Annotated in this window: 59 protein-coding genes and 2 pseudogenes (2 of these 61 only partly in view); 22 read left to right on the top strand and 39 right to left on the bottom strand. The window is 69.0% G+C overall.

Annotation, left to right across the window (positions count from 1 at the left end; translation table 11 throughout):
• Both nrdR and AB4Z09_RS00285 read right to left on the bottom strand, forming a co-directional pair.
• Positions 1–370, bottom strand: partial view of a transcriptional regulator NrdR gene (gene nrdR / locus AB4Z09_RS00280; protein WP_114720036.1) — the 5' portion only. Its footprint begins 122 nt before the window's first position; only the first 370 of its 492 coding nucleotides appear in the window; its start codon is at positions 368–370; its stop codon lies beyond the left edge, outside the window.
• A 252-nt stretch (positions 371–622) separates the two neighbouring features.
• Positions 623–1,036, bottom strand: coding sequence for a hypothetical protein (locus tag AB4Z09_RS00285; RefSeq protein ID WP_114719871.1), 414 nt, complete (start codon positions 1,034–1,036; stop codon positions 623–625).
• A 299-nt stretch (positions 1,037–1,335) separates the two neighbouring features.
• Here AB4Z09_RS00285 and lexA point away from each other — a divergent pair, with 299 nt between their 5' ends.
• Positions 1,336–2,094, top strand: coding sequence for a transcriptional repressor LexA (gene lexA, locus AB4Z09_RS00290; protein ID WP_114719869.1), 759 nt, complete (start codon positions 1,336–1,338; stop codon positions 2,092–2,094).
• 72 nt (positions 2,095–2,166) lie between these two features.
• On the opposite strand, the gene AB4Z09_RS00295 is transcribed toward lexA, so the two are convergent.
• Positions 2,167–3,312, bottom strand: coding sequence for an acyl-CoA dehydrogenase family protein (locus tag AB4Z09_RS00295; RefSeq protein WP_174909754.1), 1,146 nt, complete (start codon positions 3,310–3,312; stop codon positions 2,167–2,169).
• A gap of 167 nt (positions 3,313–3,479) precedes the next feature.
• A complete protein-coding gene (locus tag AB4Z09_RS00300; RefSeq protein ID WP_114719865.1) occupies positions 3,480–4,736 on the bottom strand; it encodes a uracil-xanthine permease family protein in 1,257 nt (418 codons plus the stop codon).
• Between AB4Z09_RS00300 and AB4Z09_RS00305 the strand changes: the two are divergent.
• From AB4Z09_RS00305 to AB4Z09_RS00315, 3 genes and pseudogenes are all read left to right on the top strand, one after another.
• Positions 4,626–5,333: pseudogene (locus tag AB4Z09_RS00305) on the top strand (aldehyde dehydrogenase family protein); the annotation flags it as partial. The gene AB4Z09_RS00300 and the pseudogene AB4Z09_RS00305 sit on opposite strands and share 111 nt — an antisense overlap.
• Before the next feature lie 139 nt (positions 5,334–5,472).
• A pseudogene (locus tag AB4Z09_RS00310) lies at positions 5,473–6,317 on the top strand (GMC family oxidoreductase); the annotation flags it as partial.
• Positions 6,318–6,515: 198 nt separating this feature from the next.
• Complete coding sequence (locus tag AB4Z09_RS00315; RefSeq protein WP_442239018.1) at positions 6,516–7,019, top strand: GMC family oxidoreductase; 504 nt, start codon at positions 6,516–6,518, stop codon at positions 7,017–7,019.
• 12 nt (positions 7,020–7,031) lie between these two features.
• Here the strand turns inward: AB4Z09_RS00315 and AB4Z09_RS00320 are convergent, their stop codons facing one another.
• From AB4Z09_RS00320 to AB4Z09_RS00340, 5 genes are all read right to left on the bottom strand, one after another.
• Positions 7,032–8,090, bottom strand: a complete 1,059-nt coding sequence (locus AB4Z09_RS00320; protein WP_442239019.1) for a hypothetical protein — start codon at positions 8,088–8,090, stop codon at positions 7,032–7,034.
• 58 nt (positions 8,091–8,148) lie between these two features.
• The gene (hflX, locus tag AB4Z09_RS00325) at positions 8,149–9,621 is read right to left on the bottom strand and encodes a GTPase HflX (protein WP_442238973.1); all 1,473 of its coding nucleotides are present in this window, start codon (positions 9,619–9,621) and stop codon (positions 8,149–8,151) included.
• A gap of 80 nt (positions 9,622–9,701) precedes the next feature.
• Positions 9,702–10,571, bottom strand: a complete 870-nt coding sequence (dapF, locus tag AB4Z09_RS00330) for a diaminopimelate epimerase (protein WP_442238974.1) — start codon at positions 10,569–10,571, stop codon at positions 9,702–9,704.
• A gap of 5 nt (positions 10,572–10,576) precedes the next feature.
• Positions 10,577–11,509, bottom strand: a complete 933-nt coding sequence (gene miaA, locus AB4Z09_RS00335; protein WP_442238975.1) for a tRNA (adenosine(37)-N6)-dimethylallyltransferase MiaA — start codon at positions 11,507–11,509, stop codon at positions 10,577–10,579.
• Positions 11,497–12,237 carry a hypothetical protein gene (locus AB4Z09_RS00340; RefSeq protein ID WP_174909746.1) on the bottom strand — a complete coding sequence of 247 codons (741 nt, stop codon included), beginning with the start codon at positions 12,235–12,237 and terminating at the stop codon, positions 11,497–11,499. Before AB4Z09_RS00340 ends, miaA begins: the two co-directional genes overlap by 13 nt.
• 168 nt (positions 12,238–12,405) lie before the next feature.
• Between AB4Z09_RS00340 and AB4Z09_RS00345 the strand changes: the two genes are divergently transcribed.
• Positions 12,406–13,761 (top strand): DUF349 domain-containing protein, encoded by a 1,356-nt coding sequence (locus AB4Z09_RS00345; RefSeq protein ID WP_114719849.1) that lies wholly within the window; start codon positions 12,406–12,408, stop codon positions 13,759–13,761.
• On the opposite strand, the gene AB4Z09_RS00350 is transcribed toward AB4Z09_RS00345, so the two are convergent.
• Together AB4Z09_RS00350 and miaB are read right to left on the bottom strand one after the other, a co-directional pair.
• Positions 13,748–14,371, bottom strand: coding sequence for an Rv2732c family membrane protein (locus AB4Z09_RS00350; RefSeq protein ID WP_442238976.1), 624 nt, complete (start codon positions 14,369–14,371; stop codon positions 13,748–13,750). The genes AB4Z09_RS00345 and AB4Z09_RS00350 overlap by 14 nt on opposite strands.
• Positions 14,359–15,876 carry a tRNA (N6-isopentenyl adenosine(37)-C2)-methylthiotransferase MiaB gene (gene miaB / locus AB4Z09_RS00355; RefSeq protein WP_114719845.1) on the bottom strand — a complete coding sequence of 506 codons (1,518 nt, stop codon included), beginning with the start codon at positions 15,874–15,876 and terminating at the stop codon, positions 14,359–14,361. The genes AB4Z09_RS00350 and miaB overlap by 13 nt, the downstream gene beginning before the upstream one ends.
• 186 nt (positions 15,877–16,062) lie before the next feature.
• On the opposite strand from miaB, the gene AB4Z09_RS00360 reads away from it, so the two are divergent.
• Genes AB4Z09_RS00360 through AB4Z09_RS00375 form a run of 4 tightly spaced genes read left to right on the top strand, consistent with a single transcriptional unit; the run spans position 16,063 to position 19,272 of the window.
• On the top strand, positions 16,063–16,791 hold the full coding sequence (locus tag AB4Z09_RS00360) for an amino acid ABC transporter ATP-binding protein (RefSeq protein WP_174909744.1): 729 nt from the start codon (positions 16,063–16,065) through the stop codon (positions 16,789–16,791).
• A 22-nt stretch (positions 16,792–16,813) separates the two neighbouring features.
• A complete protein-coding gene (locus AB4Z09_RS00365) occupies positions 16,814–17,653 on the top strand; it encodes a glutamate ABC transporter substrate-binding protein (protein WP_114719841.1) in 840 nt (279 codons plus the stop codon).
• Between the two features lie 15 nt (positions 17,654–17,668).
• Positions 17,669–18,352, top strand: a complete 684-nt coding sequence (locus AB4Z09_RS00370; protein WP_114719839.1) for an amino acid ABC transporter permease — start codon at positions 17,669–17,671, stop codon at positions 18,350–18,352.
• Positions 18,349–19,272 (top strand): amino acid ABC transporter permease, encoded by a 924-nt coding sequence (locus AB4Z09_RS00375; protein WP_174909742.1) that lies wholly within the window; start codon positions 18,349–18,351, stop codon positions 19,270–19,272. The genes AB4Z09_RS00370 and AB4Z09_RS00375 overlap by 4 nt, the downstream gene beginning before the upstream one ends.
• 52 nt (positions 19,273–19,324) lie before the next feature.
• Here AB4Z09_RS00375 and recX read toward each other — a convergent pair whose 3' ends face one another.
• The 7 genes from recX to AB4Z09_RS00410 form a co-directional block, all read right to left on the bottom strand.
• Entirely contained in the window at positions 19,325–19,939 is a 615-nt protein-coding gene (recX, locus tag AB4Z09_RS00380) for a recombination regulator RecX (RefSeq protein ID WP_174909740.1), read from the bottom strand.
• 64 nt (positions 19,940–20,003) lie between these two features.
• Positions 20,004–21,041 (bottom strand): recombinase RecA, encoded by a 1,038-nt coding sequence (gene recA / locus AB4Z09_RS00385; protein ID WP_114719833.1) that lies wholly within the window; start codon positions 21,039–21,041, stop codon positions 20,004–20,006.
• Positions 21,042–21,235: 194 nt separating this feature from the next.
• Positions 21,236–21,430, bottom strand: a complete 195-nt coding sequence (locus tag AB4Z09_RS00390) for a DUF3046 domain-containing protein (RefSeq protein WP_114719831.1) — start codon at positions 21,428–21,430, stop codon at positions 21,236–21,238.
• Positions 21,431–21,470: 40 nt separating this feature from the next.
• Positions 21,471–22,616 carry a glycosyltransferase gene (locus AB4Z09_RS00395; RefSeq protein ID WP_174909738.1) on the bottom strand — a complete coding sequence of 382 codons (1,146 nt, stop codon included), beginning with the start codon at positions 22,614–22,616 and terminating at the stop codon, positions 21,471–21,473.
• Between the two features lie 82 nt (positions 22,617–22,698).
• On the bottom strand, positions 22,699–23,682 hold the full coding sequence (locus tag AB4Z09_RS00400; RefSeq protein WP_114719827.1) for an LLM class F420-dependent oxidoreductase: 984 nt from the start codon (positions 23,680–23,682) through the stop codon (positions 22,699–22,701).
• 104 nt (positions 23,683–23,786) lie between these two features.
• Positions 23,787–25,298, bottom strand: a complete 1,512-nt coding sequence (locus AB4Z09_RS00405) for a glycerol-3-phosphate dehydrogenase/oxidase (protein ID WP_429519038.1) — start codon at positions 25,296–25,298, stop codon at positions 23,787–23,789.
• A 36-nt stretch (positions 25,299–25,334) separates the two neighbouring features.
• On the bottom strand, positions 25,335–25,943 hold the full coding sequence (locus AB4Z09_RS00410; protein ID WP_114719824.1) for a TetR/AcrR family transcriptional regulator: 609 nt from the start codon (positions 25,941–25,943) through the stop codon (positions 25,335–25,337).
• Between the two features lie 20 nt (positions 25,944–25,963).
• Here AB4Z09_RS00410 and AB4Z09_RS00415 point away from each other — a divergent pair, with 20 nt between their 5' ends.
• Entirely contained in the window at positions 25,964–27,592 is a 1,629-nt protein-coding gene (locus AB4Z09_RS00415) for an FAD-binding oxidoreductase (RefSeq protein WP_442238977.1), read from the top strand.
• Entirely contained in the window at positions 27,589–28,479 is an 891-nt protein-coding gene (locus AB4Z09_RS00420; RefSeq protein WP_114719820.1) for a diacylglycerol kinase, read from the top strand. The genes AB4Z09_RS00415 and AB4Z09_RS00420 overlap by 4 nt, the downstream gene beginning before the upstream one ends.
• A gap of 4 nt (positions 28,480–28,483) precedes the next feature.
• Here AB4Z09_RS00420 and AB4Z09_RS00425 read toward each other — a convergent pair whose 3' ends face one another.
• The gene (locus AB4Z09_RS00425; protein ID WP_442238978.1) at positions 28,484–29,197 is read right to left on the bottom strand and encodes a PIG-L deacetylase family protein; all 714 of its coding nucleotides are present in this window, start codon (positions 29,195–29,197) and stop codon (positions 28,484–28,486) included.
• Between the two features lie 4 nt (positions 29,198–29,201).
• Positions 29,202–30,422, bottom strand: a complete 1,221-nt coding sequence (locus tag AB4Z09_RS00430) for an MFS transporter (protein WP_114719816.1) — start codon at positions 30,420–30,422, stop codon at positions 29,202–29,204.
• 85 nt (positions 30,423–30,507) lie between these two features.
• Between AB4Z09_RS00430 and AB4Z09_RS00435 the strand changes: the two genes are divergently transcribed.
• Positions 30,508–31,389: a LysR family transcriptional regulator gene (locus tag AB4Z09_RS00435; protein WP_442238979.1), complete on the top strand. Its 882-nt coding sequence runs from the start codon at positions 30,508–30,510 to the stop codon at positions 31,387–31,389.
• Here the strand turns inward: AB4Z09_RS00435 and AB4Z09_RS00440 are convergent.
• A complete protein-coding gene (locus AB4Z09_RS00440; RefSeq protein ID WP_114719812.1) occupies positions 31,386–31,571 on the bottom strand; it encodes a hypothetical protein in 186 nt (61 codons plus the stop codon). The two genes, AB4Z09_RS00435 and AB4Z09_RS00440, sit on opposite strands and share 4 nt — an antisense overlap.
• Positions 31,572–31,804: 233 nt before the next feature.
• Between AB4Z09_RS00440 and AB4Z09_RS00445 the strand changes: the two genes are divergently transcribed.
• Genes AB4Z09_RS00445 through AB4Z09_RS00455 form a run of 3 tightly spaced genes read left to right on the top strand, consistent with a single transcriptional unit; the run spans position 31,805 to position 33,714 of the window.
• The gene (locus tag AB4Z09_RS00445; protein ID WP_114720030.1) at positions 31,805–32,416 is read left to right on the top strand and encodes a biotin transporter BioY; all 612 of its coding nucleotides are present in this window, start codon (positions 31,805–31,807) and stop codon (positions 32,414–32,416) included.
• Between the two features lie 15 nt (positions 32,417–32,431).
• Positions 32,432–33,112 (top strand): energy-coupling factor ABC transporter ATP-binding protein, encoded by a 681-nt coding sequence (locus AB4Z09_RS00450; RefSeq protein WP_174909723.1) that lies wholly within the window; start codon positions 32,432–32,434, stop codon positions 33,110–33,112.
• Positions 33,109–33,714, top strand: a complete 606-nt coding sequence (locus AB4Z09_RS00455) for an energy-coupling factor transporter transmembrane component T family protein (protein ID WP_114719808.1) — start codon at positions 33,109–33,111, stop codon at positions 33,712–33,714. The genes AB4Z09_RS00450 and AB4Z09_RS00455 overlap by 4 nt, the downstream gene beginning before the upstream one ends.
• 60 nt (positions 33,715–33,774) lie before the next feature.
• Here the strand turns inward: AB4Z09_RS00455 and pspM are convergent, their stop codons facing one another.
• From pspM to pgsA, 5 genes are all read right to left on the bottom strand, one after another.
• Positions 33,775–34,644 (bottom strand): phage shock envelope stress response protein PspM, encoded by an 870-nt coding sequence (pspM, locus tag AB4Z09_RS00460; RefSeq protein ID WP_441346811.1) that lies wholly within the window; start codon positions 34,642–34,644, stop codon positions 33,775–33,777.
• A gap of 31 nt (positions 34,645–34,675) precedes the next feature.
• The gene (pspA, locus tag AB4Z09_RS00465; protein ID WP_114719806.1) at positions 34,676–35,500 is read right to left on the bottom strand and encodes a phage shock protein PspA; all 825 of its coding nucleotides are present in this window, start codon (positions 35,498–35,500) and stop codon (positions 34,676–34,678) included.
• 185 nt (positions 35,501–35,685) lie between these two features.
• Positions 35,686–36,042, bottom strand: coding sequence for a helix-turn-helix domain-containing protein (locus tag AB4Z09_RS00470; RefSeq protein WP_114719804.1), 357 nt, complete (start codon positions 36,040–36,042; stop codon positions 35,686–35,688).
• A 73-nt stretch (positions 36,043–36,115) separates the two neighbouring features.
• Entirely contained in the window at positions 36,116–36,604 is a 489-nt protein-coding gene (locus AB4Z09_RS00475) for a CinA family protein (RefSeq protein WP_174909721.1), read from the bottom strand.
• Positions 36,601–37,242, bottom strand: coding sequence for a CDP-diacylglycerol--glycerol-3-phosphate 3-phosphatidyltransferase (gene pgsA / locus AB4Z09_RS00480; RefSeq protein WP_442238980.1), 642 nt, complete (start codon positions 37,240–37,242; stop codon positions 36,601–36,603). The genes AB4Z09_RS00475 and pgsA overlap by 4 nt, the downstream gene beginning before the upstream one ends.
• A gap of 168 nt (positions 37,243–37,410) precedes the next feature.
• On the opposite strand from pgsA, the gene AB4Z09_RS00485 reads away from it, so the two are divergent.
• Entirely contained in the window at positions 37,411–37,899 is a 489-nt protein-coding gene (locus AB4Z09_RS00485; protein ID WP_114719798.1) for an amino-acid N-acetyltransferase, read from the top strand.
• Between the two features lie 43 nt (positions 37,900–37,942).
• Complete coding sequence (locus AB4Z09_RS00490) at positions 37,943–38,227, top strand: YciI family protein (RefSeq protein ID WP_174909719.1); 285 nt, start codon at positions 37,943–37,945, stop codon at positions 38,225–38,227.
• A 54-nt stretch (positions 38,228–38,281) separates the two neighbouring features.
• On the opposite strand, the gene AB4Z09_RS00495 is transcribed toward AB4Z09_RS00490, so the two are convergent.
• From AB4Z09_RS00495 to AB4Z09_RS00505, 3 genes are all read right to left on the bottom strand, one after another.
• On the bottom strand, positions 38,282–39,277 hold the full coding sequence (locus tag AB4Z09_RS00495) for a TerC family protein (RefSeq protein WP_174909717.1): 996 nt from the start codon (positions 39,275–39,277) through the stop codon (positions 38,282–38,284).
• Between the two features lie 213 nt (positions 39,278–39,490).
• Entirely contained in the window at positions 39,491–42,265 is a 2,775-nt protein-coding gene (locus AB4Z09_RS00500; RefSeq protein ID WP_174909715.1) for an FtsK/SpoIIIE family DNA translocase, read from the bottom strand.
• 114 nt (positions 42,266–42,379) lie between these two features.
• Positions 42,380–43,003, bottom strand: coding sequence for a TIGR03085 family metal-binding protein (locus AB4Z09_RS00505; RefSeq protein ID WP_114719790.1), 624 nt, complete (start codon positions 43,001–43,003; stop codon positions 42,380–42,382).
• A gap of 97 nt (positions 43,004–43,100) precedes the next feature.
• Here AB4Z09_RS00505 and AB4Z09_RS00510 point away from each other — a divergent pair, with 97 nt between their 5' ends.
• Positions 43,101–43,532 (top strand): pyridoxamine 5'-phosphate oxidase family protein, encoded by a 432-nt coding sequence (locus tag AB4Z09_RS00510; RefSeq protein ID WP_114719788.1) that lies wholly within the window; start codon positions 43,101–43,103, stop codon positions 43,530–43,532.
• Between the two features lie 6 nt (positions 43,533–43,538).
• Here AB4Z09_RS00510 and AB4Z09_RS00515 read toward each other — a convergent pair whose 3' ends face one another.
• From AB4Z09_RS00515 to thyX, 4 genes are all read right to left on the bottom strand, one after another.
• Complete coding sequence (locus tag AB4Z09_RS00515; RefSeq protein ID WP_174909711.1) at positions 43,539–44,123, bottom strand: J-domain-containing protein; 585 nt, start codon at positions 44,121–44,123, stop codon at positions 43,539–43,541.
• Between the two features lie 51 nt (positions 44,124–44,174).
• Entirely contained in the window at positions 44,175–46,106 is a 1,932-nt protein-coding gene (locus AB4Z09_RS00520; protein ID WP_254622897.1) for a ribonuclease J, read from the bottom strand.
• Positions 46,103–47,011 carry a 4-hydroxy-tetrahydrodipicolinate synthase gene (gene dapA / locus AB4Z09_RS00525; RefSeq protein WP_114719782.1) on the bottom strand — a complete coding sequence of 303 codons (909 nt, stop codon included), beginning with the start codon at positions 47,009–47,011 and terminating at the stop codon, positions 46,103–46,105. The genes AB4Z09_RS00520 and dapA overlap by 4 nt, the downstream gene beginning before the upstream one ends.
• 66 nt (positions 47,012–47,077) lie before the next feature.
• Positions 47,078–47,830, bottom strand: a complete 753-nt coding sequence (thyX, locus tag AB4Z09_RS00530) for an FAD-dependent thymidylate synthase (protein ID WP_114719780.1) — start codon at positions 47,828–47,830, stop codon at positions 47,078–47,080.
• Between the two features lie 188 nt (positions 47,831–48,018).
• Here thyX and AB4Z09_RS00535 point away from each other — a divergent pair, with 188 nt between their 5' ends.
• From AB4Z09_RS00535 to AB4Z09_RS00550, 4 genes are all read left to right on the top strand, one after another.
• A complete protein-coding gene (locus tag AB4Z09_RS00535; RefSeq protein ID WP_442238981.1) occupies positions 48,019–48,828 on the top strand; it encodes a tyrosine-protein phosphatase in 810 nt (269 codons plus the stop codon).
• Between the two features lie 70 nt (positions 48,829–48,898).
• The gene (locus AB4Z09_RS00540; protein WP_114719776.1) at positions 48,899–49,369 is read left to right on the top strand and encodes a hypothetical protein; all 471 of its coding nucleotides are present in this window, start codon (positions 48,899–48,901) and stop codon (positions 49,367–49,369) included.
• 97 nt (positions 49,370–49,466) lie between these two features.
• The gene (locus tag AB4Z09_RS00545) at positions 49,467–49,901 is read left to right on the top strand and encodes an SRPBCC family protein (RefSeq protein ID WP_114719774.1); all 435 of its coding nucleotides are present in this window, start codon (positions 49,467–49,469) and stop codon (positions 49,899–49,901) included.
• Positions 49,902–49,914: 13 nt separating this feature from the next.
• On the top strand, positions 49,915–50,580 hold the full coding sequence (locus tag AB4Z09_RS00550; RefSeq protein WP_174909707.1) for a DUF3105 domain-containing protein: 666 nt from the start codon (positions 49,915–49,917) through the stop codon (positions 50,578–50,580).
• Positions 50,581–50,585: 5 nt separating this feature from the next.
• Here AB4Z09_RS00550 and AB4Z09_RS00555 read toward each other — a convergent pair whose 3' ends face one another.
• The 6 genes from AB4Z09_RS00555 to AB4Z09_RS00580 all read right to left on the bottom strand — a co-directional run.
• The gene (locus tag AB4Z09_RS00555; RefSeq protein WP_174909705.1) at positions 50,586–51,071 is read right to left on the bottom strand and encodes a flavodoxin family protein; all 486 of its coding nucleotides are present in this window, start codon (positions 51,069–51,071) and stop codon (positions 50,586–50,588) included.
• A 5-nt stretch (positions 51,072–51,076) separates the two neighbouring features.
• Entirely contained in the window at positions 51,077–51,544 is a 468-nt protein-coding gene (locus AB4Z09_RS00560; RefSeq protein WP_114719768.1) for a hypothetical protein, read from the bottom strand.
• Positions 51,541–52,299: a 4-hydroxy-tetrahydrodipicolinate reductase gene (gene dapB / locus AB4Z09_RS00565; RefSeq protein WP_114719766.1), complete on the bottom strand. Its 759-nt coding sequence runs from the start codon at positions 52,297–52,299 to the stop codon at positions 51,541–51,543. The genes AB4Z09_RS00560 and dapB overlap by 4 nt, the downstream gene beginning before the upstream one ends.
• 84 nt (positions 52,300–52,383) lie before the next feature.
• Positions 52,384–53,256 carry a class I SAM-dependent methyltransferase gene (locus AB4Z09_RS00570; RefSeq protein WP_442238982.1) on the bottom strand — a complete coding sequence of 291 codons (873 nt, stop codon included), beginning with the start codon at positions 53,254–53,256 and terminating at the stop codon, positions 52,384–52,386.
• A gap of 485 nt (positions 53,257–53,741) precedes the next feature.
• Positions 53,742–54,848 carry an alcohol dehydrogenase catalytic domain-containing protein gene (locus AB4Z09_RS00575; RefSeq protein ID WP_442238983.1) on the bottom strand — a complete coding sequence of 369 codons (1,107 nt, stop codon included), beginning with the start codon at positions 54,846–54,848 and terminating at the stop codon, positions 53,742–53,744.
• 40 nt (positions 54,849–54,888) lie between these two features.
• Positions 54,889–55,033, bottom strand: partial view of a M16 family metallopeptidase gene (locus AB4Z09_RS00580; RefSeq protein WP_442238984.1) — the 3' end only. The gene runs 1,205 nt beyond the window's last position; only the last 145 of its 1,350 coding nucleotides appear in the window; the start codon falls outside the window, past its right edge — the gene reads right to left on this strand; its stop codon occupies positions 54,889–54,891.

Genomic DNA, 55,033 nt, shown 5'->3' on the forward strand with positions numbered 1-55,033 from the left:
AACGCAGGTACGCCACCTCGTCGAGGTCACGCAGCGGACCGAGGATGGCCAATCCGACCTCGTGGCTGGGGATCTCGGGCGACCCTGACGCGCGGACTGCGTCTTCGACCTGCTGGGCCAGCAGGTTCAACGCGTCGTTGTCGACCTGGCGGCCCTGGCACGCGCGGCGCACACCCTGGACCACCTTCTCCCGACTGAACGGCTCGGTGACGCCACTTCGCTTGACTACGGCCAACACGGCCGTCTCGACGGTGGTGAATCGGCGGCCGCACTCCGGGCACGAGCGTCGACGACGGATCGCCGCGCCCTCGTCGGCCTCTCGGGAATCGACCACGCGCGAATCGGGATGCCGGCAGAACGGGCAGTGCATGGTGATTCCTTCGTAGCCATCGTGGCCGCTGCGCCGCTTCTCGACCGATGCCGGTTCCAGCAGGACCGACTCACGCAGGGGAGACACGATATCGACGCGACCACGCGATGTGGTGTGACTGACAGGATTCGAGGATACCCGCCCCACCCATACCGACAGCGACTCCCGGGTACCCAGGCGGATCAGCGCCGAATCCGATCGTGCCGGCAGCACCATGATCGAACGCCTCCTCCATTCGCGACCAGAGCCCGGTCACCTCACGAACGACTCTGTTCCCTGCACCTGCACCGTGTCGGTCGCCCCCGACTCCCCGGCGGCCAAGTTCGCGAGCGCATCCAGCCCCACGACGATGCCGACGGTGACGACGACGGTCGCGACGATCGCCGACAGACCTGCGAATCGTGGCCGCGGGCGGCGCTGATCGTGTGACGGGTGGGAGGTGACCGAGACCCGAGATCCGCGCGAGCCGTACCGCGGCACGGCGTCGTAGTGCATGAGACCGGCAACCGGACGCCGCGAGTCCACGGGCCGGATGCGCGCCGGGCGGTACTCCCGCACGGTGCCACGGTCGATGATCACGCCGGACGAATCCGCCCGCATGTAGACGTCCCGGCGGCCCGTCGGCGTCCGACCGACCGATCCATTCCCCGAAAGTGCGATACCCATCCGAACCTCCCAGCCAGTCGTCGAGCCGTTTCACTAGTCGGACAGAGCGCGAACCGGACGTGTGGCGCTTCCTCCGGACACGTCGCGAGCAATCCGAGCAAACCGTGTTCGATCATGCGTTCGATAGAACACATATTCGATTTCTACCACGCGGCTGCGACAAAGTCAGTAGTTTCGACGACACAGGTCGAACAGATGTTTGAAGTAGTGGGGTGATCGGGATAGATTCGTGGCAGAACACACAGACACTCACCGACTCAGCCCGCGAGCCGCTGGAGCCGCGAAGGAGGCCACGCGCCATGAAGGACGACAGCTCGAGTTCCTCCGGCAAGTCCGGACGCACGTCGCCCGACGACGCCCAGGCCGCCGCCGGGCTGGGCACGGGACTCGACGCCGGCCAGCTCACCGACCGTCAGCGCAACGTCCTCGAGGTCATCCGGACGTCGGTCGCCGAGCGCGGTTACCCGCCGAGCATCCGCGAGATCGGCGACGCGGTCGGCCTCACGTCCACGTCGTCCGTCGCGCACCAGCTGCGCACACTCGAGCGCAAGGGCTTCCTGCGGCGCGACCCGAACCGGCCCCGTGCGGTCGATGTCCGGGGACTGGACACGCTCGACGGCCTGGACGACACGCGGTCGACGCCGAGTGCATCCGCGGCCATGAAGTCCACCGACGAACTGCCGGCCCCTACGTTCGTGCCGGTGCTCGGACGCATCGCGGCCGGCGGCCCGATCCTGGCCGAGGAAGCCGTCGAGGACGTCTTCCCGCTACCCCGCGAACTGGTCGGGCAGGGATCGCTCTTCCTACTCAAGGTGGTCGGCGAGTCCATGATCGACGCTGCGATCTGCGACGGCGACTGGGTGGTCGTGCGGCAGCAGAACGTCGCGGAGAACGGCGACATCGTCGCCGCGATGATCGACGGTGAGGCGACCGTCAAGACCTTCAAGCACACCGGCAAGGATGTGTGGCTCATGCCGCACAACCCCCTGTTCGACCCCATTCCCGGCAACGACGCCGCGATCCTCGGCAAGGTCGTCACCGTGATGCGCAAGCTCTGACCCGTTACGACGACAGGGGCCGCGGCACTGGGTGCCGCGGCCCCTGTCGTCGTGAGGAGCGAGAAGTGCGGGTCAGCCGAGGTTCAGTCCGCGACCGATGATCTCCTTCATGATCTCGGTGGTGCCGCCGTAGATCGTCTGGACCCGAGAGTCCATGTACGCCTTGGCGATCGGATACTCGCGCATGTAGCCGTAGCCGCCGTGCAGCTGCAGGCACCGGTCGATCAGCTTGACCTGCGCCTCCGTGGTCCACCACTTCGCCATTGCGGCTTCCTGGACGGTGAGTGTGCCCGCGTTGAGCTGTTCGATGAACTTGTCCACCAGGATCCGCACGGCCGTCGTCTCGGTGGCGAGTTCGGCGAGCACGAACCGCGTGTTCTGGAAGCTCCCGATCGACTTGCCGAACGCCTTGCGGTCACGGCAGTACTGGATCGTCATGTCGAGGCAGGATTCCATCGCGGCGGCCGCCACGACCGCGATCGACAGGCGCTCCTGCGGCAGGTTCTGCATCAGGTAGATGAAGCCCATGCCCTCCTCGCCGAGGAGGTTCTCGGCCGGCACCCGGACGTCGGTGAAGCTCAGTTCCGCGGTGTCCTGGGCCTTGAGACCGATCTTGTCGAGGTTGCGTCCCCGCTCGAAGCCCTCCATGCCGCGTTCGACGACGAGCAAAGAGAAGCCCTGCGCACCCTTGTCGGGATCGGTGCACGCGACGACGATCACGACGTCGGCGTTGATGCCGTTCGTGATGAAGGTCTTGGCGCCGTTGAGGATCCAGTGATCGCCGTCCTTGACGGCGCGGGTTTTGATGTTCTGCAGGTCGGACCCGGTGCCGGGCTCGGTCATCGCGATCGCGGTGATGAGTTCGCCGGAGCAGAACCCGGGCAGCCAGCGCTGCTTCTGTTCCTCGTTGGCGAGCTTGATCAGGTACGGCGCGACGACGTCGTTGTGGAGCATGAAGCCGACACCGCTGTAACCGCCGCGGGTGGTCTCCTCGGTGACGATCGCGTTGTACCGGAAGTCCTCGACTCCCCCGCCGCCGCACTCCTCGGGCACCGCCATACCGAGGAAGCCCTGCTTGCCGGCCTCGATCCACACCGATCGGTCGACGATGTTCTGCTCCTCCCACTGATCGTGGAAGGGCGCGACGTGCTGATCGAGGAACTTGCGGTAGGACTCCCGGAACAGTTCGTGCTCCGGTTCGAACAGGGTGCGTTCCACTGCGTCTCCTCATGTCGAGATGTACGGCGATCTGCCGGCGGCCGCGGGCACGCAGCAGCAGACCTACTTCCTCGACATGACCGTAAAGCGAAGATCAACGTCGATCCATGACCGAGACGAGCACGATTCGTGACCGCGTGGCGCAGATCACGAATCGTGCGCGACCTCTATGCGCGGCGCATCGAGTTCAGCCGGCGCATCAGCGGGTAGGCGACCAGGATGCCGACCGAGCCCCACGCGATGCCACCGAGTTCGACGGAACCGATCGACAGGGTGAGGTTGCCGATCCCGGCGACGAGGGCGGTCGCCACGACGGTGAGGTTGACGGGATCGGTGAAGTCCACCTTGGCGTCCATCCAGATCCGGACACCGAGCACGCCGATGAGGCCGTACAGCACCATCGTGGCGCCGCCGATCACGCCGTCGGGCACGGTGAACACGAGCGCGCCGAACTTGGGCGAGAAGGACAGGACGATCGCGGTCGCCGCCGCGACCCAGTACGCCGCGGTCGAGTACACCCGGGTCGCGGCCATGACCCCGATGTTCTCGGCGTACGTCGTGGTTCCGGATCCGCCGCCGGCGCCGGCGAGGGTGGTTGCCAGACCGTCCGCGAACAGGGCGTTCCCGGCCAGGTCGTCGAGCGAGCGGCCCGTCATCGCGGCGACCGCCTTCACGTGGCCGACGTTCTCGGCGATCAGGACGATCACGACCGGCAGAGCGAGCAGGATGACGGACAGATCGAACGACGGACCGCGCAGGTGCGGCACACCGAACCACGCGGCCTCACGCAGCGCGTCCACGCGGTCGTCCGCGAGCCCGCCCGTGATCGCGGCGAACACCCAGCCGATCACGACGCCGATGAGGATGCCCAGGCGACCGATGATGCCCGGCCCGATCACCGTGGCGAGGAGGATGCCGAGGAGCGTCACCGCGGCGATCAACGGCTGCGCCTGGAACGACCCGGCCGCGGTGGGCGCCAGGTTGAGGCCGATCAGCGCGACCACGGCGCCGGTCACCACCGGCGGCATGACCGCGTCGATCACGCGGGCGCCGATCAACTTCACCGCCAGGCCGACGAGCATCAGCACGACACCGGCGGCGAGGACGCCGCCGAGCTGCGCGGCGGGCCCGTCACCGGCGGCCGCGGTCAGCGGCGCGATGAACGCGAACGACGAACCGAGGTAACTCGGGATCCGCCCGCGCGTGATGATGAGGAACAGCGCGGTGCCGATGCCGGAGAACAGCAGCGTCGTCGTGACCGGGAAGCCGGTGATCGTCGGCACCAGCAGGGTGGCGCCGAACATCGCGATCACATGCTGCATCCCGATGCCGATGGTGCGCGGCCACGACAGCCGCTCGTGCGGTGCGACCACCGCGCCGTCGCTGATCCGTCGGCCGTCGCCGTGCAGCGCCCATCCGAACATCCCGGTGCCGGCTTCCCGTTCGGGCGCGCGTTGCGCGTGGTCCTCTGTACTCGTCACAGTTGGCCAATAGTAGAGCTACCGCCTGCGCCGATACACCACCGCACCTGGACTCGCCACCCGAATCACATCCATACCGAGTGCCCGGTCCGAGCGAAAAGGGGCTACAGCGGTTCCGGCCTCTTCCCCACCGTCGATCGACAAGTCGACCGCCAACCCCCCACCGCGACAAGGTCAGCGCATACGTCCGCAGGGGGGGTCGAGGAGGGCGCCGTGCTGCGCTGCGGCGGCGAGTGGGGCTCCGGTGATTTGGAGAGCGGCTACTACTACCTGCCGACCGTGCTCGACGGCGTCCGGCAGGGCATGTCCGTCGTCGTCGACGAGGGCTTCGGTCCGGTCGTGACCGTGGAGACGTTCACCGACGAGGAGGACGCGGTGCGGATCGCCAACGACACGCGTTACGGCCTGGCCGGTGCGGTGTTGACGCAGGACGCCGGCCGGGCGCAGCGGGTCGCGAACCGGATGCGCGCAGGCACGGTGTGGATCAACGACTTCCACCCCTACCTCCCGCAGGCGGAGTGGGGTGGCTTCGGTGAGTCCGGCTTCGGCCGCGAACTCGGACCCACGGGCCTCGACGAGTACCGCGAGGCCAAGCACGTCTATCAGAACATCGCTCCCGGTGAGCGGGTGGTTCACGGACCGGAGCTCGGAGCGATCGGAGATCGGAGAAGGAGTGAGCATGACGTCCCAGCAGGAGCACGAGTACGACTACGTTGTCGTCGGTGGCGGGTCGGCGGGCGCCGCGGTCGCGGCGCGGCTGAGCGAGGACCCCTCGGTGACGGTCGCGCTGATCGAGGCGGGGCCCAGCGACGTCGGGCTCGACGAGATCCTGATCCTCGAGGACTGGATGGCGCTGCTCGAATCCGGTTACGACTGGGACTATCTCATCGAGCCCCAGGAACACGGCAACTCGTTCATGCGGCACGCCCGGGCGCGGGTGCTCGGTGGGTGCTCGTCGCACAATTCGTGCATCGCGTTCTGGCCGCCGCGCGAGGATCTCGACGAGTGGGCCGGCAACCTCGGCTGCACCGGCTGGGAGGCCGAGGCGATCTTCCCACTCGTCAAGCGCCTGGAGAACAACTCGCGACCCGGCGACCACCACGGCCACGACGGCCGGTGCTGCGCGACGTCCCACCGAACGACCCGTGCGGTGTCGCGATCCTCGACGCGTGCGAGCAGGCCGGTATCCCCCGCGCAACGTTCAACGAGGGCGAGACGATCGTCAACGGCGCCAACTTCTTCCAGATCAATGGGCGCGAGGACGGCGTGCGTTCGTCGTCATCGGTGTCGTACCTGCACCCGATCCTCGACCGGGAGAACCTGACGGTCCTCACCGATCACTGGGCGAAGAAGGTGCCGATCGAGGACGGCCGGTGCGTCGGCGTGGATGTGCTGTTGAAGGACGGCATCCATTCGCGGCGAATCACGGCGCGCCGCGAGGTGATCCTGTCGGCGGGCGCGATCGACTCCCCCAAGCTGCTGATGCTCTCGGGTGTCGGCCCCGCCGAGCACCTACGGGAGATGGGCATCGAGGTGCTCGTCGACCCCCCCGGTGTGGGCAGCAACCTGCAGGACCATCCCGAAGGCGTGATCCAGTGGGAGGCAAAGCAGCCCATGGTGACCCGATCGACCCAGTGGTGGGAGATCGGCATCTTCTCCCCTACCCAGGAGAACCTGGACCGCCCCGATTTGATGTTCCACTACGGCAGCGTCCCGTTCGACATGCACACCGTGCGGCAGGGCTATCCGACGTCGGAGAACGCCTTCTGCCTCACACCCAACGTCACCCACGCCCGATCCCGGGGCACGGTCAGATTGCGCAGCATCGACTTCCGGGACAAGCCGAAGGTGGATCCGCGGTACTTCACCGACCCCTACGACATGAACATCATGATCCAGGGCATCCGCCGGGCCCGGGAGATCGTCGCCCAGCCGGCCATGGCCGAATGGGCGGGCCGGGAGTTGTTCCCCGGCACCGATGTCCAGACCGACGAACAGATCGCCGACTACATCCGGCGCACCCACAACACCGTCTACCACCCGGTGGGTACGGTCCGGATGGGGCCCGACGCGGACTCTCCGCTCGACCCTCAGTTGCGGGTCAAGGGCGTGCAGGGCCTGCGGGTGGCGGACGCCTCGGTGATGCCGAAGATCGTCGCGGTGAACCCGAACATCACCACGATGCTCATCGGCGAACGCTGCGCCGACCTGATCAGGAATTCCTGACCGGCGGGGCCGCTACGAGCGGGACCGGCGCCGCACCAGAGCGAACGTCGCAAGTCCCGCGACCAGCGCGCCGACGCCGAGGACCGCCGTGGACCACCGGGGAGCCGAGGGCTTCTCGGTGGTCTCACCGGAGGCCTGGGCCGGGTCCTGGCCGTGCCCCTCCGACGCCGACAGTGACACCGAGCCACCGGACCAGCTGCTGCTGCGCGCCAGTTCCGTTGCGCCCCTCAGGATCTGAACCGGGGGCAGCGGGCCACCGGCCGACTCGGAACCCGCGAGCAGGTCGCCGTCCGGCGTGAACGCGATCGCCTCGCCCTGCGGCTGGTTCGGCAACGCCACCCGCACCGGTGTGGTGGCGGTGAGCGCCCGCACCAGATCGCCGTCGGGTGCCGAGTACAGGTAGACGTCGGTGTAGGTGCGCAGCGCGGCGACGGTGCCGTCGGCGCTCACCGCGCCGCCGGTGACGAGGGTGGATCCGCCGACCGGCACCGGACCGCCGGGCGTGCTGGTGGGGCCGAGACGTACGTCGCCGACTCGCTCGAGCGGTGTGGGCCCGGGCGATGCCAGGTCGCCGAGCGCGGCCGCACCGGCGGGGCGGTAGATGCCGTTGGTGGCGAGGACTTCCTTGGTGACGATCAGCGGAACGCCGTCGCGCTGGATCAGCAGCGCCTCGGCGTCGTGCGGGCCGTCCGGGTACGTCAGCCGGTGCAGCTGCCCCGCGCCGGTGGCCGGGTCGAGGTCGATGAGCGCGACGGTGGAGCGGACGCGCTCGTTGTCGCCGGCGTCCGACAGCCACAGCCGGCCGTCCGGCCCGACACCCATGTCCTCGATGTCGTACGGGTCCACCGGCACCGACAGCGTGCTGGTCACCGCACAGTCGCCGTCCATCACCACGACGGCGTCGTCGGTGCCGCTGTCGCCGATCCCGTAGGTCTTCCCGCCCGCCACCGCCAGCCCCGACAGCTCCGCGAGGGCCGGATTCCCCGGCGTGCAGACCTGCTCGAACTGTGCGCCGGTCACCAACACTCCGGAACCGGAACTCTGCGCGGCCGCGGGCGCGGCCAGCACCATCGACGGGACCAGGACGAGTGCCGCTCCGGCGAGTGACAGCCGGGCCGCGCCGCGAGGACTACCCACGCCCCGCGAACTCGACGAGGGCCGAGGCGAGCGACTCGGGCACGCGCACGCGCATCCGGGTGCCGTCCTCCTCGTGTGAGGTGTCGAGGATCTGGCCGTCCGAGTGAATCCGGGCGACGAGGTCGCCGCGTGAATAGGGCACGAGCACGTCGACCTCGATCTCCGGTCGCCGAACGATCTCGCCCAGTCGCGTCCGAAGCTCATCGATGCCCTCCCCGGTCCTGGCGGACACGAACACCGCACCGGGCAGCAGCCCGCGCAGCTGGGTGAGAACCACCGGGTCCGCAGCGTCGATCTTGTTTACCACGATCAACTCGGGCGGCGCGGTCGTATCGTTCTCGCGGATGACCTCGGTGATCACCTCACGGACGGCCTTGATCTGATCGGTCGGCAGCGGATCGGATCCGTCGACGACGTGCAGCAGCAGATCGGCGTCGGTGACCTCCTCGAGGGTCGACCGGAACGCCTCGACCAACTGCGTCGGAAGGTGCCGCACGAAACCGACGGTGTCGGTGAGCACGTATTCGCGACCGTCCTCGAACGACGCCTGGCGCGTGGTCGGATCGAGCGTCGCGAACAGCGCGTTCTGTACCAGCACACCGGACCCGGTGAGGGCGTTGAGCAGGCTGGACTTGCCGGCGTTGGTGTAGCCGACGATCGCGACGGACGGGATCTCGCTGCGCAGGCGGTGGCTGCGCTTGGTGTCCCGCGACGACTTCATCGCCTTGATCTCGCGCCGCAGCTTCGCCATCCGCTCACGGATACGACGACGATCGGTCTCGATCTTGGTCTCACCGGGACCACGCAGACCGACGCCGCCGTTGCTGCCCGCACGGCCACCGGCCTGCCGGGACATCGACTCGCCCCAGCCGCGCAGCCGGGGCAGCATGTACTCCATCTGAGCAAGCGCGACCTGTGCCTTGCCCTCGCGGGAGGTCGCGTGCTGCGCGAAGATATCGAGGATCAGCGCGGTCCGGTCGATGACCTTGACCTTGACGACCTTCTCCAGCGCCGTCAGCTGCGCGGGCGTGAGCTCGCCGTCACAGATGACGGTGTCGGCGCCGGTCGCGAGGACCACCTGCCGCAGCTCGTCGGCCTTGCCCGACCCGATGTACGTCGCGGCGTCGGGCTTGTCCCGGCGCTGGACCAGGCCCTCGAGAACCTCGGAGCCGGCAGTTTCGGCGAGGGCGGCGAGCTCGGCCATGCTCGCGTCGGCCTGCGCGGCGGTGCCCGACGTCCAGACACCGACGAGAACCACGCGCTCGAGGCGCAGCTGCCGGTACTCGACCTCGGTGACGTCGGTGAGCTCGGTCGACAAACCCTGCACTCGGCGCAGCGCGGCGCGCTCGTCGAGCTGCATGTCGCCGACGGACGGCGCCGCGGAATCGTCGAAGTACTCAGCCTCGCCGGAGGTTGCGTGGTCGTCCGCGGTGGACGGGACGTGGGTGCGATGTGTTTTCGTCATACACGTTCATGGTCCCACGAAGCGAGACCGGCGTGCACGCGCATTTCTGACCGCCACCCGGCACCCGGGCGAGCCCGGCATCAACCCAGCTCGGTCCACCAGCGGTCGTCGACCGTGCCGGACGCGACCAGCACCGACGGCCCCCGTAGCGCCGCCCGACCACCGTCGATCGACACCTCCACACGGCCGCCAGGCACCCGCACCTCGACCTTGCCGTCGGTGTCGCCGGATGCCCGCAGCGCCGCGGCGGCGGCCGCGACGGTGCCCGTGCCGCACGACCGGGTCTCGCCCACGCCGCGCTCGTGCACGCGCATCTCCACTGCACCGTCGGCGAGCGGGGTGAGGATCTCGATGTTGACGCCCTGCGGGAAGAATCCGGGATCGAATCCGGGCGCCGCCGTCAGATCCAGCGCCGCGAGTGTCGCGGATGTGAGAGTGGGGTCGACGCACGCGAGGTGGGGGTTACCGACGTCGATGCCGATGCCGTCTAGCACGCGCCCGCCGACCGTTGCGGTCGACGACCCGAGCTCGCGCACCTGTCCCATGTCGACGGTCACGTCGCCGTACACGTGGTCGGCCGCGTGCACCCGGACGGGTCGGGCACCGGCGCGGCTGCCCACGACGAACTCGTCGTGCAGCTCGAGGCCGGTCGCGCGCAGGTAGTGCGCGAAGACCCGGACACCGTTGCCGCACATCTCGGCGATCGAGCCGTCACCGTTGCGGTAGTCCATGAACCAGTCGTCGGGACCGACGCCCTGGGGCAGTTCGGCCAGCACGCCCACCGCCGCGAGCGCGCCGGCACGGGCCACCCGCAGCAGGCCGTCGGCTCCGAGCCCGCGACGGCGGTCGCACAGCGCGGCGATCCGGTGTGCGGGCAACGCGAGATCGGCGTCCGGATCCGGCAGGATCACGAAGTCGTTCTCGGTGCCGTGGCCCTTGCTGAATTCCATGGGACTCACTCTAGCGACCGGTCCGCATGCTCCAGCGCGGCCTCGACGAGGTTCGGATCGGCCCCGTCCACCCAGTGCACTCGCGGATCCCGCCGGAACCACGACCGCTGCCGGCGGACGTACCGACGGGTACCGATGAACGTGCGCTCCACCGCCTCGGCGAGGTCGTACTCGCCGTCCAGCATGGCCAGCACCTGCGCGTACCCGATGGCCCGCTGCGCGGTCACACCCTCACGGAGCCCCACCTCGACCAGCGCCCGCACCTCGTCGACCAGGCCCCGATCGAACATCAGCTCGGTGCGCAACCGGATCCGCGCGTCGAGCGCCTCGGTCTCGCGGTCCACACCGACGATGACGGTCCCCCAACGCGGTTCACCGATCTTCGGCGCGGACGCGGCGAACGGCTTGCCGGTGAGCTGCACGACCTCGAGTGCCCGCACGATCCGCCGCCCGTCCGTCGGCAGGATCGACGCCGCCGCCTCCAGATCCACCCGCGCGAGCTCCGCGTGCACCGCGGCCACGCCGCGTTCGGCGAGCACGGACTCCCAGTGCGCCCGGATCTGCGGATCGGTCGCCGGGAACGCCCACTCGTCGAGCAGCGACTGCACGTACATCATCGAACCGCCCACGATGATCGGCACTGCGCCCCGCGCGCGGATGTCCTCGATGTCGCGGCGCGCCGACTCCTGGTACCGCGCCACCGTCGCGGTCTCGGTGACGTCCAGCACATCGAGCTGGTGGTGGACGATTCCACGCCGCTCCGGCACGCTCAGCTTCGCGGTGCCCACATCCATCCCGCGGTAGAGCTGCATCGCGTCGATGTTGACGATCTCGCCGCCCAGCCGTTCCGCGAGATCCAGGCCCAGATCCGACTTCCCGGTGGCAGTGGGACCCACGACGGCGATCGGAGTACGACCCTGATCGGTCACGGCAGCCACATCCCGACGTGGTAGCCGACCCCGAAAGGCGCCCCTGAATACAGCGACTCCGCCTTGCGCGGACCGCCGTCCGGGCCGCCGAACGCGGCCGAAAGTGTCTGCCACGCAGCACGGCCGGACAGCCCGATCTCGCCGCACAACCGGGCGTCGAGACCTCCGAGCGCCCCACAGTCACCGCTCGCGAGGGCCCGACCGAGCACCGCCTCGACATCTGCAGACCGCTCGTCGAGCGACCCGGGAGCCTTGTCCGTCAGCGTGTTCGCGCCGTCCGCCACGACCAGAAGTCCCTGCGGCGACGGCGACGCGTCGAGTTCGTGGCGCAACTGCTCCCCCAGGCGCACGCACTCGGCGATCGGCGTGTCGGGCGCGAGGATTCGCACCCGGACCGTGGCCGACGGTGCGGCGCGCCCGCGCAACCACCCGGCGACGAGAGCCGCGAGCGGCATCGCCGGGTCGACCTCGCCGCGGTCGGATTCGCCGGGCGCCAGGCACACTCGCACGTCGACCCCGAATCCCGCGAAGGTGCCGCACGATTCGGGGGAGATCTCGGCGGCGGGCGCACCGGGATCGGCGACACCGATCACGGTCCACTGCCCGCACGCCTCGCCCAGCCTGCCGGACACATCCAGCACGGCTCGGCGCAACCGGTCGGTTTCGGGCGCTGCGGCCCCGGCCAATTGGGGCACCAGCAGCGGGGGCGAGGGCACGAAAGCAGCGGCGGTCAACACACTGCGCCACGGTAGTCGACCCGAGGTGACGCCCTCGGAGGGTCATACCTGTTTCAATAGTCTTGAACAGTCGCTGCAGGCTCCCACCATTTCCGATCGACCGACGGACCCAGGTGGGAGGCGACAGTGCGATCAGGCAGCCGTGACGCGCGGCAGAGACGAGGAGCTATGACCGAGAGCAACGCACCCAAGCCGGGTACCCCCAAGCCGGGTGTCCCCAAGCCCGGCGCCGCCAAGCCGGGTGCCGTGACATCGAGCTCGCCCAAGCCCGGTCCGGCTCCGACCCACGCCATGCCCGCCGTGGCCACCAGCGATCCCAGCCTGTTCGGCCGGGTCGACGACGACGGCACCGCGTGGGTCAAGACGGCCGACGGCGAACGACAGATCGGCTCGTGGCAGGCAGGGGACGCCGCCGAGGGCCTCGCGCACTTCGGACGACGGTACGACGACCTGGCGACCGAGGTGACGCTCCTCGAGACGCGCCTGGCCTCCGGTGCCGGCGATGCCAAGAAGACCCGGGCCGCAGCCGCGGCGCTCGCCGAGTCACTCCCCACCGCGGCGGTCATCGGCGACATCGACACACTGAGCGTTCGTTTGACGGCGATCATCGCGGGCTCCGCGCAGGCCGAGGAGCAGGAGAAGCAAGACAAGGAGCAATCGCGGCAGGAGCAGACCTCCCGCAAGGAGGCGCTCGCGGCCGAGGCCGAGCAGATCGGCAACGAATCCACCCAGTGGAAGGTCGCGGGTGACCGGCTGCGCGAGATCCTCGACGAGTGGAAGACCATCCGGGGACTCGATCGCAAGACCGACGACGCCCTGTGGAAGCGGTACTCGAAGGCCCGCGAGGCCTTCAACCGCCGGCGAGGCACACACTTCGCCGAACTCGATCGGGAGCGCGCCGGCGCGAAGTCCCGCAAGGAGGAGCTCGTCACCCAGGCCGAGGCGTTGGCGACCTCCACTGACTGGGGTCCGACGGCAGGCGAGTTCCGGGACCTGCTCGCCGAGTGGAAGGCCGCCGGACGGGCGCCCCGCGAAGCGGACGACGCCCTGTGGCGCCGTTTCAAGGAGGCGCAGGACGTCTTCTTCGCCGCCCGCAACGCCGCGGCGTCCGAACGCGACGCGGAGTTCGCGCAGAACGCCGTCGCCAAGGAAGAGCTGCTGAAGTCCGCGAGTGCCATCGATCCCGACAAGGATCTCGAGGCGGCTCGCGCGGCGCTGCGCGACCTGCAGGAGAAGTGGGACGCGATCGGCAAGGTTCCGCGCGAGCGGATGCACGATCTCGAAGGCAAGCTCCGCGCCATCGAGAAGCGCGTGCGCGAGGCCGCCGACTCGGAGTGGCGCCGCACCGATCCCGAGGCACTGGCGCGGGCCGCCCAGTTCCGTGAGCGCGTCGCCCAGTTCGAGGAGCAGGCCGCCAAGGCCACCGCGGCAGGCAAGACCAAGGACGCGGAGAAGGCCCTCGCCCAGGCCAAGCAGTGGCGTGAGTGGGCCGAAGCCGCCGAGGGCGCCGTCAACGAGCTCTGATCGGTAACGAGTGAGGGGTGGGGGGGGGGGGGGGGGCGAGCTGCACCGCGGTCCGGCTCCACACCACCTTGATCCAGTGGAAGGTCAGGACGATGACCGTGATCCAGCCCAGCACGAGACCGAATCCCGGACCCGAACTCGAGGCCTCAGTCGCCGGGAGGGTCTGCCGCGACCAGATCGCGAGCATGCCGAACACCGCCGACACCGCGGTACCGGCCAACGCGATCCACGCCAGCACCCACCGCCGGGTCACGAGCGCGAGAATCGAGAAGACTCCGCCGAACACGAGTGCCATCCACACGAAGATGCGCGACGGCAGCTTGATGTTCTCGTCGATCGCGTCCTGATTGCCGACGAGTACGTCCCAGCCGTTCACGGATCCGGTGTGCGGCAGCGTGAACGACAGCAGGAGCACCAGCACGCACACGGCCACGACGACTGCGCGCATGCCGGGGTCGATCTCCCCCGCGACCTTCTTCTCGGCGGCCTCGAAGTCCTTCTGGTACTCGTCCATCGGATCCGGAACGCCCGGGACACCCGGGCCGTCTCGGTCCGGCCGGTTCTCGCTACCGGAAGCGTCGCCGCTGTCCGAGGTGCTCATGCGTTGCATCCCATCTGTGCTGGCAGCGGTGCGGGGGCGCCGACCTGCGGCAGCCCCAGCCCGACACCGATCGGCGGGGTCTTCGGCGTGACCCCTCGTTCGAACGAGTCGCCGGCGCGGGTGCGCCGGTGGGTGAGGACGAGATTGTCCGCGACCAGGTGGTGCGGGGCAGCACCGGTCACGACGACGGTGATCACGTCGCCGGGGCGCAGGTCGCCGTCGAGGTTGCCCTCGGGACGGAAGTGCACCAGGCGACCGTCTCGTGCGCGTCCGCTCATGCGCGCGGTCTCGGCGTTCTTGCGGCCGTCGCCCGCGGTCACCAGCAGTTCCACCTCGGTGCCGACGAGCTTGCGATTCTCGTCGAGGGTGATCTCCTCCTGCAGCGCGATCAGCCGGTCGTAGCGTTCCTGCACAACGGCTTTCGGCAGCTGGCCGTCCATCTCGGCGGCCGGGGTGCCCGGACGCTTGGAGTACTGGAACGTGAAGGCGCTCGTGAACCGCGCCTGCCGCACCACGTCGAGGGTCGCCTGGAAATCCTCCTCGGTCTCCCCCGGGAAGCCGACGATGATGTCGGTCGTGATCGCGGCATGCGGCATCGCGGCACGAACCTTCTCGATGATTCCGAGGAACTTCGCGCTGCGGTACGACCGGCGCATCGCCTTGAGGACCCGATCCGAGCCGGACTGCAGCGGCATGTGCAGCTGCGGACACACGTTGGGGGTGGTCGCCATCGCCTCGATGACGTCGTCGGTGAACTCCGCCGGATGCGGGGACGTGAACCGCACCCGCTCGAGCCCCTCGATCTGCCCGCACGCACTCAGCAGCTTCGCGAAGGCGCCGCGGTCCCGCGGGATCTCGGGGTCGGCGAACGAGACGCCGTACGAGTTGACGTTCTGCCCGAGCAGTGTCACCTCGAGGACACCCTCGTTCACGAGCGCCTGGACCTCGGCGAGGATGTCGCCGGGGCGCCGGTCGACCTCCTTGCCGCGCAGCGCGGGCACGATGCAGAACGTGCAGGTGTTGTTGCAGCCGACGGAGATCGACACCCATCCGGCGTAGGCGGACTCGCGCTTGGCCGGCAGTGTCGACGGGAACGCCTCGAGCGATTCGAGGATCTCGACCTCGGCCTTCTGATTGTGACGGGCCCGCTCGAGCAGCGCCGGCAGCGAACCGATGTTGTGGGTGCCGAACACGACGTCGACCCACGGGGCCTTCTTCACCACCGTGTCGCGGTCCTTCTGCGCGAGACAGCCGCCGACGGCGATCTGCATCCCGGGGCGCTCCTCCTTGACCGGAGCGAGATGGCTCAGATTCCCGTACAGCTTGTTGTCGGCGTTCTCACGCACCGCACAGGTATTGAAGACCACGAGGTCGGCCTGCTCCCCCGGCACAGCCCTGGTGTAACCGGCGTCCTCGAGTAGACCCGAGAGCCGCTCGGAGTCGTGCACGTTCATCTGACAGCCGTACGTGCGGACCTCGTAACTGCGCCCGGCGTTCTGGTCGATCGTCTCCACGCGTCCAGGGTACGGCCCCGCACAAAACCGCCTGTCGGGGCCACATTGGTCCACCGAAGGCGACCGCCGCGACTGTATCGTTCAAGATCGATCGGCTCTAGACCAGCGGGTACGCAAAAAGTCCATATAGGGTTACGCGTTATGACGCAGCCTGAGACAACCGGAACGGCTCCCGGGACCCCGTCGATGATCTTGATGAAGGGTGTCGACAAGCACTACGGCGACCTGCACGTTCTACGGAACATCGAACTCGAGATTCCGGCCGGCCAGGTCGTCGTGATGCTCGGCCCCTCGGGGTCCGGCAAGTCGACGCTGTGCCGCACGATCAATCGACTCGAGCCGATCGACAACGGCTCCATCACGATCGACGGCGTCGCAGTCCCCGCCGAGGGCCGTGCCCTCGCGCGGCTGCGCTCGGACGTCGGGATGGTGTTCCAGAGCTTCAACCTGTTCGCCCACAAGACCGTGCTCGAGAACGTGATGCTGGCGCCGGTCAAGGTCCGCAAGATCGACAAGGCCGAGGCGAAGGAGCGCGCCCTGGCGCTCCTCGAGAGGGTCGGCATCGAGTCGCAGGCCGACAAGTACCCCGCGCAGCTGTCCGGCGGACAGCAGCAGCGCGTGGCGATCGCCCGGTCGCTCGCGATGGATCCCAAGGTGATGCTCTTCGACGAGCCCACCTCCGCGCTGGACCCCGAGATGGTCAACGAGGTCCTCGACGTCATGGTCAACCTCGCCAAGGAAGGCATGACCATGATCGTCGTCACCCACGAGATGGGATTCGCGCGCAAGGCCGCCGACCGGATCATCTTCATGGCCGACGGTTCGATCATCGAGGACTCCGACCCCGACACGTTCTTCACCGCACCCGAGTCCGATCGCGCCAAGGACTTCCTCGGCAAGATCCTCGGCCACTGACACCGGGGCGGAGGAAAACACCATGAGACGAATCAGATCCCCCCGCATCCTGTCCGTCGTCGCAGCCCTCACCGCGGTCGTGCTGACGGCCTCGGCGTGCGGCAGCAGCGAGCCACGGGACGTGCTCGCCGACGCCGCCGACGGGCACCTCACCATCGGCACCAAGTACGACCAGCCCGGACTGGCGCTGCGCGAGCCGGACAAGACGATGACCGGCTTCGACGTCGAGGTCGCCAAGTACATCGCGAACTACCTGGGTGTTCCCGAGAGCGGCATCACGTGGCGCGAGGCCCCGTCGGCGCAGCGCGAGAACTTGATCAAGAACGGCGAGGTCGACTTCGTCGTCGGCACGTACTCGATCACCGACAACCGCAAGAAGGTCGTCGACTTCGCCGGCCCGTACTACATCGCGGGGCAGTCGCTTCTGGTCCGCGCCGATGACGACACGATCACCGGACCCGAGTCCCTCCAAGGTGGGAAGAAGCTGTGTTCGGTGTCGGGCTCCACCCCGGCGCAGAAGATCAAGAAATCGTACCCCGGCGTGCAGCTGCAGCAGTTCGACAGCTACTCGTCGTGCGTCGAGGCTCTGCACCGCGGCAAGGTCGACGCCCTGACCACGGACGACATCATCCTGGCCGGATACTCCGCCCAGTACCCCGGTGAGTTCAAGCTTGCCGGTGAACCGTTCACCACCGAGCCCTACGGAGTCGGTCTACCGAAGGGCGATACGGAAGCACGGATGAAGATCAACGATGCGATCGAGGACATGATCGCGACCGGGGCCTGGCAGCGGGCACTCGAGGACACCATGGGCGAGTCCGGCTATGCGCTTCCCGCGCCGCCGGCCGTCGACCGGTACTGATGCGGAGGAGGTGAAATGGGACTACTTGATACTTACGGTGATCAGCTGGTCAGCGCGTTCTGGACAACGGTGCAGCTCACCTTCTGGTCGGCGCTCGGCGCCCTGATCTGGGGCACGCTCCTCGCCGCGATGCGGGTCTCCCCCGTGCCGATCCTCCGGATCTTCGCGACCTGGTACGTCAACATCTTCCGCAACACACCGCTGACGCTCATCATCGTGTTCTGCTCGGTGGGCCTCTACCAGAACCTGGGCGTGTACTTCGCCCCCGAGGACTCCCCGAAGTTCATCGATCAGAACAACTTCCGGCTCGCGGTGCTCGGGTTCGTCGTCTACACCGCCGCTTTCGTGTGCGAGTCGCTGCGGTCGGGCATCAACACCGTTCCGCTCGGCCAGGCCGAGGCGGCCCGCTCGCTGGGCCTGACGTTCACCCAGAGTGTCCGGATGATCGTGCTGCCGCAGGCGTTCCGCGCGGTCATCGCGCCCCTGGGCAGCGTGCTGATCGCGTTGACGAAGAACACCACGATCGCTTCGGCCATCGGTGTGGCCGAGGCGTCACTGCTCATGAAGACGATGATCGAGAACGAGGCCGACAAGCTGTTCCTCGTCTTCGCGATCTTCGCGATCGGATTCATGATCCTGACGCTGCCGGTCGGCTTCCTGTTCGGTTACCTCGGCAAGCGTCTGGCGGTGAAGCGATGACCCAGCAGTCGAGCGTTCTCTTCGACATCCCCGGCCCCCGGGCCCGGGTACGGAACCGGCTGATCGCGATCGTCTTCGGCATCGTCCTCGTCGCGGTCGCGCTGTACGTGCTCAACGTGCTGGCCGACAACGGCCAGCTCGAGGCCGACAAGTGGTCGCCGTTCCTGGACCACTTCACGTGGACCACCTACCTACTGCCGGGCCTGAAGGGCACGCTGCTCGCGGCGTCCCTGTCGATCGTGTTCGCGCTGATCCTCGGCGCGGTCCTCGGCATCGGTCGACTCTCCGATCACCGGTGGGTCCGCTGGATCTGCGGCGCGTTCGTGGAGTTCTTCCGGGCGATTCCGGTGCTGATCCTGATGATCTTCGCCTACCAGGCGTTCGCCCAGTACGGCGTGTTCCCGTCGAACCAGCTGGCGCTGGCCGCGGTCGTCGTGGGCCTGACCCTGTACAACGGCTCGGTCATCGCCGAGATCCTGCGGGCCGGCATCCTGTCGCTGCCGAAGGGTCAGACCGAGGCCGCGTCAGCGCTCGGTATGCGCAAGGGCCAGATGATGCGGCTGATCCTGCTGCCGCAGGCGATCACCACGATGCTGCCGGCCCTGGTGTCTCAGATGGTGGTTGCGCTGAAGGACTCGGCGCTCGGCTACCAGATCGGCTACATCGAGCTGATCCGCAGCGGCCAGCAGGCGGCGTCGTACTACCGCAACTTCTTCGCTGCACTGGTCGTGGTCGGCGTGATCATGGTGATCATCAACTTCGCGCTCACGTCCTTCGCGACGTGGCTCGAGAAGCGGCTCCGCAGCGGCGGCAAGAAGGGCACCCGCCCGGTCGTCGTGCCGATCGACACCAACGAACTCGACGGCGCCCCCGGCATCGACGATTTCAGCGACACCGTGAAGTCGCAGCCGCGACTCTGACGGTACGAGCACCGTGAAGGGCTCGCGGAGGAATCAATCCTCCGCGAGCCCTTTACGTTTCCGAGCCGAGGTCGTCCAGTTCCGCCTTGACGACGGCGAACGACATGGATGCCGGGTAGCCGCGGCGCGCGAGCATGCCGACGAGTCGGCGCATCAATTTTTCTCTGTCGTCGCGGTCTGCGATGTCCTCAGCGGTGATACGTACGAGCTTCTTGCGGACCAGTTCGGCGGCCTTCTCGTGTTCGTCGTCGGAACTGATCTGCGACAGCGCCTCGGTGGACGTCTGCTGGTCGATGCCCTTGCGGCGCAGTTCCGTTGCGAGTGCCCGCCGGCCGCGACCGGAGTAGGTGTGCCGAGAGTGGACCCACTGCTCCGCGAACGCGGCATCGTCGACGAGGCCGACCTCGGCGAGGCGGTCGAGGACTCGCTCCACGACGGCCTGCGGGTAGCCCTTCTGCGCCAGCTTCTGCTCGAGTTCCGCGCGGCTGCGCGCACGATCGGTGAGCAGCCGCAGACACACGTCCTTGGCCCGCGCCGCGAGCGTCTCCGGGGAGCCCTGGAGTTCGAACGGTTCCCCGTCCGGGCCGACCTGGCGACCCCGTGAACGCCCCCTTCCCGAGCGGCTCGTGCGCCGTTCGGGGCCGTGATCCGTTTCGTCGTCAATCATCGTTGGGTGGTTCTCCCCCGCCCGATCGGCATCGCCGGCCGGGCGGGGTACGACACTCACCGGCCTAGAAGTCGGCCGACTCGGCACTGTCGTCGGTCACGACCGCACCGATACCGAGCTTCTCCTTGATCTTCTTCTCGATCTCGTCGCGGATGTCGGTGTTCTCGAGCAGGAACTTGCGGGCATTCTCCTTGCCCTGGCCCAGCTGATCGCCCTCGTACGTGTACCAGGATCCGGACTTGCGGATGAACCCGTGCTCGACGCCCATGTCGATCAGCGAGCCCTCCTTGCTGATGCCCTGGCCGTAGAGGATGTCGAACTCGGCCTGCTTGAACGGCGGCGACACCTTGTTCTTGACGACCTTGACGCGGGTGCGGTTACCGACCGCGTCGGTGCCGTCCTTGAGCGTCTCGATGCGGCGGACGTCGAGGCGGACCGAGGAGTAGAACTTGAGCGCCTTACCACCGGTCGTGGTCTCGGGCGAGCCGAACATCACACCGATCTTCTCGCGCAGCTGGTTGATGAAGATCGCCGTGGTGCCCGAGTTGTTGAGGGCACCGGTCATCTTGCGCAGCGCCTGGCTCATCAGTCGCGCCTGCAGACCGACGTGGCTGTCGCCCATCTCGCCCTCGATCTCGGCACGCGGCACCAGCGCGGCCACCGAGTCGACGACGATGATGTCGAGGGCGCCGGAACGGATCAGCATGTCCGCGATCTCGAGCGCCTGCTCACCGGTGTCGGGCTGCGAGACCAGGAGGGCGTCGGTGTCGACACCGAGCTTGCGGGCGTACTCCGGATCGAGCGCGTGCTCGGCGTCGATGAACGCCGCGATGCCGCCGGCGGCCTGCGCGTTCGCCACCGCGTGCAGCGCGACCGTCGTCTTACCCGAGGACTCCGGACCGTAGATCTCGACGACGCGTCCGCGGGGCAGACCGCCGATACCCAGCGCCACGTCCAGCGCGATCGATCCGGTGGGGATCACGGCGATGGGCTGATGAGCCTCCTCACCCAGACGCATCACCGAGCCCTTGCCGAAGCTCTTGTCGATCTGTGCCAGAGCCAGCTCGAGCGCCTTGTCGCGGTCGTGTGCCTGTGGTGCCATCGTGGTCCCCTTTTCGAAGTCTCGTCCAGCGATCTGGGATCAGGTTAGAGCCCGGTACCGACAACTTCGCCGGCTCGAACGGTCCGAACCGCCGCACTCAGCCGCAACGTGTGGACGACAACGGATGATCCCAGCATAAGCGAACATCTGTTCGAGTCAATCACCGGCGGGGGTGCCGCACCGCCGGCGCCGCGCTATCTACGCTGCGGCGGAACGTCGAACTCGTCGCACAGCGCGCGCCACACCGCGCGGGGATCCTCGCCGTCCTCGATGGCGTCGACGGCGGTCTTCCCGCCCAGACTGAGGATGACGTGGTCGACCAGCAGGGAGTCGCCGCGTACCTGTCCGAACTCTTCCCGGACGAGATCATGGAATTCGGTCAGTCGCACATGTGCCACCGTAGCGGAATCGGCCGGACCGCCACGCCGCTCATGCCGCCGCCCGGCACACCGCGACCGGGTCGGCGACGTCCGCGATCCCGTCGGCCGCCCGCCGCGCGGCGGCAGCGTAGGCCGGGTCGTCGAGGACCTTCCGCACCGCGTCCCGCAGCGTCGCGACCTCCAGCGGGCGGATCATCACCCCCAGACCGCCACGGGCGACCCGGTTCGCGACCTCCCACTGGTCCCCGCCACCGGGGACCGTCACCGCCGGCACACCTGCCAGGAGTCCCTTCGCGAGCACACCGTGGCCGGCGCCGCAGATCAGCGCCGACGCATTCCGCAGCATCTCGTCCTGCCGCCCGTACCCGGCACGCACCCAGTCCGGCAGATCGATCTCGGGCTTCTCGAACAGGGTCACGAGCATCCGCACACCCAGCCCGTCGAGCGCCCGGATCGCCGTGTCGAGCATGCCGCCGGCCCCAGTCGACGCGGTGGACGGCGCCAGGACCACCAGCGGCCCGTCCCCCGGCGGCGGGTCGAGCACGTTGTCGGCAGGCTCCCACACGAGCGGCCCGACGACATGCGCGTTCGACGGCCAGTCCGGGCGCGGCACCTCGAGCGCGGGCAGGGTCGCGATCAGCCGCGCCGCCGGGCCCGGGTCCCGGGCGGACAGGCCGACGCTCACCCGCGCCTCGCTGCGCTGGACCCGCCCCTTCCGGATCGACGGCGCGGTCGCGGCCCGCAGCAGCGTGTCCCGGAGGCGGCCGCCGACACCGGTGCCGGGCGCCATACCCGACCCGATGGGCGGCAGGCCCTTCGACGGCAGGTACAGCGGGTGCGGCGACAACTCCACCCACGGCACCCCGAGCCGTTCGGCAGCCATGCCGCCGCCGACGGTGATGATGTCGGACACCACGAGATCGGGCGCGACGTCACGCATGTCGGGCAGCAGCGCCGTCGAGACGTGCGCCGCCCGACCGTGGATCTTCGATCCGGAGTCGGAGTCGTCGTCGAACTCGCGTGGCGCGAGACCACCGAGCTTGCGCGCCTCGATCCCGATGCCACGTGCGACGTCGAGCCACCGTCCCGCGGAGAAGAACACCGGATCGTCGCCCGCGGCAACGAATTTCCGACACAGCGCCAGGGCCGGGACGGCATGACCGGCCTCTGGTCCGGCGACAACAGCTACTCGCATCCGCTCAGGGTGCCACACCGGCGGCCCGCTGCAGCGCGGTCAGCGATTCCGCGCTGCGCGGGTTTCGGTCGCGCGCCTGCGGTCAGCCGCGAACGAGCGGTCCGAGGGTGCGACCGACCAGTTCGACGATGCCCGGCTGGTGTCCGTTGGCCACCAGATTGACGATCACGCCGTCGACGCCCACGTCGAGTACCCGGGTCTTGATCTGCTCGGCCACCTCGTCCGGGCTGCCGACGAACTGCCGATCCGTCGCGACGGCCCGCTCGGCCACCGACAGTGCCGACAGGTCCACGCCACGCGACAGCAGGAACTCGCGCTGCATCTCGCGGGCCCTGTCCCCGTCCTCGTCGAGCATCACGAACGCGAGAAAGCTCGTCTCGAGCGTCTTCGGGTCACGGTCGACCTCCTCGCAGCGCTGTGCGAGGGCCTCGAGTTTGCGCGGCAGCTCGGTCGCGTTCGCGATGATGTTGAGGTGGTCGGCGTAGCGGGCCGCGAGTCCGAACGTCTTCTTCTCGCCGCCGCCACCGAGCATGATCGGCAGGTCGTCGCGGATGCGGGGCTCGTTGATCGCGTTCTCGACGTGGTACCACTTGCCCTCGAACGTCGGCCGGTCGCCGTGGAGCATCGGCGAGATGATCGCGAGCGCCTCCGTGAGCCGCTCGAACCGGTCGGTGAACGTGCCGAACTCGAATCCCAACTGCTGGTGTTCGAGCTCGAACCAGCCGGCGCCGATGCCGAGGACCGCCCGGCCGCCGCTGACGACGTCGAGCGTGGACACCGTCTTGGCGAGCATCGCCGGGTTCCGGTAGGTGTTGCCGGTGACCAGTGCGGACAATTGGATCGAGTCGGTGGCCGTCGCGATTCCGGCCAGTGCCGTGTAGGCCTCTAGCATCGGCTCGTCGGGCTCGCCGATCCCCGGCAGTTGGTAGAAGTGGTCCATCACGAACACGGCGTCGAATCCGGCCGCCTCCGCCTCCCGAGCCTGGGCGATGACAGTCGGAAACAGGTCGCGGACGGGAGTCGAGTAGCTGAAGTTCGGAATCTGGTACCCGAGTCGAATACTCATGACATTCGACGCTACGCCCGCAACGGTATTCGCGCGCCCCTTCCTACTCGCGGTTCACTCGGCCGTGACGCTGTCGCGATCACCGGCCCCTGACACTGCCGCGATCAGTCGCGGGTCAACGCGTCCTCCGCGGCTGGCATCGCCCGCTCCCGATCGGCCGCGACCAATCCGATCCGGGTGCGGCGGTCGAGCAGATCGTCGACGTCGAGCGCGCCCTCGTGGCTCACCGCGAACGCCAGTTCGGCATGCGTGACGTCGATACCCTCGGCGATCGGCGTGAGCGCCCCCGCCTCGGCCACCAGGCCCGCTTCGCTGCCGTACCGCGCGACCAGCGACGGCGGCAGGTTGCGAGGCGCGGTGCGCGTGGCCCCGACTGCGGGCAGGTCCGTCGTCACGCACGATCGCGCCGTCAGACCGCCTGCAGCGACGGCCGCATCGACCGCATCCTGCGCCATCTTCCGGTACGTCGTGAGCTTGCCGCCGACCACACTGACGACACCGTTCGACGAGCGCAGCACCGCATGGTTGCGGGACAGATCCGCGGTCTTCCCCTCGCCGCTGTCGAGGAGCGGGCGCAGACCCGCGTACGTGCCGACGACGTCGGCGCGCGTGATCGGAGTGGCCAGCGCGGTGTTGACGGTGTCGAGCAGAAAATCGATCTCGCCGTCGGATGCGGCGGGGACGTCGGGCAGCGGACCGTCGACGGCCTCGTCGGTCAGGCCCAGGTACACGCGCCCCAGCTGCGCCGGCAGCGCGAACACGAAACGGTTGGTCTCGCCCGGGATGGGCACGGTGAGCGCCGCGGTGGGGTTCCCCAACAACTCCGCGGGCAGCACCAGGTGCGTGCCGCGACTGGGCTTGAGCCGGATGTCCGGGTCCACCTGCCCGGCCCAGACACCCGCGGCATTGACGACGGCTCGGGCACGGATCGTCATCTCCTCGCCGGTGATCTCGTCCCGCAGGCGGGCCGACTCGCCGGTCACGTCGTACGCGCCGACGCGGGTCAGGATCGTCGCACTGTGGGCGGCCGCGGTCCGGGCGAGGGCCACGACGAGACGGGCGTCGTCGACCAGCTGTCCGTCGAACGCCAGGAGACCGCCACGCAGGCCGTCGCGGCGGACGGCGGGCGCGAGCTGCGCGGCCCGCGCCGCCCCGACCCGACGGGACCGCGGCAGCACCGACGCGGGCGTCCGAGCGGTGATCCGCAACGCGTCACCTGCGAGGAATCCGGTCCGGACCAGGGACTTCTCGAAGAAGCTGACCGACGGCAGCAGCGGCACCAACTGCGGCAGTGCCCGCACGAGGTGCGGCGCCGTCCGCGTCATGAGGATTCCGCGCTCGACGGCACTCTCCCGCGCGATCCCGACATTGCCGGACGCCAGGTACCGCAGTCCGCCGTGCGCCAGCTTCGAACTCCACCGGCTGGTCCCGAAGGCGAGGTCGTGCTTGTCGACCAGCACCGTGCGCAGGCCGCGCGACGCGGCGTCCAGTGCCGTTCCGACGCCGGTGATGCCGCCACCGATCACCAGGACGTCGACGACACCGCCGTCCCCGAGATCGGACAGTTCCCGACTGCGACGCTGGGCGTTGAGCGCGGACTGCGCATTGTCCTGCACTGTTCCTCCTGGAAGTGGGTCGGTGGTGGTCGGTGGTCAGAGCACCGAGCGTGGCGCTAGATAGGAGTCGACGGCGACACGCAGTTCCTCGACGAGCGCGGCCGCCGGCAGCAGCTCGGCCACCATCCGCGCCGACTGGACCGCCGACTGGACGGTGAGCAGCACCATCGTCGCCATGTGCACCGGGTCTGCGGTGCGGATCGAGCCGTCGTGCTGTCCGGCGGCGATGGCGGCCGCGACCACCTCGACGATGGCCCGCTGACTCGTTCCGAGTCGATCGACGACGTACGTCATGAGCATGTCCGGGTCGGATCGCAGGATCTTCTCGAACAGGGGGTGATCGCGCATCTCCGTCGCGACGTCGACGACGGCCTGCACGAGCTGGAGCCGCGCGGGAGCGTCACCGATCATGTCCGGGATCGCCGTACGGATCTCGCGGGTCAGCAGGTCGGCGACGACCGCCCGGGTGTCCGGCCAACGCCGGTACACGGTGGGCCGACTCACGCCGGCGCGGCGGGCGACCTCGGCGAGCGTCGTGCGACGCAGCCCGAAGTCGAGCACGCACGAGCGTGCCGCGTCGAGGATCTGGTCGTCGACACTCGGAGACTCCCCGGCAGATCCGGAAACTTCGTTACAGATAGACATCGTGTGTAACACTGTAACGCATGTCCGATGCCTTCGTGCCCGAAGTCCCCGCCACCACGGCCCCCACCATGGAGTGGGACGCCTGGGGTGTCGCCGAGTCCCGCCGACACCTGTCGCCGCAGATCACGACCCTGCTCCAGCAGGCACTCGGGGTCTCCGTCGAACAGGCAGCGCCGCCCACCGAGTCCGACGTGACGCTGCGCGAGAGCACCCTCGGCCACGCCCTCATCGCCGCCCTCCGCGAACTCCTCGGCGCCGACCACGTCCGCACCGACGACGCGTCCCGCCTGCGGCACGCCGGCGGCAAGAGCACCCCGGACCTGCTGCGCCGCAAGGCCACCGACCCGCAGGACGCTCCTGACGCGGTCCTGCTGCCCGGCTCGCACGACGAGGTGCTGGCACTGCTGCGGTTCTGCGCGGCCGAGGGTGTCGCGGTGGTCCCGTTCGGCGGCGGCACCAGCGTCGTCGGCGGTGTCGACCCCGCCCGCGGCCGGTTCCACTCAGTAGTCGCCCTCGACCTGCAGCGACTGAACGCGCTCACCGATCTGGATCCGGTGTCCGGCGTCGCGACGCTGCAGGCCGGCCTGACCGGCCCGCAGGCGGAGCAGGTCCTCGGCGAGCACGGGTTCTCCCTCGGCCACTTCCCGCAGAGCTTCCAGTTCGCCACGATCGGCGGGTTCGCCGCGACCCGGTCATCGGGACAGGCGTCCGCCGGGTACGGCCGCTTCGACGACATGGTCGAGTGGCTGCGCGTCGCCACCCCGTCCGGCACCCTCGACCTCGGACGCGGTCCCGCCTCGGCGGCCGGCCCCGACCTGCGCGAGTTGTTCGTCGGCTCCGAGGGCACTCTCGGCATCATCACCGAGGTGGGCCTGCGCGTGCACCCGGTCCCCGAACGCACCGGGTACCAGGCCTGGTCGTTCCCCGACTTCGAGACCGGCGCCGCCGCGCTGCGCGCCGTCGTCCAGTCCGGGTCCGCGCCCACCGTGATGCGTCTGTCCGACGAGGCCGAGACCGGCATCAACCTGGCGCTGGCCGGCGACATCGGCGGCGACAGCCCCACCGCGGGCTGCCTCGCCATCACCACCTTCGAGGGCACCGACGCCCACGTCGAGGCCCGCTACGCCGAGGCGACCGCACTGCTCGCCGCGTCCGGTGGCACCGCACTGGGTGAGGGGCCCGCACAGTCGTGGGAGCACGGCCGCTTCGACGCCCCGTACCTGCGTGACGCGCTGCTGAACGCGGGCGCGATCGCCGAGACCCTCGAAACCGCCACGCGCTGGTCCAATCTCGCGAACCTGCGCACCGCAGTCACCACTGCTCTCACCGAATCGCTTGCGGCACAGGGCACGCCGGCCCTCGTGATGTGCCACATCTCGCACACCTACCCCACCGGTGCGTCGCTGTACTTCACCGTGGTGTGCGCACAGGCCGACGATCCACTGTCGCAGTGGGCCACCGCCAAGCGCGCCGCGGGCGATGCGATCATGGCCGCGGGCGGCACCATCACCCACCACCACGCGGTGGGCCGCGACCATCGGCCGTGGATGGAGACCGAGGTCGGTCCGCTGGGTGCGCGCGTCCTGCGGGCGGTCAAGGACGCAATCGACCCCGCCGGAATCCTCAACCCTGGCAAGCTCATCCCATGACGAAATCGGTCACGGTCCTGACGAATCCGGCCGCGGGCAGCGGCCACGCCCCGTGGGCGTCCGCCGCCGCCGTGGCCCGTCTGCGGGAACGCGGCGTCACGGTCACCGAGATCGAGGGCCGGTCCGCGGACGAGGCATTGGAACTGGCACGCAAGGCCGTCGCCGAAGGCACCGACGCACTGGTCGCCGCCGGCGGCGACGGCCTGGTCAGCATCGCGTGGCAGGCGTTGGCGCAGACCGGGACTCCGCTGGGCATCGTCCCCGGCGGCACCGGCAACGACCACGCGCGCCTGTTCCACATCCCGGTCGACGACCCGGTGGCGGCCGCCGACATCATCGCCGCGGGCGACGTCGCGACCGTCGACCTGGCGCGGACCGGCGACCGCTGGTTCGGCACCGTGCTGTCGAGCGGATTCGACGCCCTCGTCACCGACCGCGCCAACCGGATGCGGTGGCCCAAGGGCCCGATGCGCTACAACCTCGCGATGGTGGTCGAACTGGCGCGGCTGAAGCCGATCCCCTACCGGATCGTGCTCGACGACCGCACCATCGAACTCGACGCGACGATGGTGTCGGTCGGCAACGGCACCTCCTACGGCGGCGGCATGCTCATCACACCGAATGCGAAACTCGACGACGGCCTCCTCGACGTCACCGTGGTCGCGTCGGGTGGCCGGTTCAAGCTGGTGCGCCTGTTCCCCACCGTCTACAAGGGCACGCACGTCGACCTCGACGAGGTGCAGACGTTCCGGACCCGAAAGCTGCGGCTGGAGACCGGCATCCCCGTCACGTCGTACGCCGACGGCGAGTTCGTCGGGCAGTTGCCGATCGACGTCGAGGCCGTCCCGGGTGCGGGACGCGTCATCGTCGGAGCCCCACTCGACTAGGCGGTCAGCCGCCGAAGACGTACAACTCGAAGCCGACGGCCCGTTCGGCGTCGAATCCAGGCTTGGGCCCGGTGGACATCTCGATCTGCCGGGCCGCCTGGTCCAACACCGGTTCGTCGCTGAGCGCCTCGAGGTACGCGCGGTGCTCGCACAGCGATTCGACGGCGCGCTCGACCGTCGCGGCGACGTCCACCGCGTGCGTGGTCCCGACCATCGTGTTCACGGCGGCCCACCGCACGCCCGCCCACGGCGGTTCGGTGAGCTCGGGGAAGATCCACTCGTTCGCGGCGTCGGCGACGGCGTCGAGGACACCGAGCCCGACGGCCCGGTGGTCGGCGCTGTTCAGGAACCCCGGCCCCCACGTCTCGCGGTGGTTCATCGTGACGACCATCTCGGGGCAGTGCGTCCGGATCACCCGGGCCAGGTCCCTGCGCAGATCCGGCCCGTATTCGATCCGGCCGTCGGGATAGCCGAGGAATTCCACCTTCGACACACCCACGATCGCGGCCGAACGTCGCTCCTCGTCCTCGCGCAGCGGCCCGGACTGCTGGGGGTGCAGGCCCGCGATCCCCGCCTCACCGCTCGTGACCAGGACGTACCGAATGTCCTTGCCCTGGTCCGTCCATCGGGCGACAGCCGCCGCGGCCCCGTATTCGATGTCGTCGGGATGGGCGACGATCACCAACCCGCGCTGCCAGTCCTCGGGAATGGGTTCCATGTCCTCAGGATGCCTCCGCGGCGGCGACCGCGCGCGCGGAAACGCGCAGATCGAGCCACCACACCGCGAGAACGGCGAGCGACAGGCCCGCGCCCGCCCAGCACACCCCGGCCCACCCGTGCGTCGCCCACACCAGCGACCCCAGCGCGGATCCGGCAGCGCCGCCTACGAAGTACCCGGTCATGTAGACCGCCGTCACGCGCGAGCGCGCCTGCGGCGCAAGCGCGTAGATGACACCCTGATTGCTCACGTGCACACACTTGAGCGCGACATCCGAGATCAGGACCGCGAGTACGAACGCGAGCAGGCTGGTGCCGCCGAGTCCGAACAGCACCCACGACGCGAGCAGCACCACCGCCCCCACGCCGGCGGTCGCCTGCGCGAGCCCCCGATCAGCGAGACGTCCGGCCACGTTCGCCATCACCGCACCCGCGACACCAGCCAGCCCCACGAGTCCGATCGCGACGTCGTCGAGGCCGAACGGTTCGGCCGCGAGCACGAACGCCATCGCCGCGAAGACCGTGCTCGCGGCCGCGAAGCTGAGCGCGCTCATGGCCGTCGCCGTGCGCAGGCGGGGCTGATCGCGCAGGAGCGCACCCATGGACGCGAGGATCGCGCCGTAGCCCAGACCGTGCCGATCCCGCGAACTCGGCAGCGCCCGCCACAGCACTGCGGCGATCAGCAGCATCGCGACCGCACTCACGCGGTACACGGTCTGCCATCCCCCCAGGGGCGTGAGCAGTCCGGCGACACTGCGGGCCAGCAGGATCCCGACCATGAGGCCGCTCATCACGGTGCCGACCGCGGTCGCGGAGCGCCCCGGTTCGGCGAGTTGGGCGGCAAACGGCACGAGCACCTGCGCCGCCACCGAGAACAGGCCCGCCATCGCGGTGCCCACCATGAGCCACCCGATCGACGGCGCGAACCCGCAGACGGCCTGGCCGACGGCGGCGAGCAGCATCAGCCCGACGCTCAGCACCCGTCGGTCCCACAGGTCCCCCAGCGGCACCAGGAACATCAGCCCGAGCCCGTAGAACACCTGCGACACGGTGACGGTCACCGCGGCAGTCGACTGATCCACGTCCAGGGCCGACGCGATCGAGTCCAGCAGCGGCTGGTTGAAGTAGTTGCCGCCCACGCACAGACCGGTGGCGACGGCCATGACGAGGAGCAGTCCCGGCGACAGCACCGGACGGGTCGGGGTTCGGGATTCGGTGACACTCACGCGAGCAATTCTTTACCCCGAGCAATCATCTGTCTAACATCTGAATCAGATCGGATTGATCGTCAAACCAGATCGAGGTAGTGCGATGGAACTGCGCCAGCTGCGATACGCGATCGCGGTCGCCGAGGAGAGGCACTTCACCCGTGCCGCCGGGCGCCTCCACGTCGCCCAGTCCGCCCTCAGCCACCAGGTGCAACAGCTCGAGCACGAACTCGGGACCCCGCTCTTCATCCGCACGAGCCGCCGCGTGGAACTGACCGAAGCCGGTGAATCCTTCGTGCTCCACGCCCGGGAGGTGCTCGCGGCGGCCGAACGGCTCCGGGGCGAAGTGTCCGCCACCGGACGCACCGTCAGCGGCACCCTTCGGATCGGCACCATCACGACCCTCACCCAGGTCGACCTCGCCGCACTCGTCCGAACGTTCCTGGAGGCGAACCCCGGGGTGGACGGGCACGTCGTGTCGTCGATGAGTGAATCGATCGTCGAGCAGGTCGACGCCGGCGACCTCGACCTCGGATTCATCGGGCTGTGGCACACCCGGCCCCGCGCCGGGCTGACCGCCCGCGTGCTCGGCACCGAACAGCTCGTCGCCGTCGTCGGACCGGAACATCCGTGGACGTCCCGCACCGCGGTCACCCTGCTCGACCTCGCCGGGGTGCCGACCATCGACTTCCCGGAGGGAACGGGGGCGCGTCGTCAGAGCGACGACGCGTTCACCATGGCGGGCCTGCCGCGCACCGTCGTGGCGCAGGCCGGTTCGGCGACGTTGGTGGCCGCACTCACCGCGGCCGGCGTCGGAGTGGGCTTCCTACCGGAGTCCGACGCGATCACCCGCCCCGGACTGCATCTGCTGCGGATCGCCGACGCCCCGATCCGCACGGTGCACATGATCTCGAAACCGACGCTGGTGACGCCGACCGGCCGCGCATTCGCCGACCTCGTCGATCGTCACCTGGCCGGACGCTAGAACCGGGTCTTGTCGGTGCTGCGATCGCTGCCGGAGGTTCCCGACATCGCCTTGAACAGCATGTAGAGCCCGAACACGATCGCGCTCACCGCCAAGATCCAGAACAGCCCCTTCACCAGCGCACCGACCAACATGAACGCGATCCACACCAGCGCCACGATGCCGACAATCTTCCAGAACACGATGTGCCTCCTGCTTGGTTCTCTACCTACGATCCTACGAGCGCGGCACCTCGATGGTTGCACGTGCCGAATCGGAAATCAGCAGCTCAGCGGCAAGTTCAGGGAAAGATGGGTGATCACCCTGAGGCCGCCGACCGGACTGGGATACGTCGTGACCGGCGGGTTGACATAAGCTCGGCGGGTTGGACCCGATCCGTCCCGTTCGCGAACACCACGAGGAGCAGTCGATAGCCGTGTCGCCGTCATCCCCCACGGGCACTCCCCGCAACACCGCCCGCGATCTGGCGCAGATCGCCGTCTTCGCAGCCCTCATCGTGGCGCTGGGTCTGCCCGGCACGATCAACGTCGGCGGCTCGGCGGTACCGATCACACTGCAAACCCTCGGCGTCATGCTCGCCGGCGCCCTCCTCGGCCCCCGCAAGGGCACGTTGTCGGTGCTCACGGTGATCGTCCTCGGTCTGGCGCTGCCGGTCCTCGCCGGTGGGCGGACCACGCTCGTCTCCCTGGCCAGCCCCACGGCGGGCTTCCTGATCGGCTGGCTGCCCGCGGCGGCCGTCATCGGATGGCTCAGCTACAAGATGCTGCCCAAGTACAACGTCTTCGGCGGCATCGCCGTCAACGTGATCGGCGGCATCGTGGTGCTGTACGCATTCGGCATCCCCGGCATGCTCCTGAAGACGGATCTCACGGTCTCCGGCGCGTTCGCCGCGAACCTCACCTACCTGCCGGGCGACGTGATCAAGGCGGTCGTCGCCGCGGTCGTCGCCGCGCAGGTCCACCGGGCGTACCCCGCGCTCGCCGCGCGCCCCTTCCCCGCAGCACCGGTGCGGGCCGACGCCGCATAGATCGACTGCTGCACGATGAGCGAGATCCGATTCGACGGCGTTCACCACTCTTACGGTGAGCGCACCGTGCTCGACGGAATCGATCTGGCGCTCACCGAGTCACGGATCGGGATCATCGGCGCCAACGGCAGCGGCAAGTCCACGCTGGCGCGGATGATCAACGGTCTGGTGTCGCCGGCATCCGGGACGGTGTCCGTCGACGGGCTCGATACCGCCCGCAAGGGGCGTCAGGTCCGCCGCAAGGTGGGGTTCGTCTTCACCGACCCCGACCATCAGATCATCATGCCGACGGTGTCGGAGGACATCGCCTTCTCGCTGCGCCGCAGTTCGCTGAGCAAGTCCGAGCGGGCCGACCGGGTGGCACAGGTCCTCGCCGACTTCGGGCTGTCCGGGCACGCGGACCATCCGACGCACCTGTTGTCGGGCGGGCAGAAACAGCTGCTCGCGCTCGCGGCGGTGATGGTGACCGACCCCGACGTACTGGTCGCCGATGAACCCACGACGCTGCTGGACCTGCGCAACGCGCGACTGATGCGGTCGACGCTGGCGGGTCTCCGCCAGCAGTTGATCGTCGTGACCCACCATCTGGACCTGCTCGACGACTTCGACCGGGTGATCGTCATCGACCGCGGCGGCGTTGCAGCCGACGGCACACCCGGAGAGGCCATCGCGCACTACCGCGAGCTGATCGGATGACGACGCTCGGCCTCTACTCCCCCGGCACCTCGCTGCTGCACCGCCTCTCGCCCGGTCCGAAACTCATCGCGATGGTGGTCCTGATCGTCGCCGTGACGGTCCTGGTGCGCCAGCCGTGGCACCTGCTCCCCGCGGTCGCCGTCGTCGCGGCCCTGTACGCGGCGGCGCGTGTTCCGCTGCGGGTCGCGCTCGCGCAGCTGCGTCCGCTGCTGTGGGCGCTGCTGTTCATCGGCGCATTCCAGGTGATCTTCACCGGCTGGGAGCGCGCGGTCGTCGTGTGCGGAACGATCGTGCTGGCCGTGGCGCTGGCGGCACTGGTCACGCTGACCACGCGGGTGTCCGACATGCTGGAGACGGTCAGCCGCGCCCTGCGGCCGCTGCGCCGGGTCGGGGTGAATCCCGACCGTGCCGGGCTGGTGCTCGCGATGACGCTGCGGTGCATCCCGCTGCTCACCGGCATCGTGCAGCAGGTCTCGGACGCCCGGAAGGCCCGCGGGCTCGGCTTCTCGCTGCGCGCCCTGGCGGTGCCGGCCGTCGTGTCGGCGCTGATGACCGCCGAGGCCATGGGCGATGCCCTCGCCGCGCGCGGAGTGGACGACTGATGTGATTGTCGTGGACGACTGATGTGACAGTCGTGGACGACTGATGTGACAGTCGGCTGGTCAGCGACGGAAACGGCGGTCGATCTCGTCGACCTCGCCGAGGGCCTCGGCCCAGCCCTCGAGCCGATCCGACGCCGACAGCAGCTCTTCCCGTTGCCGATCGAGCAAGGTGTACGACGGCGACTGCGCGGGCGCGGTCATCTTCGCGGCAGCGGTGACGAGCCCCTCGTACTGCGCGACACCGATGTCGAGTTGCTCTCCGGCGGCCCGGACAGACTGCTGGAGGTGTGCGGCGGCCGCGGCCGTGCCGCGCCCGGCGCTCTCCATCGCGACGACATCCGCGGCGACGGCCCGCAGCGCTGACGACGCCGACCGCGCGGTCTCTCCCGTGTGATCGATTTCCTCGGCGTCGACGATCGCAGATCGGCTCAGCACGCCGAGCAGTTGGTGCAGGCCGCTCTCAGCGCTCGCGAGTCGTTCCATCGGGGCACGGGCGGCCGATCCGACGGGTGGCAGCGGTTGCCGCGTGACGGTGGCGGGTGGCAGCGGCACCGACGTGAGGTGCCGATACGTGCTGACAGCGACCACTGCGGGAATGGCGAACAGCGCTGCGGCGCCGCCGGTCGCGACGATCGTCCAGTCGGGGGCCGACGCGGCGGCGAGCGATGCCGAACCCACGACGCCCGCACCCGAGGCGATTCCGAACCTGGTTGCCCGCTTGCGGGCACGTCGACGCTTGCGCAGCATGCGTTCCCTGGGGTCCGACCAACGCCGCATCGTGTCGGCGACGGTTCCGCCGACCTCGCGCAGCACGCTCCCCGCACTGGTGACGGCGGAGGCGGCACTGGCCGCGAGACCCGCGCTCTCTTCGAATGCAGAGGTGGCCGGCCGGGACTTGCGCCCGGACCGGCCACCTCGTGTGTTGCTCATCGAACCGATGTCGTTGTCGTCGCGCAGGCTTCTACTGCGCGGGGGTCTCGCCGTTGGCGGATGCCGTGGGCGGCTCGGGGGCGATGGCAGGCTTGGCCGGCGCGGCGGCGGTGCCGCCGGACGGCAGGGCGTCGCCCTTCATCGATGCGCGGATCTGCTCGAGGCGGCTGTGACCGGCCATCTGCACGCTGGCCTGCTGCACCTCCATCATGCGACCCTGCACCGAGTTCTGGGCCAGCTCGGCCGAGCCGAGGGCGTCCGCGTAGCGGCGCTCGATCTTGTCCCGGACAGCGTCGAGGCTGGGGGTGTTGCCGGGGGCGGACAGCGTGCTGTCCATCGAACGCAGCGACTCGCTGACCCGCTCCTGCATCTTCGCCTGTTCGAGCTGGCTGAGCAGCTTGGTCCGCTCAGCGACCTTCGCCTGCAGCGTCATCGCGTTCTGCTCGACGGCCTTCTTGGCCTGGGTGGCCGCCTGCAGCGACTGGTCGTGCAGGGCCTTGAGGTCCTCGACGCCCTGTTCCGCTGTGACCAACTGGGCGGCGAAGGCCTCGGCAGCGTTGGTGTACTGCGTGGCCTTCTCCATGTCGCCGGCGGCGGCGGCCTGATCGGCGAGGGTGACGGCCTGACGCGCGTTGGCGTTGAGCTTCTCCACCTCGTCGAGCTGGCGGCTGAGCTTCATCTCGAGCTGGCGCTGGTTGCCGATCACCGATGCAGCCTGCTGGGACAGTGCCTGGTGCTGACGCTGGGCGTCCTCGATCGCCTGCTGAATCTGAACCTTGGGGTCGGCCTTCTCATCAATTTTGGAATTGAAGAGCGCCATCAGGTACTTCCATCCCTTGACGAAAGGATTAGCCATGGGTGTGATCCTGCCTCCATCTGCTGCGCCGCGCGATGCGCGACCCGATGCGCGACCGTCACGCATCGAACTCGGGCTCTGCCCCTACCTGCTCGTCCGATCGGAGGCCACCGACCGGAGTCGCTCGGTGATTCCTCGATCTTCTGTTTGTGAATCTAGCCGTTTCCGTGGTTCGACGGCACCGCTTACGCCGCCGCCAGCGCACGCGCGCTGGGCGCCGGGATCACGACGCGCGTGTCCTGTGCGATGCGACCGCTGACCTTCCGCGGGTCGGTCGCCACGGCACCGCGGTCCACGTTCTCACGCGGCGCGACGGCAAGCGTCTCGCTCACGTCGACCAATACCTCGGAGAGTGGAACCTCGAGGGCGTCGCAGATGGCCGCGAGCAACTCGCTCGACGCCTCCTTCCGGCCCCGCTCGATCTCGGACAGGTAGCCGAGACTGACCCGAGCGCTGTTCGACACCTCGCGCAGGGTCCGGCTCTGCGAAACGCGTGTGCGCCGAAGACTGTCACCGATTGCCTCACGCAATAGCAGCGCCATCTCGCTCCTCCTTCATCCGACACCCCACTCGTGAATACAAACGCACGAGCGCAAGCGATTGGTTCCCAAAACCCTATCGCGACAAACGTTCGAGCAAACTCGACACCGCCGAGCGGACGCTGCCGAGACGAATTTCCCACCGATCACCGTCCAGGTCCAGGGCTGTGACCTCGGTTCCGTCGGGTCCGGCCACAGCGAGGAAGACGGTTCCCGGGCCGAGCCCGTCCTGCGGGTCCGGGCCGGCCACCCCGGTCAGTCCGACGCCCCAGTCTGCGCCGCATCGCGCGCGTGCGCCGTCCGCGAGCTGCGCCGCGGTGGTCGGTGCCACCGGACCGTCACGATTGAGGACGTCGGCGTCGACACCGGCGAGCGCGCCCTTGAGCTCGGTCGCGTACACGATCAGCCCGCCCCGGAGCACATTGCTCGCCCCCGGCACACCGGCCAGGGTCGCCGCGAGCAGGCCCGCGGTCAGCGACTCCGCCGTCGCGATGGTCTGCCCGCGGCGGGTCAGCGCCTCCACCAGTTCGCGGGCGGGCACCGCACCCGTCAGCGGGTCGGTCATGCGCGCCCGGCGCCGGCGCGAAGTCGCACCGCCTGGACCACGTAGTCGAGGCCGGTCGCGACCGTGAGCACCACTGCAAGGCCCATCAGCGCCGCGCTGAACGGTGCGAAGCCGTCCGGCAGAGGAACGAGATAGAAGCCGATCGCCGCTGCTTGGACCAGCGTCTTCAGTTTCCCGCCGCGCCCGGCGGGGATCACGCCGTGGCGCAGGACCGCGAAGCGCATCAGCGTGATCCCGAGTTCGCGTGCCGCGATGATGCCCGTCACCCACCACGAGAGGTCCCCGAGCATCGACAGTCCGACGAGCGCGGCGCCGATCAGAGCCTTGTCGGCGATCGGGTCGGCCATCTTGCCGAAATCGGTGACCAGACCGTGCTTGCGGGCCAACTGCCCGTCGATCCGATCCGTGATGGCGGCCACCGCGAAGATCGATGCCGCCGCGATTCGCCAACCCGTGGAATGACCACCGTCGGCGAACAGCGCGGCAAGGAACACCGGCACCAGGACGATACGCAGCACCGTCAGGATATTGGCGATGTTGACCAGGGGAACCGGGGCGTGCGGGGCGACGCCGTCGGCGGGCAACGCGTCCGGGGCGGCGGCAACGTCTCGACGCGGCGAGTTCTTCGGCGCACTCACGGCCGCGCCGATCCGACGGTCAGCCCAGGCACACCCGAGACGAACGGGACGTGGTGTGGGGCGATGGATCGGGGCGGCACACTGCTCACAATATCTGTTGCGGCTACCACTACTGTGCACCACATGACATCTGGGACTCCGACGGCTGGAACGAACGAGGCTGAAGAGATGCTGGTGCGCCGCGCGCGCACCTCGGACGTACCGGAGATCAAGAGGCTGATCGACATCTACGCAGGAAAGATCCTGCTCGAGAAGAATCTCGTGACGCTGTTCGAGGCGGTTCAGGAGTTCTGGGTCGTCGAGCAGGCCGGCGCGGTCGTCGGGTGCGGTGCGATGCATGTGCTGTGGTCCGACCTGGGCGAGGTCCGGACTGTCGCGGTCGACCCCCAGGTGAAGGGCCGGGGCGCGGGCCATCTGGTGGTCGCGAAGTTGATCGAGGTGGCGCGCGAACTCGAATTGGAGCGGCTGTTCGTGCTGACGTTCGAGGTGAACTTCTTCGCCAAGCACGGGTTCGCCGAGATCGAGGGCACCCCGGTTACCGCGGAGGTGTACGCGGAGATGTGCCGGTCGTACGACACCGGCGTCGCGGAGTTCCTGGACCTGAGCTACGTCAAGCCGAATACGCTGGGTAATACCCGTATGCTGCTGACGCTCTGAGCACTCCGGACCCCGCACTTCCAGATCCCGGGAACGAGGAATCATGCCACTGTTCGCCGTCGAGTACACCTACGCGCACGAGAAGTCCGCGGAGCGCGACGATCACCGCACCGATCACCGGGCGTGGCTGGCCGATCTGGTCCGCCGCGGCATCGTGCACTCGTCGGGCCCGTTCGCGGACGGCAGCGGCGCCCTGATGATGGTCGAGGCGTCGTCCACCGACGAGGTGGAGTCCCTCTTCGACCAGGATCCGTTCGCGAAGGCCGACCTGGTGGAACGACGGGTCGCACGCGAATGGATCCCGGTCTTCGGCGTCTTCGTCAAGTAGTCCGTCGAGCAGTCCGAGACGGTGCCGGCCGGGTCTCCCCGGCCGGCGTTCCGCCTAGTTGTGGACCGGCGTGTCGTCGGACTGGTTGCGGGTCTTGATCAGGCTCGCCACCGCGGTCACCGCGAGCACACCGAGGATGACGCCCAGCGACATCACCGTGGAGATCTCCGGCACCGCCACGTGCTCACCACCGTTGATGAACGGCAGCGTGTTCTCGTGCAGCGCGTGCAGGACCAGCTTGACGCCGATGAACGCGAGGACGATCGAGAGGCCGTACGACAGGTAGACCAGGCGCTCGAGCAGACCGCCGATGAGGAAGAACAGCTGACGTAGACCCATCAGCGCGAACGCGTTGGCAGTGAACACCAGATACGGCTCCTGCGTGAGGCCGTAGATCGCGGGGATCGAGTCGAGCGCGAACAGGACGTCGGTGAAGCCGATGACGACCAGCGCGAGCAGCAGCGGGGTTGCGACACGCTTACCGTCGATCTTGGTGACGAGCTTGTCGCCGTCGTACTCCTCGGTGGTCGGCAGGAACCGCTTCGCGAGGGAGACGACCTTGCTCTCCCGCTCCTGCTCGGACTCGGCCTCGTGACCGGAATCCTTGACGAGTTTGGCCGCGGTGTAGATCAGGAACGCGCCGAACAGGTAGAACACCCAGCTGTAGGTGTTGATCGCCGCTGCACCCACGGCGATGAAGATGCCGCGCATCACGAGCGCCATGACGATGCCGATGAGCAGGACCTTCTGCTGGTACTGCCGCGGCACCGCGAACGTCGACATGATGATCACGAACACGAAGAGGTTGTCCACGGACAACGCCTTCTCGGTGACGTAGCCGGCGAAGTACTCGCCACCGAACGTGGTGCCCCATATCGACATCACGACGAGTCCGAAGATGATCGCGATGCCGATGTAGACCGCGGACCAGAACGCGGATTCGCGGAAACTCGGGGCGTGCGGGGTGCGCACGTGCGCAAAGAAGTCGAAGACGAAGAGTCCGAGGATCACCACGCAGGTGATAACCCAGACGAGCGGGGAGACGTGCATCAGCGATAGCCCTCCGGTAGGTACGTTTCACCACCGGAGGTCTCTCCCGCGAACCCACCGGTCGGGCGACCGGGGCGGATCCGCCGACAGAACCGGACCGGCAACGGTGCCGATCGTGTTGACGAGTCTGTCGCAGGATTGGGGATACTCCCCTCCAAAGTGCTTTCTATTGAACCACACGGGCCCGGCCGCGGCCGAACTCGGACATAACGGTCAGTTCCCGTCGTCCGAGGATTCCGGATCGCCGCCGCGGATCGACCACAGCAGCCCCTCCAGTTCGTCGGGCTTGATCAGCACCTCACGCGCCTTCGACCCCTCGCTGGGGCCGACGACACCACGGGTCTCCATCAGGTCCATCAGGCGGCCGGCCTTCGCGAACCCGACGCGCAGCTTGCGCTGCAGCATCGACGTGGAACCGAACTGACTCGACACGACCAGCTCCACGGCCTGCAGCAGCACGTCCATGTCGTCGCCGATGTCGGGGTCGACGTCCTTCTTCTCCCCTGCCTTTGCCGCGGTGACACCCTCGGTGTACTCGGGTTCGGCCTGGTTCTTGGCGAAGTCGACGACCGCCGAGATCTCCTCGTCGGTGATGAACGCGCCCTGCATGCGGATCGGCTTGCCCGCTCCCATCGGGAGGAACAGCCCGTCGCCCATGCCGATGAGCTTCTCGGCACCCGGCTGGTCGAGGATGACCCGCGAGTCGGTGAGCGACGACGTCGCGAACGCCAGGCGGGACGGCACGTTCGTCTTGATCAGACCGGTCACGACGTCGACCGACGGCCGCTGCGTCGCGAGGACCAGGTGGATACCGGCGGCGCGCGCCTTCTGCGTGATGCGCACGATCGCCTCCTCCACGTCGCGGGGCGCCGTCATCATGAGGTCGGCGAGCTCGTCGACGATCGCGAGGATGTACGGGTACGGGCGGTAGACCCGCTCGCTGCCCAGCGGCGCCGTGATCTCACCGGACTTGACCTTGGAGTTGAAGTCGTCGATGTGCCGCACCCGGCTGGCCTGCATGTCCTGGTAGCGCTGCTCCATCTCCTCGACCAGCCACGCGAGCGCGGCCGCCGCCTTCTTCGGCTGGGTGATGATCGGGGTGATCAGGTGCGGGATGCCCTCGTACGGCGTCAGCTCCACCATCTTGGGGTCGATGAGGATCATCCGGACCTCGTCCGGGGTGGCTCGGGTGAGCAGCGACACCAGCATCGAGTTGACGAAGCTGGACTTACCGGAGCCGGTGGAGCCCGCCACCAGCAGGTGCGGCATCTTCGCGAGGTTCGCGCTCACGAAGTCGCCCTCGATGTCCTTGCCGAGGCCGATGACGAGCGGGTGATGATCCTTGCGGGTGGCCGGCGCGGTCAGGACGTCGGCCAGGCGCACCATCTCGCGGTCCGAGTTCGGCACCTCGATGCCGACGGCCGACTTGCCGGGGATGGGCGCGAGCAGTCGGACGTTGTCGGTAGCCACCGCGTACGCGATGTTGCGGGCGAGCGCGGTGATCTTCTCGACCTTGACGCCCGGACCGAGTTCCACCTCGTAGCGGGTGACCGTCGGCCCCCGCGTGTAGCCGGTGACCGCGGCATCGATCTTGAACTGCTGGAGGACCTCGGTGATGGCCTCGATCATCGCATCGTTGGCCTTGCTGCCGAGCTTGGGCGGATCGCCTTCGATCAGCAGGGACGTGGGCGGCAGCGCGTAGTCGCCCTCGACGACCCGATCCGGGACGAGGGCCTCCATCTCCTCCTTCGCCGGTTCCGGCTTGGGGGCGGGCGTCACCTTGGCGCGCGGCTTGGGGCGCGGCGGCGCTGCGGTCGGCTCGGGCTCCGGTTCGGGCGCCGGCGGCTCGGGCGTCGGGTCGCCCGGATCCCACAGCCCGAGGACCTCGGTCTCCACGTCGGGGTGGACCTCGTCGGTCGGGTAGTTCTGTTCCGGCGTGGTCGGTCGACGACGCGGGGTCCTGCGCGCCGGGCGCGCAGCTTCCGCGGCGCGGGCAGCGTCGGCAGCCTCGTCTACGGGGTACCCGTCAGCATCGAAACGAGACACATCGTCGTCGTAACCGGCGTCGTAGTCGTCGTGGAAATCAGGGTCGTCGGCGTGGTCGTAGGCGTCGTCGTAGTCGTCGTGGTAGGACGTGCCGAAGTACGCCCGGAACCGTTCCGGAACCTCACGGACGGTGGTGCCGGTGAGCAACAGGACACCGAAGAACATCGCCAGCAGGAGCAGCGGCACGGAGAGCCACGCGGTCACACCACTGGTGAGCGGTCCGGCGACGATGTAGCCGACCACGCCGGCGCCTGCCGACCAACCGTCCGATGCGGTCGGGGAACCCGAAGCGATGTGCCACAGACCCACAGCCGGCAACCCGACGAGAAGCGATCCGAGGATCAGTCGCGGCCGGATGTCCGGTTTGGGTTCGGTCCGCATGAGCACGACCGCGATCGCGACACCGAGGATCGGCAGAATCGCCGCGACCGCGCCGACCACGGCTCGGACGCCGGATTCGATCCACTCCCCCACCGGACCGCCCGCGGAGAACCACATGCCACCGGCGATCACGACGCTGACCGCGATCAGCGCGAGCGCAATGCCGTCACGCCGGTGGCCGTGCTCGATCTCGGTCGCCTTGCTCATCGTGCGCGTCGTCGCTCCGACGCCCTTGGCCACCATTGACCAGCCGGCACCGATGCCGCGACCGACCGAGGACAGAGCGCTGCCACTGCCCGACGACTTCGCCGCGGGCCGACGGGTGCCCGCGCCACCGCGTGGGGCCGCGGTCTTCCGCGGCGCCGACTTGCGAGGCGCGGACTTACGAGGCGCGGACGACTTGCGTGCCGACGACGACGCACCGGTTGCGCGCCCGGAGGCGCGGGTTCCCGTGGACGAGGTTCGAGAGGACGAGGCTCGGGTGGACGACGATGAGCGCGCGCCCGTCCGCGTCGTGGACGCTGTCGAACTCGATCCGCGGGCGCTCGTCTTCCCTGCCATACCGGCCAGGTTAGTCGCTACGGCCCCATCCGGACCATCCGCAACACCCGCCACACCGGTTCACCAGGCGGGAAGATGCGTCACACCACCCGCGGACGCCGGCCGCCGGTCGACTCAGAAACTACGATCCAGCGCCGCGAGAGCGGCGACGTCGCCGGGCGTCCCGTCGAACTCGATGCGGACCTCGTTGCGCCCGAACGCGTGCAGCAGCAGTTCGGCGGGCTCTGCACGCAGGGTGACTGTCGCCGCGCCTGCCGAGCGGACGGTCTCCCTGCCGCCGTCGGGGCGTTCGAGGACCACGCTCACCGGAGACCGGCGGTAACCGACTCGTCCGATCCGGGTCGCGAGCGCCCACAGCTTGTCCCGCAACCCGGACGGCAACGTGCGCGGCTGCCAGTCGGGCTGAGCACGCCGGACGTCTTCGTGGTGGACGAACATCTCCCCGAGATTGGCCTTCTCGTCGACGAGGCGGAACGGAGACCACACCGGCGGCCCGGACCGGACGTCGTCGAGCAGTGTGTTCCAGTCGCGGCCGGCGATGCCGTGCTGGACGCGCTCGGTGTAGCCGGACAGTGGGCCGATCATGATGCCCGGTGCGGCATCGAGTCGGCGTTCGCGCAGCACCAGGTGCGCGGCCAAGTCGCGGGCGGTCCAGTCGCCGCACAGTGTCGGCGCATCCGGTCCGACGGCGCGCATCGTGTCGACCAGGGCGTGGCGTTCGTCACGGGCGTAAGGCACACCACACGGTAACCGCAGATCTGCCGAACCGCCCGAACTCGTCGGCGGGCACCCCTAGCGTGGTAGGTGTCCGATCCCGGTGCGAGAGGAGCGACACATGTCGAAGACCACGATGTCCGAGAACGAACGCGAGCAGTTCCTCGCCGATCTGCATATCGGGGTGATTGCGGCCGAACGCGACGGCCGGGCACCGCTCGCGGTACCGATCTGGTACGACTACTCCCCCGGCGGAGACGTCATGGTGTGGACCGAACGCGGCACCGTCAAGGAGCGCCTGATCCGAGCCAGCGGACGATTCAGTCTGTGCGCGCAGGTCGAGCAGCCGCCGTACCGCTACGTCAGTGTGGAAGGCCCGGCCACCTTCCAGGACACCGTCACCCCCGACGACGTCCGGCCCCTCGTGCAGCGGTACCTGCCGGAGGCGGAGGCGGAGGCGTTCATCGGCGAATCGTTCAACGACAGCGCGGTCCTGATCCGGATGCGCCCGGACCGCTGGTTCAGCGTCGACTACGGCAAGCTCGAGTCGTGACGGGAGTCAGCGCGCAGCGCGCAGCCTTCTGAAGAAGCGACCGAACCGGCGACGCCGGGCGCGTTCGAAGCGCACCTCGGCGCGTCGGATCTCGCCGTAACCGGCCTCGGTGAGCGCGGCCGCCGCGAGGGCGCGCCGCGCCCGGCGCGTCTCCTCGTCGAGCCGCCCGTGGTCGGGCCCGCCGGCGGGGCCGGTTCTCGCCCCGCGTCCCGCCCGCCACCGCGCGAGCACCTCGTCCACGTCGACGCGCCGGATCGGCACCTGCGGGCCGGACGGGTTGCGGAGCCACTCCGCGATCCGTCGGTTGAGTCGGGCGACCTCGGCGCGCACCTCGCTTTCGGTGCGCGCGCCCCGCACCGTGTCGGGCAACCGCTCGATGTCCTTGCGTAGCCGCAACGGCTCCGGCAGAAGGTCGTCCGCCGAAAGGCCTTGGCGTCGAAGGTATCCGCGAACCCAGTCGTCGGCGTCGCCCGACGGAATGGGTTTCCCCGCCCCCGCGAGGTTCTCGAAGTCGCCACGTTCGTATGCGTTCCGAATCTGCGTCTCGACCCAGGATTCGAACGTGGTGCGCGGGGGCTTGCGCTCGGTCACGGTCGCGACAACCTCCTCGTTCGTCGCGTACAGCCGAGCCCGGCCGTCGGGCTACGGCACGCCGATGACGGTGGGCACGATCATCGGACGACGGCGGTACTTGTCCGCCACCCAGCGTCCCACCACCCGGCGCACGGCCTGGGCGATCCGGTGGGTGTCCGTGATGCCCTCGCCCGCGAGTCGCACGAGCTCCGACTCGACCAGCTTGGCGGCTTCCTTGAGGGCCGCGGGATCGTCGGAGAAGCCGCGACCGGACACCTCGGGTGTGCTGACCGCGCGGCCCGTAGCCGAGTCCACCGCGAGCGAGATGGAGATGAATCCGCCCTCGCCGAGGATCAGTCGGTCCGACAGCGTCGAGTCACCGACGTCGCCGACCGAGTTGCCGTCGACGTACACGTGACCGACGGGAACTCGTCCGACGATCTCCGCGAGGCCGTCGACCATGTCGACCACGACGCCGTCCTCGGCGAGCACGATGCGCTCCTCCGGGACACCGGTCGCCTTGGCCAGCGCGGCGTTGGCGCGCAGGTGGCGCCACTCGCCGTGCACCGGCATGGCGTTGGTGGGGCGCACCGCGTTGTACAGGTACAGCAGCTCGCCGGCGGACGCGTGACCCGAGACGTGCACCTTGGCGCTCTGCTGCGTCACGACGGTCGCGCCGCGCTTGGCGAGGCCGTTGACGACCGCGAACACCGAGTTCTCGTTGCCGGGGATCAGCGACGACGCGAGCACGACGAGGTCGTTGGCGCGGATGTTGATCTGACGGTGCTCGCCGCGGGCCATCCGCGACAGCGCCGACAGCGGCTCGCCCTGCGAACCCGTGGACACGAGCACGAGCTTGTCGTCGGGCAGGTTCGCGGCGGTGTCGATGTCGACGACCAGGCCGTCCGGCACCGAGAGGTAGCCGAGGTCCTGCGCGATCTGCATGTTGCGGACCATCGAGCGGCCGACGAACGCGACGCGGCGGTTGTACCGCTTGGCGACGTCGACGACCTGCTGGATGCGGTGCACGTGACTCGCGAACGACGCGACGATCACGCGCTGCGTGGCCTTGCCGATGACGTTGTCGAGCACGCCGCCGATTTCGCGTTCGGGCGTGACGAAGCCGGGCACCTCGGCGTTGGTGGAGTCGACGAGGAACAGGTCGACGCCCTCGTCGCCGAGGCGGGAGAAACCGGCCAGGTCGGTGAGGCGGCCGTCGAGCGGCAACTGATCGAGCTTGATGTCACCGGTGTGCAGCACGACACCGGCCGACGTGCGGATCGCGACCGCGATCGCGTCCGGGATCGAGTGGTTGACCGCGAAGTACTCGCACTCGAACGGGCCGTGGGTGGTCCGCTCGCCCTCGGTGACCTCGATGAGGTTGGGGCGCTGCCGGTGCTCGCGGCACTTGGCCGCCACCAGCGCGAGGGTGAACTTGGAGCCGACGATCTTGATGTCGGGGCGCAGGCGCAGCAGGAACGGAATCGCGCCGATGTGGTCCTCGTGACCGTGCGTGAGGACGACGGCCTCGACGTCACCCATCCGGTCCTCGATGTACCGGAAGTCCGGGAGGATCAGGTCGACGCCGGGCTGCTGGTCCTCGGGGAACAGCACGCCGCAGTCCACGATCAGCAGCTTGCCCTGGTGCTCGAAGACGGTCATGTTGCGACCGATCTCGCCGATGCCACCGAGGGCGACGACCCGCAGGCCGTTCTTCGGCGCCTTCGGCGGGAGGCCGAGCCGATCGGTCGGGTCGGCCGCCACGGGCGCGGGGGCCTTCGACCGCTGAGCCTTCTTGGCCGGCGACTTCCGGGCGGCAGCCTTCTTCGGAGCTGGCTGCTCGGGGGCGGACCGCTTCGGGGCGGCCTCGCTCCCCGACTTCACCGACTTCGCCGACTGCGCGGGCTTCTCGGCCGCGGAAGCCGGGGCGGTCTGTTCGGCCGCCGGGGTCGGCGGGCCGGCCTGACGGGAGGCGCTACGACGACGTGTGGGACGGGTCATGCGAGCACCCCCGCAGCGTGCAGGTCGGCAGCCAGGATGTCGATCTGCTCGGTGGTGGGCGCGACCTGGGGCAGGCGCGGCTCGCCGACGTCGATACCCATCAGTCGCAGGCCCGCCTTCGACGCGCTCACGCCGCCGAGACGCGCGACGGAACGGTTCACCGGGACGAGGCTCAGATTGATCTCCTGGGCCTTGGCGATGTCGCCCTCCCCGAACGCGGTGTGCAGCGCGCGCAGGCGCTCGGGCACCAGGTGGCCGATGACGCTCACGAATCCGACGGCGCCGACGGACAGCCACGGCAGGTTGAGCGGGTCGTCACCCGAGAAGAAGTCGAGGTCGGTGGTGCCGATCAGTTCGGCGCCGGCGTTGAGATCACCCTTGGCGTCCTTCACCGCGAGGATGCGCGGATGGTCGGCGAGACGGCGAATCGTCTCCGTCTCGATCGGCACCACGGAGCGGGGTGGAATGTCGTAGAGCATCACCGGCAGATCCGTGGCATCGGCGACGGCCGTGAAGTGGGCGTACAGGCCGGCCTGCGGCGGGCGCGAGTAGTACGGCGTGACGACGAGCAGTCCGTGTGCGCCCGCGCGGGCGGCGTCACGAGCCAGTTCGACGCTGTGCGCGGTGTCGTTACTGCCGGCACCGGCGACGATCTTGGCGCGGTCGCCGACGGCGTCGATGACGGCCCGCAGCAGCTCGAGCTTCTCGTCCTCGGTGGTGGTGGGCGATTCGCCGGTGGTTCCGGCCAGTACCAGTCCGTCGCAGCCGTTGTCGACAAGGTGGGTGGCCAGCCGTACGCCGGCGTCCACGTCCAGCTTGCCGTCCTTGGTGAACGGGGTCACCATCGCCGTGAGGACGGTGCCGAACGGACGCTCGACGGAAGCAGCTGAATCACCGTAGGTCATGGTCAGAAGGCTACCCGGTCTGCGTTACAGACTTGAACACCACGGCACCCTCGAGGGGTGAGTCCGTCAGCCGACCGTACCGAACTCGCTCGTCGCGACCTCCGAACCGTCGGGCAGCGTGACGATTTCGAAGTCTCCGAACACATTCGGCGCGGCGCTCCGGAGCTGACGCAGACACTCGACGGCGACTCGGCGGATCTCGACATCGGCGTGTTCGGTGGCCCGCATCTCGACGAAATGTCGCCACGCCCGGTAGTTCCCGGTGACCACGACGCGCGTCTCGGTGGCGTTGGGCAACACCGACCGCGCTGCCTGACGCGCCTGCTTGCCGCGTACCGGCGCATTGGGCACATCGGCGAGCTTCTCCTCGAGCGCCGCCAGCAGTTCCGTGTACGCCTCACGGCTGGCCTCGGTCGCCTTCGCGAACAACGCCTCGAGCCGCTCGTCACCGGCGATGGCGGGCGGGACGACCACGTTGGCGTCGTTCTCCCGCACGAATCGCTGCGACAGTTGCGAGTAGGAGAAGTGCCGGTGCCGGATCAACTCGTGCGTGCAGGACCGGGAGATCCCGGTGATGTAGAAGCTGACGCTGCCGTGTTCGAGGACCGACAGGTGGCCCACCTCGAGCAGGTGCCGCAAATACCCGGCGTTGGTGGCGGTGCGGGGGTTGGGCTTGGACCAACTCTGGTAGCAGGCTCGCCCGGCGAACTCGGCGAGGGCCTCGCCGCCGTCGGCGTCGGTCTCCCAGGGGATGTCGTCGGGCGGGAGGAAGTCCGTCTTCGCAATGAGCTGCACCTTCAAGGACACCGCTTGCCGCACCGCACACCCTTCCTCGGTCCTGACCCCACCGGGAACCACAGAACCGCACCCTAGCCCCCGCCGCGTCGGCGGGTCGAGTGAGTCTGCTCAAACGCCACCCCGCAGGTGCCTGGACGGTGTATCAACTGGGTGCACACCGTGTCAGCCGCGGTCGCGGCTCGGCATCCGATCTCGAGAAGGAGCGTCCTGTGGTCCATACCCCAACCCGCGTCCGCGTGATTCGCGCGGCAGCCGCTCTCACCGCCGGTGCTGCACTGTTCGTCGGCGGACCGGTCGGCGCCGCGCTGGCCGCACCGACGACGGTCGCCGCGGCCGACATCGACCACTCGCTCCACCTCGAAGGCGCGCCGAACGCGCGCGACGTGGGCGGGTACACCACCGTCGACGGCAGGACCGTCCGGACCGGCATGGTGTTCCGCACGGACGCGCTCGACAAACTGACCCCGGCGGACCTCGCCGCGCTCGAAGGCCTGGACGTCAAGGTGGTCGACGACCTGCGCACGGTGTACGAGCGGATTCTGCAGCCCGACCGGTTACCCGCCGGCGCGACGGCGAACTGGTACGACGTGCTCGGCCAGGCGCCGATCGAGACGATGGTCGACCTCGGGTCGGCGTACGTCGCATTCATCGACGCCCCCGGCGCCGACGAGGCGTTCGAGGCAGTGCTGCGCGACATCCGCGACACCGACGGCGCCGTGCTGTACCACTGCAGCGCCGGCAAGGACCGGACCGGCTGGACCACCGCAGTGCTGCTGACGATCCTCGGCGTGGACCGGGAAACCGTGAACGCGGACTACATGCTGACGAACCAGTACGTCGACGACAGCGGCTCGAGCATCACCGCCTCGCTCGGCGGCGGCGGAGTGAAGCAGGAGTGGCTCGACACCGCGTTCGCCACCGCCAGGCAGAGGTACGGCAGCTTCGACAACTACGTGCGCCAGGGTCTCGGCCTGACCGACAACGACATTGCGGCGTTGAAGGCCAAACTCCTCGCCTGACATCACCAACCGTCAGTGTGACGCCATTTCGACGATTGACTGACGTCAAAAATGGCGTCACACTGACTTCATGGATCTCACCGAGTACACAGCCCGATTGCGTGACGACCTCGCCGCGGCGGCGGCCCTCGGAGACGAGGACACCCAGCGGATCGCCCAGGCCCTTGCAGGCGCGGTGGAGCGCTCGGCACAGCTGATGCTGGTGTCGGCGCTGTCCGATCTCGCCCGCGAGGCTTCCGACGAGCTCGGCGACCGCACCCTCCACGTTCGTTTCGACGGGACGGACGTCGCGGTCGCGGCGACCCGGCGCCGCCCCGAACCGGGCGACACACCGCCGAGCGACGCCTCCGACACCTACCGCACCATCGAAGATGTCACGGGCGACATCAGCCGCGTGACACTGCGATTGGTCGACCAGATCAAGTCGCGGGCCGAGGAAGCCGCCCTGCAGGACGGGATGTCGCTCAATTCGTGGGTCTCCCAGGCGGTTCAGGGCGCCCTCCGGGATCAGATGCGCCGCAGTCGCCCCGACGACGCCTGAGTCGTTTCTCCTCCATGCGCGCCGACCTGCGGTGATCCCGGCCCCGAGAATGGTCTAATTGCGTCTCATCGTTCACGGGGTAGAGGGAGTGCAGAGCATGGCTGTTTCCGGGGCCAAGGAGTTCGAGGTCAAGGCCGCACCGGCCGACGTCATGGCAGCGATCGCGGCCGTGGACCGGCTTCCCGAATGGTCGTCCGCTCACAAGAAGGTCATCGTCGAGAGCACCCATCCGGACGGCCGCGCGCACCGCGTGCGGATGACCGTGTCGATCATGGGCATCAACGACGAACAGGTCGTCGACTACTCGTGGGACGGCGACACCGGAATGTCCTGGACGCTGGTCGAGAGCACGCAGCAGAACAGCCAGGACGGCGCGTACACCCTCACCCCCAAGGGCGACGGCACGCTGGTGAAGTTCGAGCTCACCGTCGACCCGAAGATCCCGCTGCCGGGCTTCATGCTGAAGAAGGCACGGAACATGGCGCTCGACACCGCCAGCAAGGGCCTCACCAAGTTCGTCGACGGCAAGTAGTCCGGGCACCGACGTGGGCCCCTTCGTCCGGGTCGCGGCAGCGGCGACTGCACTGATCGTGATCGCGGCGACCGCCGGCTGCGGCAGCACGGTCCGCGGCACCGCGGTCGCCGAGCCGTTCGCGCCGACCACCGACAACCCCGACCCCTCACTGGGGATCGAGGGGATCACGGTCATCGAGTACCCGGTGGGTCTCCACGTCCGGCCGCAGCAGCGTGTCGCGTACGACCGGACTCCCCCGTTCGGCGGACCGCACGACGCGGTGTGGGCGGACTGCACCGGAACCGTCTACGACACACCGATCCGCAGCGAGAACGCGGTCCACTCACTCGAGCACGGCGCGGTGTGGATCACGTATGACCCGAAACTCGTCACCGGCACGGACCTCGCCCGGCTCGTCGGTCGCGTCGAGGGGCAGCCGTATCTGATGATGTCGCCGTACCCGGGCCTGTCGGTCCCGATCTCGTTGCAGTCGTGGGGCCACCAACTGGTGGCCGACGGCCCGTCGGACTCGCGGATCGATCACTTCGTCGAGGCACTTCGCTTGAACCGCAACACGTTTCCGGAACCGGGCGCGACGTGCTCAACCCTGCCGGACGTGTTCGACGTCGACAACCCTCCGCCGTTCCAGGCCGGACCGCCGGATCGGTCGTCGCCCGACACGGTTCCGATGAACTGAGGCCGTCAGAGGTCCCCGGCGACGGTGACCGCGACGGTCGCGCCCAGCTCGTAGCAGCGCTCGCGGACCTGCGCGTCGATCGGCCCCGTGATCTCCAGGATCTGCGCGGCCTGCGTCAGTTCCAGCCCGGTGACGATCTTCTGCACCGACTTCACCGCGCCGGCGGTGTCGTTGTTGCCGTGCACCCACAGCCCGTACGGACGCCCGGCCACCGCATCGAGGCACGGGTAGTAGACGGTGTCGAAGAAGTGCTTGAGTGCCCCGGACATGTAACCGAAGTTCGCGGACGTCCCGAACACGTAGCCGTCGGCGCCGAGGACGTCGACGGCGGTCGCGTGCAGCGCCGGCACCGAGCGCACCGTGACGCCGGTGATCTCGGGGTCGCGAGCACCGGCGAGCACCGCCTCGAGCAACTCGCGCGTCGCCGGGGAAGACGTGTGGTGCACCACCAGTAGGGTCTTCTCCGCCTGCCCCGGCGACGCGTCAGCCATCGCGGTCAGCCCTCGCGCTCGAGCTTCTCGAGCGACACGGCGCGTCGCATCGTGTCGCGCGCGCGGCCGCGGTCGCCGGCGTAGTCGTAGGCCCGCGCGAGGCGGTACGAGTTGCGCCAGTTGTCGGGATCGGCTTCCCACTCCTGCTTGACCTGTGCGAACAACGCGTCGGCGGCGTCACGTTCGATCCGGCCGGACGGGCGGCGCGGCAGATCGTCGACGTCGAGCTCGAGGCCCTCGTCGTGCATCCGACGGGCCAGGTGCTGGTGTGCGAGCCCGGACCGGATGGTCGCGACGACCATCCACACGCCGAGCAGTGGCAGGACGAGCACGGCAATGCCGAGGACGACCGGGACGGCACGACCGTCCTGGATCAGCGCGATGCCACGCTGCCCGAGCAGCACGAAGTAGAACGCGAGGGCGACGACGATCGCCGCGATCGCGGCGACCACACGGGTGGACTGGTTCTTCACAGGTCGAGCAGGGGGTCGATACCGACGGTGAGGCCGGGACGCTGCCCGATCTCGCGGACGCCGAGCAGCACGCCGGGGGCGAACGAGTTCCGGTCGATCGAGTCGTGCCGGATCGTCAGGGTCTCGCCCTGCGTGCCGAGCAGCACCTCCTGGTGCGCGACCAGACCGGCCAGGCGTACCGAGTGGACGCGCACGCCGTTCACGTCGGCACCGCGGGCGCCCTCGAGTTCGGTGGTGGTGGCGTCGGGGCTGGGTCCGCGACCGGCCTTCTCCCGCGCCTCGGCGATGAGTGCGGCGGTGCGGTACGCGGTGCCCGACGGCGCGTCGGCCTTGTTCGGGTGGTGCAGCTCGATGACCTCGACCGAGTCGAAGAAGCGTGCCGCGGCGGCCGCGAACCGCATCGACAGCACCGCGCCGATCGCGAAGTTCGGGGCGATCAGCACACCGACGCCCGGCTTCTCGGCCAGCCATGACCGCACCTGCGCGAGGCGGGCGTCGTCGAACCCGGTGGTGCCGACCACGGCGTGAATGCCGTTGGCGATCAGGAACTGCAGGTTGTCCATGACGACGTCGGGGTGGGTGAAGTCGATGACGACCTGTGCGCGCTCGTCGACGAGGTGCTCGATCCGCTCCCCCTGATCGACACCGGCCACCAGTTCGAGGTCGTCGGCCTGCTCGACGGCCTCGCACATCGCGCGGCCCACCTTGCCCTTCGCACCGAGAACACCGACCCTGATGGGTGCTGCTGAAGTCACTTCCACGCTCCGTCCGATCCCGTCGATTCCTTGGGGGAAAGCCTACGGTGCGCCGACCGGTGCCGGACACCGGGACGGGAACAGTCACCGGCGAACAGCGGTGATGAACTGGCTGGACCGCATGGGGTCCTGGTCGGGATTCTCCAGGGTCCGGCCCCACTGCTCCGCGACGTCGGCCGATCGGATCACCTCGACGTCCCACCCGTGCCCCGAAAGCCACTCGGCGGGGCCGAAGTCCGGCTCGTCCGGCCACAGCGCCTCCATGTCGATCCCGAAACGCTTGTTCATGTCGTGGAACTGCGGTTCCTGCAGCATGCCCCGGACGTCGTCGACGTGCTCGATACAGATCCGACTACCCGGCGTCGACAACTCGGTGACCGATCCGAGCAACTGCTCCTTCGCCAAATTCGGCAGGAACGGCATCAGGCCCTCCGCGAGCCACGCCGACGGTCGGGTGCGATCGAAACCCTTGTCCCGCAAGGGAACCACCCATGGCTCCCGAAGATCCACCGCGACGACCCGCCGATCGGACCGCGGGGTCGCGCCCTGCTCGGTCAGAACCTCACCCTTGAACGAGAGCACCTTCGGCGCGTCCAACTCGTAGACAACTGTCCCCGGCCGCCAGTCGAGGCGGTAGGCCCGCACGTCGAGACCGGCCGCCAGCAGCACCACCTGGTCGATTCCGGCCTCACCGGCGGCGGCGAAGTACTCGTCGAAGTACCGCGATCGCACACCCATGTAGTTCGCCATCGATTCCCACGGGATCCCGAGGCCCTCGGCCGCATCCAGTCGCGTCGGCATCGGCACCGGGGGCGCTGCCGCCTCCACGAACGCCTCCGCATACGGGTCCGAGACCAGACCGCCTTCGCGGTGCGTCTCCATCGCGCGTCCCGCCGCGACACCGAGCGCCGTGATCCCCACGCCGGTGACGATGTCCCATTCCGCCAGTTCGTTCATATTCCGTCAGCCCCGTCCATCGCCGTCGACCTCGGCATCGAGGGCGAGGGGGGCCTCCCGCCCGAATCGTCGCAAGCCTGCCGCATCCGGCCCCACGGCACCTCATCGCGGCCGCGAACAATCGGGAAGAACGGTTGCCGCGCAACACCTTCCGGCACCGCCCATGCCGCCGGCCGTCGACGGCAGGATGAATCCGACCGCCCGGACCGACTCGATCTCCAGGCTACTCCCGGGCCAGACCGGCGGTCATCACCTCCGGAACCGCGTCACCAGCGCGGCGATCACGACTGCGACCAGAAGCAGGAGCAGGATTGCCGACCCGACCCTGGTCGCGACAAGACTGTAAACAGGCAGGTGCCCCGGGCCCACCACCACGAATGCGGTCGCCATCCCGGCGAGTACAACCATTCCCGACCACCGCCGACATCGTTCCCCCGTGCCGCCATGCTACGCGCCGGACCGGGCGCCGAACCCGACGATCTGCCTCACTCGAACATGATCACCTGACGCAACGCCGTGCCGTCGGCCAGCGCATCCATGCCCGCGTTGATGTCGTCGAGGGCGATCCGCGACGAGATGAGCCTCTCCACCGGGAGACGACCCCGACGCCACAGATCGGCGTAGACGGGGATATCGCGGGCCGGCACGGCCGAACCGAGGTAGCTGCCGACGATCGTGCGTGCCCCCGCCACGAGGGACAGCGGCGAGATCGACGCCCGCGCGTCCGGCGCCGGCAGACCCACGGTCACCGTCGTGCCGCCGGGCGCCGTCGCCGACACTGCGGCCTCGAAGGCCCGCGCGTTGCCGGCAGCCTCGACGACGACGTCCGCAACCACCCCCTGCTCCGCCAGCTCTCGCGGGGTGAGCACCCGGGTTGCACCGAGTTCGACTGCGGTAGAGAGCTTCTCCGCGACCGCATCGACCCCGATGACCTCGCCGATGTCGGAGGCGACGGCCGTGAGGATCGCGGCCATGCCGACGCCCCCGAGGCCGACCACCAGGACGGACTCTCCTTCGCGCGGACGTCCCGCGTTGAGCACCGCGCCGCCACCGGTGAGCACCGCGCAGCCCAGGACGGCGGCGATCTCCGGCGGGACGTCGTCGTCGACGGGCACCACTGAGTGGCGATTCACCACCGCATGGGTGGCGAACCCGGATACGCCGAGGTGATGGTGCACGATCGAGCCGCCGCGATGCAGGCGGCGTTCACCACCGAGCAGCGTGCCCGCGTTGTTCGCCGCACCGCCCACCGTGCACGGCATCCGGCCGTCGGTCGCACATCCGGCGCACTCGCCGCACCGCGGCAGGAAGGTCATGACGACCCGCTGTCCTTCGACCAGGTCGTCGACGCCCCGGCCCAGTGCCTCGACCCGACCGGCCGCCTCGTGACCGAGCAGCATCGGCACGGGCCGCACGCGACTGCCGTCGACGACGGACAGGTCGGAATGGCACAGTCCCGCGGCCTCGATGCGGACCAGGACCTCGCCCGGTCCGGGCGGATCCAGGTCGAGATCGGTGACCACGATGGGGGCCGATACGGCATACGGCCGCGGCCGCCCGATCTCCTCGAGCACCGCTCCACGAATCCGCATGCCGCTCCCCTTCCCCGGCGGTCACCGGGATGTCAGACCGCTACTGGACGATCCCCCGAACCGATGCGGGCAGGTCCCGCTTGCGCCGGTACGGCCCCACCACCGCGGCCGCGAACGGCCGCTGGAGCAGGACCCGGGCGACGTCACGCACCTCGTCGGTGGTGACCTCGTCGATGCGCGTGAGG

This window comes from Rhodococcus sp. TAF43 (assembly GCF_052113525.1).
Classification (GTDB): Bacteria; Actinomycetota; Actinomycetes; order Mycobacteriales; family Mycobacteriaceae; genus Prescottella.

What these genes read in the sequence shown, in the direction of transcription:
- hflX (WP_442238973.1), bottom strand. Translation starts at nt 9,621, where the DNA reads ATGACGAAAACACATCGCACCCACGTCCCGTCCACCGCGGACGACCAC.
- AB4Z09_RS00490 (WP_174909719.1), top strand. Translation starts at nt 37,943, where the DNA reads ATGCCACTGTTCGCCGTCGAGTACACCTACGCGCACGAGAAGTCCGCG.
- AB4Z09_RS00495 (WP_174909717.1), bottom strand. Translation starts at nt 39,277, where the DNA reads ATGCACGTCTCCCCGCTCGTCTGGGTTATCACCTGCGTGGTGATCCTC.
- lexA (WP_114719869.1), top strand. Translation starts at nt 1,336, where the DNA reads ATGAAGGACGACAGCTCGAGTTCCTCCGGCAAGTCCGGACGCACGTCG.
- AB4Z09_RS00450 (WP_174909723.1), top strand. Translation starts at nt 32,432, where the DNA reads ATGAGCGAGATCCGATTCGACGGCGTTCACCACTCTTACGGTGAGCGC.
- AB4Z09_RS00540 (WP_114719776.1), top strand. Translation starts at nt 48,899, where the DNA reads ATGGATCTCACCGAGTACACAGCCCGATTGCGTGACGACCTCGCCGCG.
- AB4Z09_RS00300 (WP_114719865.1), bottom strand. Translation starts at nt 4,736, where the DNA reads ATGTTCGGATGGGCGCTGCACGGCGACGGCCGACGGATCAGCGACGGC.
- pspM (WP_441346811.1), bottom strand. Translation starts at nt 34,644, where the DNA reads ATGAGCAACACACGAGGTGGCCGGTCCGGGCGCAAGTCCCGGCCGGCC.
- AB4Z09_RS00285 (WP_114719871.1), bottom strand. Translation starts at nt 1,036, where the DNA reads ATGGGTATCGCACTTTCGGGGAATGGATCGGTCGGTCGGACGCCGACG.
- AB4Z09_RS00375 (WP_174909742.1), top strand. Translation starts at nt 18,349, where the DNA reads ATGACCCAGCAGTCGAGCGTTCTCTTCGACATCCCCGGCCCCCGGGCC.
- AB4Z09_RS00420 (WP_114719820.1), top strand. Translation starts at nt 27,589, where the DNA reads ATGACGAAATCGGTCACGGTCCTGACGAATCCGGCCGCGGGCAGCGGC.
- AB4Z09_RS00320 (WP_442239019.1), bottom strand. Translation starts at nt 8,090, where the DNA reads ATGGTGCTGGCCGCGCCCGCGGCCGCGCAGAGTTCCGGTTCCGGAGTG.
- AB4Z09_RS00575 (WP_442238983.1), bottom strand. Translation starts at nt 54,848, where the DNA reads ATGCGGATTCGTGGAGCGGTGCTCGAGGAGATCGGGCGGCCGCGGCCG.
- AB4Z09_RS00425 (WP_442238978.1), bottom strand. Translation starts at nt 29,197, where the DNA reads ATGGAACCCATTCCCGAGGACTGGCAGCGCGGGTTGGTGATCGTCGCC.
- AB4Z09_RS00350 (WP_442238976.1), bottom strand. Translation starts at nt 14,371, where the DNA reads ATGCAACGCATGAGCACCTCGGACAGCGGCGACGCTTCCGGTAGCGAG.
- dapA (WP_114719782.1), bottom strand. Translation starts at nt 47,011, where the DNA reads ATGACCTACGGTGATTCAGCTGCTTCCGTCGAGCGTCCGTTCGGCACC.
- pspA (WP_114719806.1), bottom strand. Translation starts at nt 35,500, where the DNA reads ATGGCTAATCCTTTCGTCAAGGGATGGAAGTACCTGATGGCGCTCTTC.
- AB4Z09_RS00475 (WP_174909721.1), bottom strand. Translation starts at nt 36,604, where the DNA reads ATGACCGACCCGCTGACGGGTGCGGTGCCCGCCCGCGAACTGGTGGAG.
- AB4Z09_RS00365 (WP_114719841.1), top strand. Translation starts at nt 16,814, where the DNA reads ATGAGACGAATCAGATCCCCCCGCATCCTGTCCGTCGTCGCAGCCCTC.
- recX (WP_174909740.1), bottom strand. Translation starts at nt 19,939, where the DNA reads ATGATTGACGACGAAACGGATCACGGCCCCGAACGGCGCACGAGCCGC.
- AB4Z09_RS00345 (WP_114719849.1), top strand. Translation starts at nt 12,406, where the DNA reads ATGACCGAGAGCAACGCACCCAAGCCGGGTACCCCCAAGCCGGGTGTC.
- AB4Z09_RS00415 (WP_442238977.1), top strand. Translation starts at nt 25,964, where the DNA reads ATGTCCGATGCCTTCGTGCCCGAAGTCCCCGCCACCACGGCCCCCACC.
- AB4Z09_RS00395 (WP_174909738.1), bottom strand. Translation starts at nt 22,616, where the DNA reads ATGCGAGTAGCTGTTGTCGCCGGACCAGAGGCCGGTCATGCCGTCCCG.
- AB4Z09_RS00555 (WP_174909705.1), bottom strand. Translation starts at nt 51,071, where the DNA reads ATGGCTGACGCGTCGCCGGGGCAGGCGGAGAAGACCCTACTGGTGGTG.
- AB4Z09_RS00315 (WP_442239018.1), top strand. Translation starts at nt 6,516, where the DNA reads ATGCACACCGTGCGGCAGGGCTATCCGACGTCGGAGAACGCCTTCTGC.
- AB4Z09_RS00400 (WP_114719827.1), bottom strand. Translation starts at nt 23,682, where the DNA reads ATGAGTATTCGACTCGGGTACCAGATTCCGAACTTCAGCTACTCGACT.
- dapF (WP_442238974.1), bottom strand. Translation starts at nt 10,571, where the DNA reads ATGGAATTCAGCAAGGGCCACGGCACCGAGAACGACTTCGTGATCCTG.
- AB4Z09_RS00360 (WP_174909744.1), top strand. Translation starts at nt 16,063, where the DNA reads ATGATCTTGATGAAGGGTGTCGACAAGCACTACGGCGACCTGCACGTT.
- AB4Z09_RS00520 (WP_254622897.1), bottom strand. Translation starts at nt 46,106, where the DNA reads ATGACCCGTCCCACACGTCGTCGTAGCGCCTCCCGTCAGGCCGGCCCG.
- AB4Z09_RS00470 (WP_114719804.1), bottom strand. Translation starts at nt 36,042, where the DNA reads ATGGCGCTGCTATTGCGTGAGGCAATCGGTGACAGTCTTCGGCGCACA.
- AB4Z09_RS00370 (WP_114719839.1), top strand. Translation starts at nt 17,669, where the DNA reads ATGGGACTACTTGATACTTACGGTGATCAGCTGGTCAGCGCGTTCTGG.
- AB4Z09_RS00510 (WP_114719788.1), top strand. Translation starts at nt 43,101, where the DNA reads ATGTCGAAGACCACGATGTCCGAGAACGAACGCGAGCAGTTCCTCGCC.
- AB4Z09_RS00435 (WP_442238979.1), top strand. Translation starts at nt 30,508, where the DNA reads ATGGAACTGCGCCAGCTGCGATACGCGATCGCGGTCGCCGAGGAGAGG.
- AB4Z09_RS00500 (WP_174909715.1), bottom strand. Translation starts at nt 42,265, where the DNA reads ATGGCAGGGAAGACGAGCGCCCGCGGATCGAGTTCGACAGCGTCCACG.
- AB4Z09_RS00455 (WP_114719808.1), top strand. Translation starts at nt 33,109, where the DNA reads ATGACGACGCTCGGCCTCTACTCCCCCGGCACCTCGCTGCTGCACCGC.
- AB4Z09_RS00545 (WP_114719774.1), top strand. Translation starts at nt 49,467, where the DNA reads ATGGCTGTTTCCGGGGCCAAGGAGTTCGAGGTCAAGGCCGCACCGGCC.
- AB4Z09_RS00485 (WP_114719798.1), top strand. Translation starts at nt 37,411, where the DNA reads ATGCTGGTGCGCCGCGCGCGCACCTCGGACGTACCGGAGATCAAGAGG.
- AB4Z09_RS00410 (WP_114719824.1), bottom strand. Translation starts at nt 25,943, where the DNA reads ATGTCTATCTGTAACGAAGTTTCCGGATCTGCCGGGGAGTCTCCGAGT.
- AB4Z09_RS00570 (WP_442238982.1), bottom strand. Translation starts at nt 53,256, where the DNA reads ATGAACGAACTGGCGGAATGGGACATCGTCACCGGCGTGGGGATCACG.
- recA (WP_114719833.1), bottom strand. Translation starts at nt 21,041, where the DNA reads ATGGCACCACAGGCACACGACCGCGACAAGGCGCTCGAGCTGGCTCTG.